We start from the raw sequence: 46,998 nt of genomic DNA on the forward strand, positions 1-46,998 counted from the left end.
TCCAACCACTTCTGACGTTTTGTTGAGTTCGGAAAAATAGACTTTGATCACCTCACCGAGCTTGTAGTTAAAAGCGGCGGGAACTTTAAATTTTGCACCCGAAACGGATAGATCAACACTGAGGCCATTGACCAGCTGTTTACTAGGTAGGTGAATCTCAACTTGTGAGGTGACTTTTAAGCGATTTTCTTGACGCTTGAGATCATAACCAAGCTTAATTGGCTCAGCCTCAAAAAACGTACTGCCACCACCGTCTTTTTGTGGGTTTTGGGCACCACGTTGTTGCATCACACGGAAGTTGTTTGGCGTATTGTTTAATGCTTCCCATACACCTTCCGTGTACGCACCAAATTTTTTGACCCCTTTGTGATACGCGTTAAAGGCCACATCGTCGAACCAATGTTTGCGGCCATCTAATTCATATTCTCGGCATTCCCCTTGTACCCGACCTCGCAAGTCAATACTTTTAACACAAGGAGCCATGATGCGATTGAGCTCCATTTTGACCAGTAATTTTGCCGACGGTGATTCATCTTCTGTCATTTGTGAAAGAAGGTATTCAAAATCAGGTAAACGGTAAGCTGGGATCAAACGCTCTGCGATTGATAGAATTTCAGATTGCTGCATACTTTTCTGTTAGAGTGTCCGTCTCAAAGATTAATCGGCATCGTTATCATAATCTTTAGTTATCTGTTGCGAAGGTTCAACCTTTATTTAAACGTAAATCAACCTATATCACTTCATGATTACTTAACAGTTTAATCTTTAAGCTTGAAAAGTATAGGTTACCAACAAGAAACAGGAATTGTTGAGGAAGCATGGCAAAAGCAAAACGCGCCTATGTATGTAATGATTGCGGCGCAGATTTTCCGCGTTGGCAAGGTCAATGTAGTGCTTGTGGTGCATGGAATACTATCACCGAAGTACGCTTGGCAGCATCGCCGCAGGTTGCACGTAATGAGCGACTAGGTGGTTACGCTGGGGCAGTAACGGAATCACAAGTCCAAGTGCTGTCGGATATTAATCTGCAGGAAGTCCCACGGTTTTCTAGCGGCTTTAAAGAGTTGGACCGTGTATTGGGTGGTGGTGTCGTACCCGGCGCGGCGATTTTAATCGGTGGTAACCCTGGCGCTGGGAAATCGACTTTATTACTGCAAACCATGTGTCAGCTCGCGGCGTCAATGCCTGCTTTGTATGTCACGGGTGAAGAATCGCTTCAGCAAGTCGCGATGCGAGCCTCTCGTCTTGGTTTACCTAAAGATAAGCTTAAAATGCTGTCGGAAACCAATGTAGATCGCATTTGCCAAATCGCTGAAAAAGAGCAGCCCCGCATCATGGTCATAGACTCAATTCAAGTGATGCATGTGGCTGATGTCCAATCCTCTCCCGGTACGGTGGCACAAGTGCGCGAGTCTGCGACAACGCTCACACGCTACGCTAAGCAAAACAACGTTGCCGTATTTTTAGTCGGACACGTTACTAAAGACGGTTCTTTGGCTGGTCCAAAAGTGCTAGAGCATATTATTGACTGCTCGGTATTGCTCGACGGAGGGACTGATAGTCGTTTTCGTACATTGCGCAGTCACAAGAACCGATTTGGTGCGGTCAATGAACTCGGCGTTTTTGCCATGACGGGACAGGGCTTGCGTGAAGTGAGTAATCCTTCTGCCATTTTCCTTTCGCGAGGCGAAGAAGATACTTCGGGCAGTTCGGTGATGGTCGTATGGGAAGGAACGCGTCCACTGCTAGTGGAGATCCAAGCACTGGTTGACTATTCACAATTAGCGAACCCAAGGCGAGTCGCCGTTGGGCTTGAGCAAAATCGCTTATCTTTATTGTTGGCAGTGCTTCACAAGCACGGTGGCTTACAAATGTCCGATCAAGATGTGTTTGTTAATGTGGTTGGTGGCGTTAAAGTGACGGAAACAAGCGCCGACTTAGCACTTCTCATGGCACTGCTTTCAAGCTTCAGAGATAAACCACTTGCTAAAGATGTTGTGGTGTTTGGCGAAGTCGGTTTGGCCGGAGAAATTCGGCCAGTACCTAGTGGTCAAGAGCGATTAAATGAAGCATTTAAACATGGTTTTAAGAAAGCAATTATTCCGATGGCGAATATGCCTAAAGGTGGAATACCGGGCATGCAATTGCACGGTGTGAAGAAATTATCTGAAGCAATTGAAGCATTTGATGAGTTATAAATCTTAATTAAACTCGCCTCTTTTACGGTTATGACCTATATTTCACCGACAGTTCGTAACCGTACTATATTTTTTTTCAAGCAAGCGTATGCAAGGGTATCAGTCTTGACAGATTGTGATATACTCTGCGCGCACTTTATACCTTATTAACAGAGTAAGACAATGGCAGATTTATCAAAATACAGAAACATTGGTATTTTCGCGCACGTTGATGCCGGTAAAACCACTACCACTGAGCGTATTCTTAAGCTTACTGGTAAAATCCACCGTACAGGTGAAGTACACGATGGCGCTTCTACCATGGATTTCATGGATCAAGAAGCTGAACGCGGTATCACAATTCAATCAGCAGCGACGACTTGTTTCTGGAAAGATCACCGTTTTAACGTTATCGATACTCCTGGGCACGTTGACTTCACAGTTGAAGTTTACCGTTCTCTGAAAGTTCTTGATGGCGGTGTTGGTGTATTCTGTGGTTCTGGCGGTGTTGAACCTCAGTCAGAAACTAACTGGCGTTACGCGAACGATTCAGAAGTAGCTCGTCTGATCTTCGTAAACAAACTAGACCGTATGGGTGCAGACTTCTTCCGCGTTGTAGGACAAGTGAAGAAAGTTCTTGGCGCAAACCCACTTGTTATGACTCTTCCAATTGGTCGTGAAGACGAATTCGTTGGCGTTGTTGACGTATTAAACCGTCAAGCTTACGTTTGGGATGATTCAGGTCAGCCAGAAAACTACGAAATCAAAGAAATTCCAGCAGACATGGTAGAGCAAGTTGAAGAATACCGTGAAATGCTAATCGAAACTGCAGTAGAGCAAGACGACGAGCTAATGATGGCTTATATGGAAGGCGAAGAGCCAACTATTGAGCAACTAAAAGCTTGTATCCGTAAAGGTACTCGTGAATTAGCGTTCTTCCCTACATTCTGTGGTTCAGCATTCAAAAACAAAGGCATGCAACTTCTACTAGATGCCGTTGTTGATTATCTTCCAGCTCCAGCTGAAGTTGTACCTCAAGATCTGACTGATCCTGAAACAGGTGAGCCTACTGGTAAAGTTGCAACAGTTTCTGTTGACGAACCATTCCGCGCACTTGCATTCAAGATCATGGATGACCGTTTTGGTGCCCTAACGTTTATCCGTATTTATTCTGGTAAACTGAAGAAAGGTGACACCATTCTTAACAGTGCTACTGGTAAGACTGAGCGTATTGGCCGTATGGTTGAGATGCACGCGAACGATCGTAACGAACTTGATTCCGCTCAAGCGGGTGATATCATCGCTATCGTTGGTATGAAAAACGTGAAAACTGGTCACACTCTATGTGATCCTAAACACGAATGTACTCTTGAGCCAATGATTTTCCCAACGCCTGTAATCTCTATCGCTGTTGCTCCTAAAGACAAAGGCGGTTCTGAGAAGCTAGGTATTGCGCTAGGTAAAATGGTTTCAGAAGATCCATCATTCCAAGTTGAGTCTGATGAAGAAACTGGCGAAACCATCCTAAAAGGTATGGGTGAACTTCACCTAGATATCAAAGTTGATATCCTTAAGCGTACACACGGCATTGATCTTATTGTTGGTGCTCCTCAAGTTGCTTACCGTGAAACTATCACTAAAGCAATTGAAGACAGCTATACGCATAAGAAACAGTCTGGTGGTTCTGGTCAGTTCGGTAAGATCGACTACCGTATCAAACCAGGTGAGCCAAATTCAGGTTTCACGTTCAAATCAGTAGTTGTTGGTGGTAACGTACCTAAAGAATTCTGGCCTGCGGTAGAGAAAGGCTTTAAGTCTATGATGGACCAAGGTGTTCTTGCTGGGTTCCCTGTACTAGACGTTGAAGTTGAACTGTTCGACGGTGGCTTCCACGCAGTTGACTCATCTGCAATCGCATTTGAAATCGCAGCGAAAGGTGCATTCCGTCAATCTATGCCTAAAGCTGGCGCTCAACTTCTAGAGCCAATTATGCACGTTGACGTGTTTACTCCAGAAGATCACGTTGGTGATGTTATCGGTGACCTTAACCGTCGTCGTGGCATGATTAAAGATCAAGAAGCTGGCGTAACAGGTGTACGTATTAAAGCGAACGTTCCTCTATCTGAAATGTTTGGTTATATCGGTCACCTACGTACAATGACATCTGGTCGTGGTCAGTTCTCTATGGAGTTCTCACACTACGCTGCATGTCCTGCAAACGTTGCAGAGCAAGTTATTGCTGACGTTAAAGCACGTAAAGAAGCAGATAAGAAGTAATTCTTAAAAGCTAAGCTGAACGTAAAAAGCCCCACCAGTGAAAGCTGGTGGGGCTTTTTTATGTAACAACGAAATAGAAAAGGGCATAAAAACCGATAAAAGCAGAACCGATAAAAGTGGAAACTGCCGGGTGAAGGTAGTTTATACCACTCAATTCATATCGTTTAGTTAGCCCTTAAGGTTGATATAGATTTCTTCCACTTTAATACGTGCCCATTCAGTTTTACGTAAAAACTTCAAGCTTGATTTAATACTCGGATCCTTTTTAAAGCAGTTAATATTGACCATATAGCTGAGCTCTTCCCAGCCATAGTATTCAACGAGCTCCGTGAGTAGTTTTTCTAAAGTGACCCCATGCAGCGGGTTATTATCTTGTGTCATGATCCAATTATTCAATGGCGTTATTTAAGCTAAGTATAGCAGGCACAGGAGTTAAATTAGGACAAAATATTAGGCAATATAGGAGGTTGTTAGTGTGAAAACTTGGTGTATTGGCAGGTTAGAGGCTAAGTCCAACCTGCTCAATTAGAATGGATTACTCTTCCCAAACAACCAGTTGTCCTTTTGGCCAATTGTGCCCCATTTCATGATATTTCTGCTCTAATACATGCCGCTTGATTTTTAAGGTAGGAGTGAGGACACCATTTTCGATTGACCATGGCTCCTTTATCATCAGCACGCCTTTGATTTGCTCATGCGATTCCAATTCCTCATTCATCCGCTTAATGACTTTTTGAGTAGTACGCTCATAACGAACGCGATCAAAATGAGGGAAATTATGTGGAACAACCAGCAAAATAGGGGCGGGAAGCCCTAAGCCAATCAGACACATCATCTCGACTCGAGTGTATTCGAACAGTTTATTTTCGATAGGTACGGGAGCCACAAACTTGCCTTTGGCTGTTTTAAAGGTGTCCTTTTTGCGCCCTTGAATGGTGAGATAACCTTCAGCATCAATAAAACCGATATCGCCAGTATGTAGCCATCCTTCTTTATCAAATGACTCTTGAGTTGCAATGTCATTTTTATAATAGCCAGAAAATAGTCCTTGGCCACGCACCATAATCTCATGATCATTATTAGCGATTTTAAGTTCGATTCCTGGGCCTGCTCGTCCAACCGACCCCAATTTGTCGGCTCTAAACGGGTAGTTCAGGGTGCTATAAGCAAAAGATTCTGTCATGCCCCAAGCTTCGGTAATGTTTAGCCCAATTTGGTGATACCACTCTAATAACGCCGGTGATACGGGAGCCGAGCCACAACCAAGCACACGTGCTTGATCAAGCCCTAAGCCATCAGCAAGTTTCTTCTTAATCAGCGTGCTTACAAAAGGGATCTTTAGCAGAAAATTGAGCTTTTTCTGCGGTAATTTGTCTTGAATGCGTTGCTGAAATAGAGTCCATAACCTTGGTACTGAGATAAAGAGCGTCGGGCGCTGCATTTTGACATCTTCAATAAAGGTGTCTAATGATTCAGGGAAAGCCGTTTGTACCCCACCCATGATGGAAGAGCCAAAAATATAAACACGTTCAGTAATATGAGCTAAAGGGAGGTAGGAAAATAAACGGTCGTTTTCTTGAATGCCAATGTGGTTTATAAGCTGTTGAGCTGACCAGCTAAATGCACCGTAGGTTAGCATAGCCCCTTTCGGCAAGCCTGACGTACCCGATGTATAGACTAAAGACATCAACTTATTGTCATAATGTACAGGGCGTTCTGTGCTTGGCGGATAGTGCTCAATCAATTTTGTAAACAGGTGATCGCAAATGGGAGCTGAATCATAGGGTAGCGCAATACTGATGATATCTGGCAAATGGCTCAATACTTGTTGGGTGGCTTGGCCGTTATCGAGTTTACCCACAATGACTATTTTTGTTTCGCTATGGGTGAGGCAGTATTCGATGGTATCGGCGCCAGCCGTTGGAAAAATGGGAACACTGACAAAGTCGCCGAGCATCATTGCGAGATCACACACAAACCATTCAGCGCAGTTTTTGGAAATGAGTGCAATTTTATCTTGGGGTTTTGCCCCTAGCGCTTGTAGCGCCGAGGCGAGCCTGAGTGCTTTGTCGGCCACTTCAGCATAGGTGTATTCAACAAATTTTCGGTTAATAATTTGTCTTAAATAAACTTGGTTGGGGCGTTCCGCTGCCCATTTCAAGATCATTTCATTCGGTGGTGGGAGAGCACAAGTTGCTTTGCTTAACTCGTTAGGCTGAATCATTCTCTAACTCCATGTTATTGGCAAAAATATTATTATTCTTATGTTAATGTTTTGTTAACTTTAGCATGGTGGAATGGTTAGGTAAAAGAAGATTGTAGCTACTAAACGTTAAAGTTGCGCGCTGGATTCACTTTCTTATTTTGACACTATTAACTCAGAGTGACGTTTATTTCTGTTCAGTTGAATCTATCCTTCGGGTCGATTTCTGGGTGAATATCAATCACATGTTTTAAGTAATCTTGATGATAGCGAAGGGCATTGACACAGTGTTTATCAAGCTTGCCGCTCACGACCATTTTTTCCAGTTCGAGAAGGGCAAAAGGAACAGACCAAGCTTGTTTGTATGGACGATGGCTTGTTAAGGCATCAAAGACGTTGGCAACAGCAATAATGCGTGCCGATATCGGGATATTGTCTTGCATTAGGCCGTAAGGATAGCCACTGCCATCCAAAAACTCATGATGATAAGCGACGATCTCTTTTAATATGGATATGCAAGGGTGATCAGGTGTACCTATGTCATCAATAATTTGATTAATGATTTCAATACCTTTTTCTATGTGGCTATACAGTTGAGCACGCTCTGGTTTATCTAATGAATTTGGGTTAAGTAATAAGCTTGTCGGTAGGGCAAGTTTGCCTATGTCGTGATAGCGCGAAAACTGGATGATGTTATCAATGGTTTCATCATCCAGTTGATAAATGTCAGCAACCTCAGTAGCGATGACTTTGGCATAACAGCTAATACGTTCTTTATGCTCTTTCGATTCCAGTTGATGCTCTGGGGAGCGCGCTTGAGTCAAATTTACAGTCTCTAAAATAGTGTGGACTAAATCGTATTCAGAGCAAACTGCAAAGCGAATCATCTCAATAAAAGGTTCTACATTCTGCCTTACCTGTTCGGTAAACAAATGGCTTTGACACGAGTTGAGGAAAATAAAGCCAATAAATGCTTGCTGGTGGTAAGTCGGAATCGCCAGTGATGAACAATAACCTTGCTCAATTAGCCAGCGAGTATGAGGATAGTCTGGCTTCAATTGGATTGGGATATTTTCAACGCTACGACTCTGGCCATTTTGTGCGCATTGCTTAAGGACTGGAAGCTCAGCAAGTGGAAACTCGTAATGTATAAGCTCGCCCCCGTGAAAGGTGCTGTCGGCGTAGGTTTTCAAATTGTCATGGTGATGGTCGTATAGCGCAAAAGAGATACGGTCAATCTCTGGGACTTTGACTTGCATTCGTTGGTGTATGTTAGCCAGTTGCTTATTGAGTGGACCAACATGTGGAAAATAGGCGTGCTCGCAACCTTTGCTATGCGTATCCATCGCGTGTTCCTCTGCGCTACAGGGTCTCCAAGGTTGAAATGGAGAGGCTCTTCTAATTGATAAGTTTAGAACAGATAAGCGATGCGTGCGTGAAATTTAACTAAAAAATGGGTTATATAACCAAGCAATATGAGGTGGTACTGGAAAGCCGCTGGATGACGCTGAGTCACTAGATAGATACGGCTATTTGACGCCATTTTTAGTCACAAGGCGTATGGCCAATTTCAGTTTAATCCAAGTGCAATACCACTGAGCATAAAGAATATAACCAGCCAGACAATAGGCAGTTTGAGCTGTTTTAGTAGGTAAAAACCGATCAGAACGATCGCCATATCTAGATGATTGCTGACCGAGCTTGTAAATACAGGGTGATATAAGGCTGAGAGCAGCAAACCAACGACGGCGGCGTTAACACCGTTGATTGCTCCTGATACTGATCGATAGTTTGCTAAGGCTTGCCAATTTTTAAGCACGCCGAGCAGTAACAAAAACCCCGGCAAAAAGACGGCAATGGTCGCCAGCGTTGCGCCTAAGATTGGCGCTTGTGGTAGTAGAGCGTAGCCAATGTAAGTGGCGAAGGTAAACATTGGACCAGGAACCGCTTGTGCTGCGGCATATCCTGTTAAAAATAGATCCGGGTCAAGCGCGTCGCCAACCAAATTTTGCAGCAATGGAAGTACGACATGCCCACCGCCAAACACTAAGCTACCCGCTTGATAAAAGTGGTTAAATAGAGCGATTTCAGGCATCAAGTGTGTGGCAAAAGGTAAACCGACCAGTAAGCCAATAAAGAGAGTGAAAGGGATGAAAGCGGGGACAAATGAACGTTCAGTTGCTAAATCTTGACTAGGGAGCCATTTCACTCCGATCAGCGCTGCCGCAATGAGAACTCCGATTTGCGTTCCAATACTGGGTGCAACAATCAGCATCACAGCGGTGGCCACACACAACCCAACAGTTAAGTGATTCTTACAGAAGTTTTTATACATTCCCCATGTGGCATCCGCGACAACCACAACGGCTAGCAGTTTTAAGCCGTGAATCACGTTTTGAAATAAGGGGGCTTGTAGTAATTGGCTGCTGGCGATGGCAAGGGCAACCATGATCAAAACTGAAGGGAGTGTAAAACCAGCAAAAGCGGCGCATCCACCCAGTAAGCCACCACGATGGTACCCTAGTGCAAACCCAACTTGGCTTGAACCTGGCCCTGGCAAAAACTGACTTAAGGCAACGATCTGTGCGTATTCTTTATCTTCAATCCATTTTAATTTTTCAACGAATGTATTGCGGAAATAACCAATGTGAGCGGCTGGCCCGCCAAAGCTTATCCATCCAAGCAGAAAAAAAGTTTTGAAAATAGTAAACATGTGCATAAGCACTCTTAAATAGACGTTGTTTTGCTACTTTAAAAGGATGTTTGAGCAGATTCAAATTTAATCATTAACCATTTGTAAACCGCAGGAAAATGATAGACAGATTGGCATGGGTTAACTGAGTTTAAACTTAGTCCAAACCTTAGATCGCCAACGCCTAAACATGATGATGCCTCTGAACCATTCATCCACCGAAATGGCCACCCATGCACCCATAACTCCCCATCCCCAATGTAGGCCAAATAAGTAAGTTAAACCTGCGCCAAAAGTCCACATGCTTAATATGCCCATCTGCACTGGAAAGCGAATGTCTCCTGCGCCTTTGAGTGCGGCAATAAAAATTAGGTTAAACGTGCGCCCGGCTTCCATTGCAATGGAGCCAGCAATTAACCCTGCGACCAAGGCCGTTATCTCAGGATCAGAAGTGAAGAGGGCGATGATGTCAGCGCGCAGTAGATAAATTGAGATCGTCAATGTGCTGGAGACGAGAAAGCCAACCACAAAATATTGTTGAACTTTAGTCAGAATCTCATCCACCCAACCTTTACCAATGTAGTAGCTAGTTTGAATTTGCCCGGCTTGCCCAAGAGCCACTGAGAATGCAAAGGCGAGACGGGCAATATTTTGCGCATAAGTAAACGCGGCCAGTGAAGCCGTGCCCATTTTTACAACGAAAAAAATCACCGTCAGTTGCATCATGTTATAGGAAAGAATCTCTCCCGCATTCATCATGCCGATCTTGATGATCTTCTGGTATAGCGGCTTCGGGATGATTTTCCACTCTTTCACCGGTAGTGATATGTGGTAGTACTTAACGGTGTAGTACAGCAAAATAGTGCTGACAATTTGGCTGAACACTGTTGATATCGCAACCCCTTGTACACCGTAGACGGGCAGTCCAAAGGGTTGAAAAATAGCAATATAGTTACCGATGATATTCAATAATCCGGCAAATAAATTAATGAACATCGGCGCTTTGGAGTAGCCGTTACTGCGCAAAATCGTCGCCAGTACAATGCCGATGGTAACGTTTACTGTAAAGCTGCCACTGATAACCAGATATTCATAGCCATATTGTGCAACCTGCGCTTCTAGGCCGTAGGCATTCATGACTGAATTAGCGCTCAAATAAGCGGCTAAACTGAGCGATGAGCCAATGATTAATCCAAGCAGTAAACTGGCCACCCCAACATGTGCCGATTCACTTTGGCGGCCAGAGCCATTGTATTGCCCAATTAGGATCCCAGTACCACTGCTGACCATCATTGAGACAATCAGCAAGAAAAAATTGATTTGAGTGATAACCCCAACCGCTGATACAGCCTTGTCTGAATAACTACTCAGCATAAACACATCACTGGTGTTAATCGCCGTCCGTAATAAAATCTCAATAAAGATCGGCCAAGTCAAAGTGACGATATTCATTCGGTTATTCAGTTCTACACGGCTTTGGGTCATGGGCTAAAACTCAGCAAGGTAAGTCGAACTAGAGAAGATGATGGTGCAAGGTGGTGGGCTGCAAAATATCTCACTAGAGCCTACCTGTGCGTATTGTATACGTAATTTAAATAAAATCAGTTAAGTGAAGGGAATTGTTTTAGAGTTTTCGTGGAAACGTTTACATTGTGGTGTTTTGATCACAGATTGAAAGCGAGTAAGGCTGTTAGACTTTTTCAAGAGCGAGAATCAACCTCTATCGGTATCCCAATAGGAGAGTATGGTGAAAGTATTAGTGACGGGCGGCATGGGCTATATCGGAAGTCATACCTGTGTACAAATGATACAAGCGGGTATCGACCCCATTATCGTTGACAACTTATCTAACGCGAAGATTGAAGTATTAAGCCGTATCCATGCACTGACAGATAAAACGCCCGTGTTTTATCATGGTGATATCCGTGATGAGGCCTTTCTCGATAAGGTATTTTCTGAACATAATATTGATGCTGTGATTCATTTCGCAGGTTTAAAAGCCGTCGGTGAATCCGTGATAAAACCGCTCGAATATTATGACAATAACGTCAATGGTTCGTTGGTGCTAGCGCGCAGTATGCGTAAAGCTGGAGTGAAAAGTATTGTATTCAGTTCATCGGCGACAGTGTATGGCGATCCTGAAATCGTGCCGATAACTGAAGATTCTCCAACCGGATCAACCACCAATCCTTACGGTCGTAGCAAATATATGGTTGAGCAGTGCCTGTCGGATTTAGTGGTTGCTGAGCCAGATTGGAGCGTGACCTTACTGCGTTACTTCAACCCTGTGGGGGCTCACCCTTCTGGCACTATGGGCGAAGACCCGCAAGGTGTGCCGAATAATCTGATGCCGTTTATTGCCCAAGTTGCGGTAGGTCGCCGCGAGAAGTTATCCATATTTGGTAGCGACTACCCCACACCGGATGGTACGGGTGTGCGTGATTACATTCATGTTATGGATCTAGCCGATGGCCATTTGGCCGCTTTAAATACGGTTGCGATGAAAGCGGGAAGGCATATTTACAACCTTGGATCGGGTAACGGATCGAGTGTGTTAGAGATAGTTTCAGCCTTTGCTCAAGCAAGTGGTGTTCCTATTGCTTATGAGATTTGCTCACGACGCTCGGGTGATATTGCCGAGTGTTGGGCTAGTACCACAAAAGCGGAGCGAGATCTGGCTTGGAAGGCGACGCGCAGTATCAATGAAATGGCTGCTGATACATGGCATTGGCAATCCAATAACCCGCAAGGGTACTAGTTTTTATCCGGCGTGACGCGCCGGACTATCAAATAGCATAATTGAGTAAGCAATATGTCGAATGTTGAATTTAACCCAGTGGATCATCCACATCGTCGCTACAACCCACTCACGGGGCAGTGGATTTTAGTCTCACCACATCGCGCCAAACGTCCTTGGAGCGGGGCTGATGAAAAGCCAGCGGTAGATGAACTGCCAAGTTATGATGAGAAGTGTTTTCTTTGTCCGACAAACGCGCGCATCTCAGGTGATGCCAACCCAGACTACCGAGGTACATACGTATTCAACAACGACTTCGCAGCACTGATGGTAGATTCGCCAGATGCACCGAAGTCCGATAGCCCTCTATTCAAAACTCAAGGTGTGCGTGGTTTGAGCCGAGTGATTTGTTTCTCTCCAGATCACAGCAAAACTCTGCCAGAGTTACCCGTGGGCAACATTCGCAGCGTGATTGATACGTGGAACGATCAAATCGAAGAGTTAGGTAAAGAGTACGTTTGGGTGCAAGCATTTGAGAACAAAGGCGAAACCATGGGTTGTTCCCAGCCTCACCCACACGGCCAAATTTGGGCTAATAGCTTCTTACCCAATGAAATTGAACGCAAGGAGCACAACCTAAAAGCGTATTACCAACAACAGGGTAGTAACCTGCTGGTGGATTATGTGCAAGCTGAGCTGAAAGATGGCTCACGCATTGTGCTGGAAACAGAGCATTGGGTGGCTGTTGTGCCTTACTGGGCTGCATGGCCATTTGAAACCATGTTGCTGCCAAAAACGCATATCCGTCGCATGAGTGAGTTGAGTGATGCGCAACGTGACGATCTCGCCGTTGCGATTAAAAAACTGACCAGCCGTTACGACAACCTGTTCCAATGTTCTTTCCCTTATTCTATGGGCTGGCATTACGCGCCTTTCTTTGAAGAGGGTACGAACATTGACCATTGGCAACTGCATGCACTGTTCTACCCACCACTACTGCGCAGTGCCTCGATTCGTAAGTTTATGGTGGGTTATGAAATGTTGGCTGAAAGCCAACGAGATTTAACCGCAGAACAAGCGGTGCAGCGTCTGCGCGAGCTAAGTGATGTTCACTACAAAGAGCAGTAACGTCATCTGTGCAGTTGTAGCCTTGTTGCTGCGTAAACGCACCCTAAGAACATAGGTAATCTATGTTCATTGGCTGAATTTACTTATCACCTCGCTGCGCCTCCAACGACTTGGGCTTAACAAAGTTTTTTTCATAGCGCTAAGTGGTTAATGGGAAATGAAAACCAGTTTATGAGTTTAGGAATGCAAATGTTTGATTTAATCCAAAATGTGAAAGCGTCTTTTGAGCAAGTGTTGGGCTACGCGCCTAGCTATATCATCCAAGCGCCAGGCCGTGTAAATTTGATTGGTGAGCACACCGACTATAACGACGGTTTTGTGCTCCCCTGCGCAATTAACTATCAAACCGTGGTAGCGGCTGCCAAGCGTGAAGATAATTTAGTCCGCATCGTATCTGTTGATTATGGCAATGCACTTGATGAGTTTGACCTCACCCAAGAGATTACTTTCCAACAAGACAAAATGTGGGCGAACTACATTCGCGGCGTGGTGAAATGTTTGCTTGCGCGTGGGTACTCGTTTACCGGGGCGGATATTACTGTCAGCGGTAATGTTCCACAGGGAGCGGGGCTTAGCTCTTCGGCTGCGCTTGAGGTCGTGATCGGTCAAACTTTTAAAGAACTTTATCAACTGGATATTTCTCAAGCGGAAATTGCACTAAATGGTCAACAGGCCGAGAACGAATTTGTCGGCTGTAATTGCGGTATTATGGATCAAATGATTTCGGCGCAAGGTCGTGAAAACCACGCGCTACTTTTAGATTGCCGTAGCCTAGAAACACAAGCGGTTTCAATGCCAGAAGAGATGGCAGTCGTGATCGTCAACTCCAATAAAAAACGCGGCTTGGTGGATAGCGAATACAACACCCGCCGTCAGCAGTGTGAAGAGGCTGCGCGTATTTTTGGCGTCAAAGCGCTGCGTGATGTAAGCATTGAACAGTTTAACCAAAAAGTTTCTGAGCTTGATGAGTTGGTGGCTAAACGTGCTCGTCACATCATTACTGAAAATGACCGTACTGTTGAAGCGGCCCAAGCGCTGCGAGCCCACGACATGAAGCGCATGGGCGAGCTGATGGCCCAATCACACGCATCGATGCGTGATGATTTCGAAATTACGGTCAAAGAGATTGATACCTTGGTTGATATCATCAAAGAAGTGATTGGTGACCAAGGCGGTGTGCGTATGACTGGGGGCGGCTTTGGTGGCTGTATTGTGGCACTTGTCCCACCGACATTGGTTGATGCAGTGAAAGCGGCTGTCGATGAGAAATATGAAGTGGCGACTGGCCTGAAAGCGTCGATTTACGTCTGCCAAGCAAAAAAGGGAGCTGGTCTAGTGGAGGCTTGCTGTACATCTTCACTTGTTCACACTATGGCTCAGCAAGTGGCCTATGATGGCCGCCCTGCACAACTTGTTAGTTTGACTAACCGCATTGGTAGCCGCGTAGTATTAATGGATATTGGCGCGACATGGCTCAGTTGTGAGTTGGCGCTTAAGGATGGGGAACGCAGAGAAGTTCTGTTGGGTGTTTCCACCATGAGCGACTTCCAGCAGCAACAAAGCTATATGGGCGTCACTGTGGGCCGTTATGCCAACCGGATCGCTAAAGGCCAATTTGAATTAAATGATCAACGCTATCAAGTGACGACCAACCAAGCTGGAAATAGTTTGCATGGCGGTCTTGAAGGGTTAGATCAGCGTCGTTGGACTACTGCTCACAAAAGTGCTCAACAGGTGACGTTTTCAATCCATTCATCGGATGGTGACCAAGGTTTTCCCGGTAATGTTGACATTGCCGTGAGCTATGAACTGAACGATCAGAATCAATTGATCCTCCGCTATTTAGCGACCACAGATAAACCAACGCCGCTTAATTTAACCAACCACGCCTATTTTAATTTGCTAGGCGCAGAGAGTGATCATACGATTTTAGATCATTCACTCTTTATAAAAGCCGATCAATTTTTACCCACAGATCCACATGGAATCCCATTGTCAGGGCCAAAATCTGTCATCGACACGGGCTTTGATTTTCGCGTTGCAAAATCAATAGGTCGTGACTTACTCAAAGATGAGCAGCAACAAGCAAGCAAAGGGTATGACCACAGTTATTTATTGCCTGATAAAACTGATTTAACCGTGTGCGCCGCGCAACTTAAGTCACCAGATGCAAAGGTAACCATGAGCGTATTTACGACTAAGCCTGCCATACAACTTTATAGTGGAAACTGGCTATCGGGGACGCCCAATCGGCGCGGTGGGGTTTATCAAGGCTATGCGGGGGTCGCATTAGAAACTCAATACTTGCCGGATGCTCCCAATCATGCCGAATGGCAGCAACCCAGCTGTATTACTCTGCCAGGGCAAGAATATACTCATACCACCATTTACCAATTTGACGTTTAAGGTGGGTGCGTCGCTTAGATGTTGAGTATTGATGCCCAAAGTGGCGAGTGAAAGTGTAACCTGAGTGCGTCAGATTTTTTCTACCGAACCTCGACGCACCAAAGTCGGTGAGAAAATCATCGGTTCTTTTTCTATCGTTTCGCCACGGGCTAATTGGAGTGCCAGTTTAGCGGCTTTTTCAGCCATCATCTCGATTGGGTAGCGGATGGTGGTCAGCCTTGGGCGAATGTAGCGTGCGATCAACGCATCATCAAAGCCGATCACTGAAATTTGCTCAGGGCTTTTTACACCATTCTCCTCAAGCACATTTAACGCGCCCGCTGCCATATTGTCGTTGTAGGCGACCACGGCAGTCATGTCGATCGAACGGATCAGCAAGTGAGTCATCGCTTGCTCGCCACCTTCGCTGTGTGGTTCGGCCAACTCGATGTAATTAGGAGCGATTTCAATACCGTGATCTTTCAATGCGGCTTGATAACCAGCTACGCGATCTGTAGCGTCTTCAATCGAATGAGAAGAGCCAATACAAGCGATTTTTTTATGACCGTGGCGGATTAAAAATTCAGTCGCCAAATAAGCACCTTTGTAGTTATCCAATGAGATGCAGCGGTTAGCCAGTTGCGGGATATGACGGTTGATCAATACCATCGATTTCACTTCGGCGGCGTAGTCGATCAATTCTTGATCCGATAAACCTTTCGAGTGAATCACCAAAGCGTCACAACGGCTGTTGATCAACAGTTCAATCGCTTGGCGCTCTTCTTCAGCACGGTGATAACCATTGCCAATCAACAGATGCTTGCCATTGTCATGAGCCACATTATCGACCGCTTTCACGAGCATGCCAAAAAAAGGATCGGAAACGTCACTGACTAGCACGCCTATGGTGTCGGTACTTTGGCTGACTAAAGCTCGTGCGGCGGCGTTAGGCCGATAACCAAGTAAACTCATTGCGGCGGTGACCGCTTCAATCGATGTTTTACTCGCTTTAGGGGATTTATTGATGACTCGTGAAACCGTTGCCACTGACACACCTGCTTCGCGAGCTACATCTTTTATGGTAGCCATATTACACCTCTTGCTATTGCTCGCTGTATTTAACAATGGTGGTGTAAATAAGGCAAACGAACAATGCAATCAATGTGATAATTACGACTTTCTATACAGGTAAATCAAGGCTTCTAATTAATGTAAACGTTTAAAATTGGAATAAAAGCTAAGGCGCTAACGGACCGTAGCCATCAGCTCATCAATGATCGCATGATGACAGGGTTCTACCCCTGCTAAATTACCGTATTTCGGCGCGAGGCGATCGTTAATCAGCGGATGTTGCCAGCCAACCGTGTGCTCGACAAAATGGCGCGCAAAGGTTTCTGAAAACTCTAAACAACCAGCCAGCACGGTATCGACATAGGTTTGTACGATAGGGCTTCGCTCGCAGGGAGGCTCTGGTGCCTCTTTGACATAAACCCAAATCGGCCATTGAAGGTTAAAAGCGTCATTACTCTCGATTTGATTAGCGTTGAGGGGCACTCGCTCATAACCACGTTCTCGACGGTCAAATTCTGCCAAAGCGGTTTCATCGATCTCCAGCAGTACCCCGTTGACTTGCCCTTGTCCTTCATTCACCACCAAAGGTGACAATATGTAGCTCTTATCAATTTTTCCCCAGTAACGAACTAAACCATGCGCGACCACGGGAATAGCTCTTCCTGTTTGCCCTGTTAACTGGCGAGAAGCGGAGTTGATTAAGCTGCCATAACCAAAAATATACATCATCAGTGAATTACGACTCCTTGTTGAAAAAACGTAACCGATGCAAAATCCAAAACTCTAAACCAAAAATACCAACCAGTGCGATGCAAAAGAGAGCAAAAGCAACGGGGGATTCAGTACCGGGAATACCGCCGACATTAACCCCAAGTAAGCCAGTTAAAAAGCTTGTGGGTAGGAAGATCGCCGCAATCACCGAGAATAAATAGGTGTTTTGGTTCATCTTCTCTGCATGATATTGACGCAATTCCCCTTTGATCAGTTCGAGCTCACCAAGGTAAAAATCGAGGGTTTCATTAATGCGCGTGATGGTGTTAACGCTGTGGCGCAGACGCAAGTTTCTATCATTTGCCAGCGAGACTTTGGAATCACTGAAATCATCGATGGCGTATTGCTGAGGTTTGATAAAACGTTTGATTTTGAGCAGCGCTTTATGCGTCTGCATCAGCTCGTCACTGAGTTCAATTTCGTTATCGTATTGGGTGACTTTCGCTTCAATGCTGTTTAAGTAGTTATCGATGTTTTTGTTTAAACCATCAATGATCTGCACGAGTACATCTGAAAGAGTTTGCGGGCCTTGCCCGGCCTGCAGTAGGTCACGGATTACATTGACGGCTTTTGACGGGATTTTTCGGGTTGAAAACAGCGCGCCATTGAAATAGAGAATGCGAACGCTCAACATATCTTCTGGGTTGGCGTTGTCGTTCATGTTGACGCCACGCAAAATCAGTAAAAAGTTATCATCATCGTATTGTTCAAACAGTGGGCGAGTGTCCTCTGCTAAGAGGCTGTCGACAATTGAAGTGGGGATCTGATACTGCAGCAACCACTCTTTTAAACCGGGAATATCGCGTTGGCAGTGATACCAATTCCCTGCTTCAATCAGTGAAGCACTATTGAGTTTTTGCTGCGGAGCGGATGCAGAAAAATGCCACTGGTCGATCAAAAATTCCATGAATATCCTTATCACTTGCTCCTCAATGACTCTGCATTGAGGAGCAGTAGATTATACCAATTGAGATCAGAAACCGCGCATTTGAATACGGCGCAGAAACTCAGTCATGATCCTATCGTAAAGAAGATCGCCTAAAAACGCATCCTCAACTTGGTGATCAATACTAGGGTTATCGTTCACTTCGATTACGTAAACTTGGCCATCAATCTCTTTCAAGTCAACGCCGTACAGGCCACTGCCGATAAGGTTTGACGCTTTTAAGGCAACATCAACCACGTTTTTAGGTACTTGTTTTAAATCCAAGGTTTCAAAGCCGCCAGAAGAGACTCGGCCACTGTTGTGGTGTTGATAAATTTGCCAGTGGCCGCGGCTCATCATGTATTTGCAGGCGAAGATGGCTTGGCGGTTCATTACACCGATGCGCCAGTCAAAGTCAGTTGGCATGAAGGCTTGTGCCAAAATCAGAGCACTTTTTTCAAACAGTGCGCCGGCTTCGCGTTCCAGCTCTTGCTCGTCGCGTACTTTGACCACGCCACGTGAAAATGCGCCATCTGGAATTTTTAATACCATGGGAAAGCTCAACTCCTGCATGACATTGCTTTTCCATTGCTCATCAAAACTTTGCAAAATCACGCCTTTTGGCGCAGGCACTTTGTTGCGTTGCAACAACTCAGTTAAGAACACTTTATTGGTGCATTTCATGATCGATTCAGAATCATCCATCACCACCAAGCCCATTTTCTCAGCCGTTTTTGCAAAGCGGTAAGTGTAATTACTGATGTTCGTGGTGGCGCGAATAAACAAGCCATCAAATTCACCCAAACGCGATAAGTCATCCGGTGAAATGGTTTCTAGGTTAACCCCTAAACGGTTTGCGGCGCGGCGAAAACGTTTTAATGCTGAGGGATCAGAAGGTGGCATTTTCTCTTCTTCGTCCACCAGCATGGCAATATCGTAACGGTATTTTTTCTCTTGCTTCGGTTTACGCCAAACTTTGGTTGAAAACAGCTCTAATGATTCGACGAAGAAATCTTGCTCTTGGTCGTTCAAATCTTGGAATGGGAAAGGGCCAATTTTGCTGATTTGCCACTGCCCTTGAACGCGGTTCATTTCCAACTCAATAACGGGCACCATAAACTGTTCAAACAGGCGGCGAGCCAGTTTATCCAAGCCTTTTTCTGCGGTGCGGCCAAAATAAATTTTGCACTGTATAAAATCGGTTTGGGCGCACAGTTTATTGAGTTTCAATAAGCCAGAAGAGAGTAAAAAGGGTTGATTGATGTCGTTGATTGCCATCACTCGAGGGATAACGCGGTGGCCGCGTGCCTCTGCCATCAGCGAGCAGTAATAGCCGCTGCTCATGTAGCCATAATCGCGACACAGGTTGACCACTTGCAGGCTGCGATGAGTATGGGTGCCATTACTGTTGAGGTATTGGTCTACACTTACCACTTGCTCTGAGGGGAAATATTGTTGCCAGTCACTGGACTGGTCGGTCACGATCAAAAGGTTTGCCATTGCTATTCTTTTCCTTAATCAATAGGAATAATATTGAGCCGCAATCTTGCCAACCACTTAAGGACGTCGTATGGACTTTCGTCTTGCGAAAAGTGCTGATCTCACTGCTCTTAATGCGTTAGAACAACAGCTGTTTGACGGAGATAAAATCTCTCCACGTCAAATGAAGCGTTTTTTACATTCCAACCAAGCGGTGTTGTTTGTGGCCGATTCCGGCACAGAGCTGGCTGGATATGCATTGCTACTATTTCATCAAGGTACACAGCTATCAAGGTTGTATTCGATTGCCGTAAAACCTGATTTCAGAGGCCGGAGGATTGCTCAAAATTTGGTCGAGCAATGCGAGCGTGCTGCTCTTGATCAAGGTGCCACTACATTACGATTAGAAGTGCGTGAAGACAATACGGCAGCGATAAATTTATATGAAAAAATGGGCTATAAAACCCTGAAATTTCTTATCCATTATTACGATGATTTGTGTAATGGACGCCGGATGCAAAAACGCTTGTCGCCACAAGGGCCTAAGGTGCAATTGCCAATGCCACTTTATGTTCAGACTACGCCATTTACTTGCGGTGCGGCATGTTTGCTGATGAGCTTTTCTTGCTTGTCTAAATCGTTTGAGCCGAGTCGCACCGCTGAGCTGCAACTGTGGCGAGAAGCAACAACGATTTTTATGGCGGCAGGGCACGGTGGGTGCAGCGGCCAAGGGTTGGCATTGGCTGCTAGTCGACGCGGTTATCATGTGGAGCTGTGGAGCCAATCCAAAAGCACGCCTTTTATTGATAGCGTGCGAGATGCCAATAAAAAACAAGTTATCGAATTGGTTCATCTTGATTTTTGTGAGCAGCTTAGTCATCAAGATGTGGCGATGATTGATGCACCACCGAGTCAAGAGCAACTAGAAGCGTGGGTGACGGAAGGGGCATGTGTGCTGCTACTCATCAGCACTTATCGTTTCGATGGTAAGAAAGAGCCGCATTGGATCGTACTCAGTGGTATGAGCGATAAATTCTTCTTCATTCACGATCCTCATGCAGAAACAGAAGCGGATGCGATGGCTTCGGCTTTCATTCCGGTCGGCAAAAAAGCGCTGTCACAAATCATCGGTTTTGGTAAACAAAAACAGACGGCTTGTGTGGTGATTAGCCCGAACCGCAGTGCTATGCGTGTAACCACTGCTATTGGTGTAACCACTGGTTAAGATAGAGTTTAAGTGAATTCATTGAGTCATAATGACTGTTTTTTCTTGAGTTGTTATGACTCTTTTTTTGAGTGATATTTTTTATTTTATTGTTTTTATTGGGTATTTTTATTGGCTTAAATTGTGCTTGTGGTGTTGGTCGTCTGTCATGATATCCACTACCGCCGTAAGAGGTCACAGTGCTCAATATTACCGATATAAAAGTAGAACAACGCATACCCGCTTGGTTGCGCCTTGGTTTTCGTCCCTTTTTCCTACTCGGTAGCGTATATGCCGTTTTAGCGGTGACGTTATGGGTCTGGATGTTTCAAACAGGTCAGCCATCGGCATTGCAAGTTCCTGCGCTGTGGTGGCATGTACATGAAATGCTGTTTGGTTTTGCTATGGCAATTGTGGTCGGTTTTCTATTGACTGCCGTACAGAACTGGACTGGCATAAATGGCACGAAACATTATCGCTTAGCCGTGTTAGTCGCCTTGTGGTTAGCGCCTCGAATCTTATTGTGGACGCCGACACCTTTGTGGGTCATCTCTTCTGTCGAAGCGCTTTTTTTGGCGGCTTCGGCCTATGAAATTGGCCGCCGAGTAGTGCAAGCGAAAGGCTGGAAAAATCTCTTTTTTGTGCCGCTGTTTATTTTAGCGATCGGCGCGAACTTTGCGAGTTATGCCACCATTAAAGGAATGCCGCCCTTTAGCTCGGCGGCGGTATGGCAGGCGATGTTGTGGTGGTTCACATTGTTGCTATCAGTCATGGGAGCACGCGTGATCCCTTTCTTCAGCGCAAGGCGTTTTAACTTTGAAAAAGCACAGCCATGGGTATGGCTCGATTGGTTAGCCAATGCACCCATTGCGGCCTTGTTTATTTTGAGTTTCTTCCCGCTGACGATGGTGCAGATTGGTCAGCCTATCATGTTACTGGCTGGGTTAGCGCAGTGGGTACGTTGGATGCGTTGGAAACCATGGCTAACATTGAGTGAGCCTCTGGTTTGGTCGCTGCACGCTGCGTATGCCTGCATTCCTTTGAGCTTATTACTGCGCGGGTTGATTGATGATGTATATGTCACTCATAACCTGATCCATCTCTTTGCTATTGGAGCCATCTCAGGCTTGATTTTGTCGATGATTGCACGCGTGACTATGGGGCATACCGGCAGGGCGATTTATCAAGGGCCTAAAATGAGTATTGCGTTTGCGGCTTTGATGATGTCGGCATTGGTACGCAGCCTCGGTGTAGCGTTTTTCCCAGCACAACTCTTTTTGATGGTGAATATCAGCGCCGCACTCTGGATATTGGCTTTTACTCTGTTTGTGTGGAAATTCGGCACGATGTTACTTACGCCGAGAGTCGATGGCCACCCGGGATAACGGTTTGGCTCGTAACGTGGAAGTAGCAAAATAAAAAAGTAGAAAGTAGCCTAGCAGTAGAAAGCGCGCAAAAGAAAAAGGCTTGGCACATCGCCAAGCCTTTTTATCAGAAAAACTGGATCAGTTATGGCTGTGCAGCATGCTGTTCAGCTCAACGGCTGATTTATTGGCTAAACACTCAATTTGACCTGTGATCGAGTTGCGGCGGAAAAGTAGATCCGATACACCAGCTAAATCACGTGCTTTGACGATTTCCACTTCTTGGCCTTGGTTATCGAGCATACGCACTTTAGTACCAGCAGTTACATATAAACCTGATTCTATCGTGCAGCGATCGCCGAGTGGGAAACCTAAGCCTGCATTTGCGCCAAGCAGTGAGTTTTCACCGATAGAGACCACGACCTTACCGCCGCCAGAAAGCGTACCCATGATAGAAGCGCCACCGCCGATGTCCGATCCATTACCAACAACCACACCTGCAGAAATACGCCCTTCAACCATGCTCACGCCTGTTGTACCAGCGTTGAAGTTGATAAAACCTTCATGCATCACAGTGGTACCTTCGCCCACGTGCGCGCCAAGACGAACGCGCGAGGTATCCGCAATACGGATGCCCGCTGGGACAATGTAATCAACCATTTTCGGGAATTTATCGACACAATCTACCGTTAAAGCTCGGCCTGCAAGGCGAGCTTCAATTTGACGATCTGCTAGTTCAGGTAGGTCGATAGGACCTTCATTGGTCCATGCGATGTTGTGCAGCAGGCCAAAAATACCATCAAGCACAGTACCGTGTGGTTTCACTAAACGGTGTGAAATCAGTTGTAGCTTCAAAAAGCCTTCAGCGACTGATTGAGGTTGTTGGTCGGAAGCTAAAATAACCAGCACTAGTGGTTGTGAGGCGTTAGCGGCTTTATCGGCAAAATTGGCATTGTTAGCCTGATCATGTTGAGCAAATATCGCGGCGAGTTGGGCGCTTTGCTCAGTTGAGATGTCGAGATACTGGTTGCCTTCGCCATAACCAGAGACTTGAGCAAGCTCGCTCACTAGTGCGTCACTTGGGTTGAGAATTGGCGCTGGAAAAAACGCTTCAATAATTTTTCCATCACGGTTTTTGGTTGCCGTGCCAAAGGCAAGTGCAAAGTAAGCCATTTTGATATCTCCATGTTGTCACTATTGATGCGCTCGCCAGCGTAGGTTGAGCATCATTGCGGCGCACTCGATTTATCAAGCATCATAAAGAGTGAGGCAGGGGTAGGAAAGGGCAAAAGGGGAGAAAGTCCGTAAAACGATACCTTTTGTCTTTTTAGCGATGTATTTCTTTAGACAGAAATATAAAACCGCTGACGAAGCAGCGGTCTTTTCACGTTCTATCATCTTAAGTTAAGCGTTTAATCGCCTTAAGCTGCATCTTCTTCTGGTGCTTCGTCTTTTACCGCTTTGGCTTTTTTAGGCTTAGCCGGTGCAGGCTTGCGCTTTGCGCCAAGTGCGTAAAGCACTTCTTCTTTATTTTGCGCTAAGAACATCGCCAAAGCTTCTTGCTTGGCTTCATCTTCTAGCAACTCACTTTTCCCTAACAGTTCGAAAAGCTCATCTGCCATATCGAGCATTTTGTCATAAGCGTCAGCGTCTGCTTTAGAGGTAAAAGTCATCTTTTCTTCTCCGTTGCGTTCCACCACGTACTTGACGATTACAGCCATGGTTAATCCTCTAACTTAGTCATTAATTCTACTGGCTGTTTATACAGTTTTTAAACCATGAAGTCTAGGTGAGTAGGAAAAAGTGAGAGGTGGATGGCTACTCTTTGTTCCATTGATAACAAAATTCAATAAAGTGTTTGAGCAGTGGGCTTTGGTATTTTTCTTTATGCACCAATAGCCAAAAACGGCGTTTCATGTCCAGCGGAACATGGAGTCTTTTAACCCGGCCATCTTGCAGTGCTGAATGCGCAGCAAGGGTGGATAAACAACCCAAACCTAACCCTGCCGAAACACTGTTGATTAAGGCTTCAGTGGTATTCAATTCAAAGGCTTCATGCCACTGCTCAAGTCGTGGTGCGATCGCCCGTAAGAAAAACTCTCGCGAGCCAGAACCCGCTTCGCGCAATACCCATTGGCTCTGTTCGAAATCATTTAGGGTGAGCTGATTTATCATTGTGAGTGGATGTTCGGGTGCGCAAATAATACACATTTCATCGTGTGAAAAAGGCGTTGAAATCAGCTCTGGGTGCAGTGTTTTTCCTTCAATCAACGCAAGATCCAGTTCGTAATCGACCAACTTTTGGCAAATCAGCGCCGAGTTGGAAATAAACAAACTTTGCGAGATGTGTTGGGTTTGCTGGCGAAATTGACTGAGTAGATAAGGCGCAACATGGTTGCCAATCGTATCACTGGTGCCAATGCGCAATTGGCCTGCGAGGGTTTGCTCACTGTCAAACAGTTGGTTAATGTTGCTCGCACGGCTTAGCAGTTCATCGGCGAGCGGCAACAGTTTTTGTCCCTCTTGATTGAGGATTAAACGGTTATTGACCCTATCGAACAGCGCATGCCCAAGCTGTTTTTCCAGTTCAGACAGTGACATGCTCACGGCCGCTTTTGACAAAAACAGCGCCTCTGCGGCTTGGGTCAAGGTTTTATGTTGCGTAATCGAAGTGAATACTTTCAATTGCTTAAGAGAAATATTGGCAGCCATAAATTTGTTTAATTAATCTGAACGTGTGTTCTATATATTTAGATATATCAGAACAAAAGGCAAGCGTATGATAGCGACATTGAACAACTACTTTGTTAGTTCTGATGAGAGGTCAATATGATTCGAGCAGCAAAAGCGAAAGTTATGGGTGCGCCAACCCCTATGGCGGGTTTAGCTCTAGGCATCGCAAGCTTGGGTTGGAGTTGGGAAAACTTTGCACCATTACAAGGTTATGGACAATTAAGTGGGGCCGTTATTGCCAGCGTGTTGCTGGTGGTTCTTGCGTTTAAATTTCTCTTTCATGGTCACTTATTACGCCAAGATCTCGCTCATCCGGTTGTGGGCAGTGTTGTGCCTACTTTTGCGATGGGCACAATGGTGGTTTCCAATTCATTAGGCCATTTTTACCCAATGGCTGGTGATGCGTTATGGCTATTTGCTGTGGGTTTACACATCATCTTCTTGGTCAGTTTTTTGTACCATCGCGCGCAGTCTTTTGAACTTCACCACATGGTGCCAAGTTGGTTCGTTCCACCTGTGGGTATTATTGTGGCCGACGTGGCGTTTTCTGGAAACCCAGCACTTGCACCAATCGCAAATGCAACCATGATGTTCGGTTTAGTCGCTTATGCGGTGATGCTGCCGATGATGATTTACCGTTTCATGTTCACACATGAAGTTCCAGATGCAGCAAAACCAACTATGGCTATTTTGGCGGCGCCAGCGAGCCTCTCATTGGCTGGTTACTTAACTGTCACGGCTAACCCATCGCCAGTGATCATCGGCATTTTATTTGGTATTGCCGTGTTAATGACAACGATTATCTACTTAGCTTTCTTTAAATTATTACGCTTGCCTTTTAGCCCAGGCTACGCAGCGTTTACCTTCCCAATGGTGATTGGTGCAACGGCGCTATTTAAACTCACACATTGGATGGAAACCGTTGGGGTGAGTGCTGAGTATGTACAGCAAGTGCATTGGTTAGCTGGGTTAGAGTTGATTGTGGCAACTATTGTGGTGGGTTATGTTGCTATTCGTTACTTAAATTTCTATCAACCTCATCGCGTGCTACTCAGCAGCATGAATGAGCTAGAAGAGCAAGATGAACACGCATTGAACTGTGAAATGAAATAGCCTGCAGTTTAGGCAATTCAAAACATAAAATTCTCAAGTATAGAATGCACTTATGCTAATCTCAGTCCTTATTGTGACAAGAAAAGCGTGAGTGCATTTTGTTTACTGTCTACCATTCCAATAAAGTCGATACCTTAAAGATCCTACTCGTGCATTTGATCAAAAGTGCACCGTTAGCCAACCCCTTTGAGAAAGAGCAGATCTTGGTGCAAAGCCCGGGGATGTCGCAATGGCTCAAAATGGCCTTAGCGAAAGAGCTCGGTGTGGCGGCGAACCTTGAGTTTCCTCTACCGGCGACCTTTATCTGGGACATGTTCACTAAAGTGCTACCTGATGTACCTAAGCGTAGCGCTTTTAACAAAGAAGCGATGACGTGGAAACTGATGCATTTGTTGCCAACCTTGCTCACGCTCGACCCCTTTGCCCCTTTGCAGCGTTACCTTGAACAGGATGATGATCATTCCAAGCTCTATCAGTTGGCCGAGAAAATTGCCGATATTTTTGATGGTTATTTAGTCTACCGCCCCGACTGGATTGCCAAGTGGGAGTCGGGCGATGACGTGAGCGAGATTGGTGATGAGCACCCATGGCAGCCGATATTATGGCAAGCCTTATATCAATACACGCTAGCTCAAGGCCAGTCGCACTACCATCGTGCCAATCTCTATCAAAGCTTTATTGATCAGCTTGCGCGTGGCTCGGTTGATTTAACCAAACTGCCTAAACGTTTGTTTATTTTCGGTATTTCGTCACTGCCGCCTCGTTATATGGATGCACTCAAAGCGTTGGGCGAGCAGATTGATGTTCACTTGATGTTTACCAACCCTTGTCAGCATTATTGGGGCGATCTTCGAGATAGAAAAACGCTCGCCAGACTGCACAGTCAGCAACGTAAAACGTTCGCCTTACAAGGTGATGAGATTCAGTTTGAAGGGCAACGCTCGCCGCTTAAAGGTGACATTGAAGCTAACCTCGTGGATGAATTGCATACCGAAGCTGCGGTTGGCAATGAGTTATTGGCCTCGATGGGAAAACTTGGGCGCGATAATCTTTTTTTACTCTCCCAAACGGAAAATGAAGAGCACGAATTTTTTATTGATCTGCCACGCGATAACTTATTGCATCAGTTGCAGGCCGACATTTTACATTTGCAAGAGCATCGAGATGATAGTCAACTGGACAGTAGCGACCACAAACAAGTGATTGCTTTGGATGATCCATCGCTCACTCTTCATGCTTGCCATAGCCCGATGCGAGAAGTGGAAGTGTTGCATGATCAATTGCTGGCAATGTTTGATGCTGACCCTGAACTGAAACCGCGCGATATTATTGTGATGGTGGCGGACATCAATGCTTACAGCCCAGCCATTGCGGCGGTATTTGGTAACGCGCCGGGTGAGCGCTTCATTCCTTACTCCATTTCAGACCGTACGGCAGATCAAGAGAGCCCGATCTTAGCGGCATTTATGCAATTAGTGCATTTACCCGATTCTCGCTGCCTAGCGTCAGAGTTATTAGAGCTGCTTGAAACTCCTGCTATGATGGCAAAATTTGAGCTTAATGAGCAAGACTTTGCGCAAGCCAAATTGTGGGTAGAAGAGTCAGGCATTCGCTGGGGGCTTAATGCTAGCACCGCGCAACAATTTGAGTTGCCGCAGACCGAGCAAAATACTTGGCAATTCGGGATTGAGCGCATGTTACTTGGTTATGCCATGCCTGCCTCAGCAGGTTTATTTACGCAAGGCGAAGTGACGCTCGCGCCTTATAATGAAGTGCAAGGCATGAACGCTGAATTGGCGGGTAAATTAGCGCACTTTATTCAGCAAGTGAGCCATTACCGCGAGCAGTTAGCACAAATCCAAAGCGTCGACGAGTGGCGTCGCTTGCTCGGTGAGATGCTTGGCGCTTTTTTCAAGGTTGAGTTGGAAGGGGAGCTCGCACTCAAGTCGATTCGCGACACCTTGTCGCAGTTAAAAGATCAACTGGCCGAGGCCGGTTATGAGCAAGCACTTGCGCCAAGTATTATTACTCAATATTTGCAAAACAAATTGTCAGGTACGCGCATCAGCCAGCGTTTTCTGGCGGGACAAGTCAATTTCTGTACTTTAATGCCAATGCGTTCCATCCCTTTTAAAACCGTTTGTTTACTAGGAATGAACGATGGCGTTTATCCGCGCACTATGCCAGCCGAAGGGTTTGATTTGATGAACGGTCGCACCCGCGCTGGCGATCGCTCGCGGCGTGACGATGACCGCTATTTGTTCTTAGAAGCGATGCTCTCGGCGCAGCAAACCTTGTACATCAGCTACGTCGGACGCTCAATTCAAGATAATACCGAACGCGTTCCTTCGGTGTTGGTCTCTGAGCTTTTAGAGTATTGCCAACAAAATTACTGTTTGGTCGGGGATGAAGCGCTTGGCAGCGATCAATCGGCCAAAAATTTAGCCTGTGCTTTAACGACCACTCACGCCATGGTGCCTTTTAGCCCTAATGCTTTTTTGAGTAAAACTGGTAGCTATGCCAAAGAGTGGCTACCTGCCGCCAGTCGGCAAGGGCGAGCCAGTGGTGAGTTTAATCTCGCCCTGAGCGATTATTTACAAGGGGCGAGCTTTCCTGTCAGTTTAGATCTGGTTGAGCTGCAACGGTTTTGGCGTTTGCCTGTGCAATATTTCTTTAACCGTCGCCTTAAAGTGACGTTCGAGCCTCCGTTACCGGTAATGGAAGACGATGAACCCTTTGCCTTAAATGGCTTGGTGAGCTACCAGTTACGCGATGAACTGCTAGAGTTGCTGCTTGAACAACCCAATTCACCGCATGCCCTTGAGAGATTCATTGACCAGCAGCGCGCGCAAGGAAAGTTACCGATTGGTGCTTTTGGATCCTTGGAATTTGAAACTAATCGCGTGCAAGCACAAGAATTGGCGCAAAGAATCGCTTTCTTATGCCATTCGCCACTTGATGACCAAGAGATCGATCTGCGATTTGAATTGTTTGGTGAAGGCAAAAACGTACAACTGACGGGGTGGCTGACTAAGCGCTATCAATCCGGTTTAGTGCGCTACCGCAGTGGTTCGATTCGCGCGCAGGATTATTTAGCTGCGTGGATTGATCACCTCTCACTAGCGGCGATGGGCGAAAGTCAACCTACTCATTTGATGGGCTACGATCGTAAAGAAGGTGTGCAGCATTTTATTTATCCGCCCATGCCTGATACCGAACAAGCCAAAGCGTTGCTCGCAGAACTGGTGGATTTGTTTTATCAAGGTATGACAGCGCCGCTCGCTTACTTTCCAAAAACCGCGTTAGCCTGTGTAGAAGCTGGCTTCAGCCGTGGTCAATGGGTTGATGATCGCGATAAATCGCTCAAGAAAATGGCCGATAGCTTTAATGAAAGTTACATGAGCCACGGTGAAGGAAGCAATGTTTACATCGCGCGGATCTGGCCACTGTGGAATGAAGCCTTAGCTGAGCAGGTGCGTTTATTGGCCACGTTGGTGATGCAAGGGCCACGACTGTGGGTGCAAGTGGCGCAGGATGTTTAGCGATGGATAACTGCTTGGAAAGTAGAGTGGCCGCCAGTCAATCATTATTGTGTAGGGCGTTTTCTGTACGGCCACAGGTCAGAGGGACCATGATTTGGTTGGTTCGCATCATCGTGAGATTGACGAAACACGTGGCGCGGATAGTAAAGGCTGCCCGTTTGGCGAACCGTGAGAAAGATCTCACAACGTCTTAATTTATAAACTTATTTTGATTATTCATACCATTATTCAAGCGCGATCACATTCGCTTGCGTATTCAAAGGCTAACTGTTTATGAGTATGACCCCGGCTACGGTCACAACACCATTAAATACCCTTACGTTCCCGCTGCACGGTGCAAGGCTTATCGAAGCGTCGGCGGGCACAGGTAAAACCTTCACCATTGCAGGTTTGTATTTGCGCCTGTTACTTGGGCATGGTGATGCAAAGTCACGTCATCAAGTGCCACTGACGGTCGATCAAATTCTAGTGGTTACCTTTACTGAAGCTGCCACTGCTGAGCTTCGCGACCGTATTCGGCGGCGCATTCATGAGGCGCGTATCGCTTTTTCGCGCGGTTTCAGTGATGACCCTGTTATCAAACCGCTACTTGAGCAAACCAGTCATCACAAGCAAGCGGCGCAAATATTACTGCAAGCGGAACGGCAGATGGATGAAGCGGCAGTCTATACCATTCACGGCTTTTGCCAGCGTATGCTCACCCAAAATGCGTTTGAATCGGGCAGCCGTTTTAATAACGAATTTGTGACCGATGAAAGCCATCTAAAAGCGCAAGTGGTCGCGGATTATTGGCGTCGTCAGTTCTATCCGTTGTCGATTCAGCTTGCTGCGGAAGTGCGCCGTTTATGGTCATCACCAGCGGCGCTGCTTGAAAAAATCAGTGGCTATTTAACTGGCTCGGCGCTAACACTCTCTGTTGAAGCGATGAGTGGCGATTTAAGCGCGCTTTATCAATCGTGCCTGTCACGCATAGAGTCGTTAAAAAAGCAGTGGCTTGATTCATGCGATGATTTACCGCCGTGCATTGAAGCTTCAGATTTGCATGCAGCAACCAAGAAAGCGTTACTGAAACGGCTAGAAGGGTTAGCGTTGTGGGCGAGCAACCCGCAGCATGAATTGAACCTACCGAGTGATTTACAAGAGTTTGCACAAAGCGCGTTGGAGGCTAAGTCGAAAAAAGGTCAGCCCCCGCAACATGCGCTGTTCACGACCATTGAGCTCTTTTTGCAACAACCCATCAGCTTAGAAGCGCCGCTGCTGGCGCACGCTATTACTCATTGCCGAGCCATGCTTGCCAAAGCGAAAGCACAAAAGCAGTGGTTATCGTTTGATGATTTGCTCACTCAGCTTTCTGCCGCGATAGATAATGATGAGCTGGGCATACTGACTGAGCGGATTCGCAGCCTTTACCCCGTTGCGATGATCGATGAATTCCAAGATACCGATCCGCTGCAATACAGTATTTTTAGCCGCATTTATCTGCCTAAGGCTGAATGCGGTTTGTTTATGATTGGCGACCCAAAACAAGCGATTTACGCGTTTCGTGGTGCAGACATTTTTACCTACATCAAAGCGCGTAAACAGGTGAGCGCACACTACACCTTGGGGACCAACTGGCGTTCTAGCGCGAATATGGTCAATGCCGTCAATCAGATTTTTAGTACGCCTGACAGTGCTTTTATCTACGACCAAGACATTCCCTTTTTACCCGTTGAAGCCAGTCCAAATGCGCAGCAGCGTCAATGGTGGCTTAACGGAACCGTGCAACCTGCGCTCACCTATTGGCTGCAAGAAGCGCAAGACAGCCCGTTGCCAAAAGGCGAATACCTGCAATGCATGGCCAAAGCGTGCGCCAGCCAAATTCAGACAATTTTGAGCGCCGCGCAGCATCAACAAGCGTACTTTGATACTGCTAAAGGGCAAAAGAGCGTGCAAGCTGGTGACATCGCAGTCTTAGTGCGGACGGGTAATGAAGGTCGTATGGTGAAAGAGGCGCTCGCCACGCAAGGCATTGCCAGTGTTTATCTCTCGAACCGCGATAGTGTTTTTAGCAGCGAGGTAGCACAAGATGTACAGCGTCTATTGCAAGCGGTACTGACTCCTGAACATGATCGCGCCTTGCGGGCTTGTTTGGCCTCACCACTTTTCGCGTTAGATGCTGCCAGCTTGGATGATTTAAACAACGACGAATCGGTATGGGAAAACGCGGTTAACGAATTTAAACAGTATCGCCAATTGTGGCTTGAGCGCGGCGTGCTTCCTATGTTGCGCAGTGTGATGAGCAAACGTCACGTCGCTGAACGTTGGTTGGAAGAGCCGCAAGGTGAGCGCTCACTGACCGATTTTATGCACATCGGTGAGCTACTACAGCAAGCGCGACAAGAGATTGATAGCGATCACGGTTTGCTGCGCTGGCTGGCACAAGCTATCAGTGACGCCGAGCATGGCCTAGGGGGCCGTGATGATCAAATTCAACGTTTGGAATCCGAACGCAACCTAGTGCAGATCGTCACTATTCACAAATCGAAAGGTTTGGAATATGACTTAGTGTTTCTGCCGTTTGTGGTCAGCTATCGAGAGGCAAGTGAAGGCAAATATCATGATGCCGTGAATGAGGAAACTGTGCTGGATATTACCGCCAGTGAAGCTTCTCTCAAGCAAGCAGATAAAGAGCGGCTTGCGGAAGATCTGCGCTTGATTTATGTAGCGCTGACTCGTGCTGTGTATGGTTGTTTTATCGGCATTGCGCCGCTGCGTAATGGCCGCTCCACCAAAGAGCCAACCGGTGTGCATTTAAGTGCCATTGGCTATCTGCTGCAAAATGGTCAAGCCGCAGGCATTGCCGATCTTAACGCTGCGTTGCACGCTCAATCTAATCAATACATTCGTGTCTCTGAGCCACCAGCCGAGCAACCAGAGCCGTTTAAAGCGTTGAGCGTCGAGACGCCGGTATTGAGTGCCAAAACACTGCAAGCGCAGATTGACCGTTTTTGGCGAATGACCAGCTATTCTGGGTTGGTAAAACAAGGTGTGAAACACGCTAGCCACGACGCGAGTTTAGAAGTCTCAGGCTTTGATATCGACTCTGCTGATGAGCAAGCGGAAGCTTTACTGGTTGAGCCAGAACGTTCCATTTTTACTTTTCCACGCGGTGCAACGCCCGGTACTTTTTTGCATTCTCTCTTTGAAGAGGTTGAGTTTACTGAGCCTGCTAGCAGCGATGCTAACCAAAAAGTGATACTGGATTTACTGGTGCGAGAACAAATCGATATTGAATGGTTACCAGTATTACAAACGCTGGTCGATACCGTGTTACAGACACCTTTAGATGGCAAAACGTTGCGTTTGAACCAAAAAACCGCCACTCAGCGCTTGGTTGAAATGGAATTTCTATTACCGATAGAAGTACTGAGCGCTCCTGCATTGAACCGTGTCATTCAACGCCATGATCCACTGTCGGCTAAAGCTGGAGATCTTGGTTTTTACACTGTGCAGGGCATGCTGAAGGGCTTTATTGATTTGCTGTTTGAGCATCAAGGAAAGTATTACGTGCTGGACTGGAAGTCGAATCATTTGGGGGATGATGTGAGCGCCTATCATGGCGAGCGTTTGAAAGCGGCGATGGCAGAGCATCGCTATGATTTACAATATCAACTCTACGCATTGGCGCTGCATCGATTCTTACGCAGCCGTCTAGCAAACTATGACTACCATCGCCATTTTGGCGGAGTCTATTATCTCTTTTTGCGCGGCATGGATGGCGAGTCTGAGCATGGGATTTTCTCAACCAAACCGAGCTTTGAACTGCTTGATGAGATGGACAGATTGATTGATGGAGAAACCGTAGATACTCGCGCGACCGATGCAGGGCAAATGGAGTTAGATTTATGAGCAGTACGCTAATGACAACGCTTAAGCAGTTAGCGGAAAAAGGCGCTATGCGTCAGTTAGATTACCAATTCGCGCGTTTTATCGAACAAAAAAGCCAGCAGCAACTTGGCGCTGAACATAGCCAAGCGCTCGGATTTATTGCCGCGGTGGTCAGTGCTGAATTGGCCAAGGGGCATATCTGCTTACCTTTAGTGGACGCTTCAACGGCGCAGGGTGTCGACCTCGCAGCTAAGTTAGGCTTGTTTGGTGAGGCAGCATTGGCGGTCAATCAGCACCTATTGGCGATTGATTGGCCTTGGCTACTCAACCGTTCAGACTTAGTCGGACAACAAGGGGAAGCGGTGCCTTTAATGTTTGATGGGCAACGTTTATATCTACACCGTTATTGGCATTATGAAGTTACCTTAGCACAGCGTTTAATCAGCTTTGGGACACCCATGAGCCTAAAGCCTACTGATGTCCAAAAACTAAAATTGCTGCTTGATACACTGTTTGCGCGTCAATACCACTTTCTGCTCCATGCGCTTCGCCAATTGCCAGAGACAGCCAATGCATCAGCACGCCAGCAACAAGTGTGTGATTTTCTGGATGTGGTCAACGCCGATGAACTTGATTGGAATGAGATTGATCAAGTCATTAGCCAAGCACGTACGGCGAAAGAACTCGAAGCATTAGAGACGCTGATCCCGCAAAGCGTTTGCATCAACTGGCAAAAAGTCGCAGCGGCAGTGGCACTGACACGCCGCTTTGCCGTGATTTCTGGCGGGCCGGGAACCGGTAAAACCACCACGGTTACCAAATTACTAGCCGCTTTGATTACCCAAGCTCAACAGCAAGGTGAGACGCCCACCATTAAATTGGTGGCACCAACGGGTAAAGCTGCGGCACGTTTAACGGAATCGATCGGTAAAGCGGTGGCTGAACTGGCGGTTGAGCCGGCGTTGAAAGCGGCGATTCCCACCGAGTCGAGCACACTTCACCGTTTATTGGGCGTCATACCTAACAGTGTTGAGTTTCGTCACCATCAGCGTAACCCGCTGCATTTGGATATATTGGTGGTTGATGAAGCATCGATGGTCGATTTACCGATGATGGTCAAGTTAATCGAGGCATTACCCAAACACGCGCGCTTGATTTTACTGGGTGATAAAGACCAACTCGCGTCAGTCGAAGCGGGCGCTGTGCTGGGGGACATTTGTTCATTTTTGACCTTAGGCTACAGCCGAGCGAACAGCGAGTACCTAGCTAAGTTAACAGGCTATCAAACACTGATTGCTCATTCACACCCTAACGCAACCCCGATTTCAGACAGTTTATGCATGCTGCAAAAAAGCTACCGCTTTGATGTCCGATCAGGCATTGGTCAATTAGCGAAAGCGATTAATGCTGGGCAAGTGGCTATGGTGGATGAGGTATTAAAACGTAATTATGCTGATATTACGCACCACTCACTCAGTAGTGAAAGCTATAACCTAATGCTGAAAACCTTAGTCAAGGAGTATGGTCGTTATCTCACGCGCATCGAGAGTTCTGGTGCTGACGCTTTGGAAACTCAAGCCCAAAAAGCCAAAGCCGTATTGGATTGCTTTAATCAATGCCGTTTGCTTTGCGCTATTCGTGAAGGGGATTTTGGGGTAAGTGGTTTGAATCAACGCATTGAACGTGCGCTGATCGCACGTAAGTTGATCAAGACTCAAGATGAGATTTGGTACCACGGCCGACCTGTGATGGTGGCGCGTAACGATCATGGGCTGGGTTTGTATAATGGTGATATCGGCATATGCATGCTTGATACGAGTGAGCAAGAACCGCGTTTGAAAGTGTATTTTGAGCTGCCAGATGGTAGCGTGAAAGCTATTTTACCAAGCCGCGTACCAGAGCACGAAACAGCCTATGCGATGACCATCCATAAATCACAAGGCAGTGAGTTTGATCTAACACTGATGATTTTACCGCCTGATTTTAGCCCGATATTGACCAGAGAGCTTATCTATACTGGCATTACGCGCGCCAAGAAGCAGCTGATGCTTTTTGCTGACATGGGAACGATGAAACGAGGGCTCAAGATAAAAACGCAGCGAGCCAGCGGCTTAGTTACGAGATTAGACAAGAGACTAGCGTAAATCAGCAACTGGAATAAACGAGTTTGAGCTGTCCCCACACAGTTTGAAATTTACATGGTATGTTCAATTCATTCCGTTGTTTGGGGGAAGCTCAATTACTGATTTGGTGTGCTGCTATGCGAAAGCATGAGTAAAAGAGATGTTTCTGATTTTATAACGATCTTGCGAGCTGAGTATAAAGACTCGTAGCTTGTCGTTAACGGGAAATACGCAATGCACATGTTGGCCTTCAAGGAATTGGTTATCAGCCATATCCCAAAAGCTTTGAAGTGAGTTACAAATAACAGTTTTCATAGAATTTTTGCTCTTAAGTACGTGTCGTAGTAAAAGCAATCCGTGCAAGCCGACCTACTGGTATCTGACCAATCGGTATAAAGCCAAGTTCCTGTGTTGTTCATTAAATGTACATCGTTAATGATGTCGGCGGATTCTACACATAATATTAAGTTAAATAAAGCGCTTATTTTGTATACAAAACAATGAAAACGTTTGCACTTGATCAAAGATAAACTATTCACCATAACTTAACGAATAAATACAATATCCTGACGTTAGAGCGTCAGTACTAAAATTTTTGAACGGCGTTGATAGTTGTACAAACTCTGTTTAGTTATCGGTAACGATTCCACACCGACTTCATAAAAACCTTGCTCTCTAAACCAATGTAAACTGTGCGTTGTCAAAACAAAGAGGCGATCTAAACGCATCGATTTTGCTTGTTGCTTCATGTGATTGAGTAACAATAAACCGCGGTTGCCGTCCCGATACTCCTGGTGAATAGCGACACACGCCATTTCTGCCATGCCCTCTTCTGGGTAAGGGTAAAGCGCGGCGCAACCAATCAATAAGCCATCTTTATCAATAATCGTGAATTTGTGGATCTCTTGCTCTAACTGCTCACGCGAACGCCGTACTAATATTCCTTGTTCTTCTAACGGGCGGATTAAATCGAAAATTCCGCCGATATCATCGATCTGTGCCTGACGGACTTGTTCAGCACTTGCCATGACGATCTGAGTGCCGATCCCGTCAAAAGAGAACAACTCTTGGATCAAAGCACCATCTTGTTTGTAACTGACTAAGTGACTACGTGGCACACCTGCACGGCACGCTGAAACGGCGGCACGCAGAAAGCGTGAGGTACCTGAGCTATTATCCTGAACTTGGTCGGTATCTGCTTCAATACGCTGCATTATCCGTTCAACATCAGATGGAAACAGTTCAGCAATCGCGTTGCCTTGCTCATCGATAATTCCTTGCTCTGAGCAAAAACCGATCAGCTTATCTGCTTTTAGGCGTATTGCGACTTGTGTGGCTACTTCTTCAGAGAGCAAATTAAAACATTCGCCAGTGACGGAACTCGCAATGGGCCCCAGTAGCACGATCGAACCTTGGTCAAGCATACGGTTGATGCCTTCAATATCAATACGGCGAATGCGGCCACTGTGGCAATAATCGACACCATCATCTATACCTAATGGTTGAGAGATAACAAAATTGCCACTAACGATATTGAGCTGAGTACCAGCCATTGGTGTGTTATTTAAGCTCATTGAAAGGCGTGCTGTGATAGCGAGTTGGAGCTGCCCCGCGGCTTGCATGACTAAGCTGAGCGCTTCCTCATCAGTGACCCGAATGCCTTTGTGATAAGGAGTGGAGCAATGATGTGTCGCCAGAATTTGATTGATTTGTGGGCGAGCACCGTGCACCAAAACAATTTTGACACCAAGGCTATGCAGCAGTGCGAGATCGCTGATGATATTAGCGAAATTTTTATCGGCAATCGCTTCACCGCCGAGCATGATCACCATGATTTTACCACGGTGAGCGTTAACATAGGGAGCAGATTGTCTAAATCCTTTAACGAGAGCTGTACTGCGAATTTTCACTCTGAGAGCACCTTGGTGTTTAAATATGTTCAAATAATGACTTTTTATTCACGTGTCGGCAAGTGGTTTTTTGAGTTTGGTGCAATTATTCAATCGCCGATTTTATCTCTGATTTAGGACACGTTAGACTGCTTGCCAATAAAGGCGAAATATGGCCAAAACCAACGAGTTGAGTCGCATGAAAATGACAAAAAACGTAGGCCTTACGGCTACGCCTCAGTTCACAAACTTGCGAAGACGTAAGTACATTGAACGAGGCTTGATGCTGGTTGTGATGATTGGCTTGCTTTCCGTAGCGTCGCTATACGGTGATCTCTTTACTCGGTTGGAAAACTATTTTTCGCCAAAGGATGAGGTGTATGGGGTTTGGGTTGAGCAGTATGTTGCCCCTTATTCAGCCAAACGAATTGAATTGGGGAAAGCCGGCGTGATCAGTAGTGGCCGAGTACTCACCACTTCATTTGAGTTTGATGGTCATTTTTTAGAATACCAGATTGGTGATACGAGCTATCGTTACAAAATGCGTGATGATAACAATACCGAAATGACACAAATGTCGTCGTCGCACTACAATCCAACCTTCCGATTGTCAGGAAAATACCAAAAAAACCTCCGTTAACAATTCGCTGATTGCGGTTTAGGCGCGAGTTTGTCATGCTTTTAGCAACTCAAATAACGGATAACTTCTGTGATTAAGCAAATTTTTCCTCTTGCGGCAGTACTGCTGCTGTTTGGTTGTGCGCAACCGACCGACCGTGCTCAGCAATATTTGGATGGTGATTTCTCTAAAGCGCTCAACAAAGTAGACACGGTGCAGTCCAATACGCCACGTGACTTTACGCAATTTTCCAAACAGAGCGAACAAGTGGTGACTCGCTCGGCGTCGATGGCAGCGATTTATCAACCTTTGTATCAACAGATCAGTGAATGGATTTTGCAAAGTGGTGATCCACAAGATTTGGCGAATTTTGGAATACAAGCGGCGCAGCTTGGTGGTGGCGATAAAAAAGGTAATGTGCTTTTCACTGGCTATTTTTCTCCGGTGATGGAGCTTCGCCATCAACCGGATGAAATATTCAAATATCCCGTATTTGGTTTGCCTGAATGTTCGGCCGATTGCCCAACGCGTGCGCAAATTTATGATGGTGCGTTAGCTGAAAAAGGGCTTGAGTTAGGTTATGCGGCGAACCTGATTGACCCTTTCATTATGGAGGTGCAAGGCAGTGGTTTTGTGCATTTTGAAGATGACGATACGCTTGAGTACTTCGCTTACGCGGGTAAGAATAACAAAGCCTACATCAGTATTGGCAAAGTCTTGATTGAACGAGGTGAAGTGACACGAGAGAAAATGTCACTCAAAGCGATCAAGGAATGGGTGCTAGCCAATGATGAACCGACGGTAAGAGAGCTGCTAGAGCAAAATCCTTCCTATGTCTTTTTTGCGCCCAAAGCGGCAGCCCCCGTCACTGGCTCTGCCGGTATTCCACTACTGCCGATGGCCTCGGTGGCCGGAGATCGTTCCATCTTTCCAATGGGCACACCTATTTTAGCAGAAGTGCCGCTGCTCAATGCCGATGGTACATGGAGTGGCGCTCATCAGTTGAGAATGTTGATTGTGCTAGATACGGGCGGCGCGGTAAAAGATAACCACCTCGATCTGTACCATGGCATGGGCGAGCGCGCCGGAACGGAAGCAGGGCATTACAAACATTTTGGTCGCGTTTGGAAACTGGGGTTAGAAAACTCAGCAACACAAGCACCTTGGGCATTGCCGCCTGAAAAGCTACAATAGTGACACAGGTTTCGACCTAGACTTTTAAATAAAGAGTGCGTATAAATCGCACTCTTTATTTTTCTATCGCTTTCAATCGGACTTTTAATTATGCGTGAACTCGATACCCCCGCTTCAGATAGCTACAACCAACGCTTCGGAGGCACTCGTCGCCTTTATGGAAATCGTGAGGTTGAAATACTGCGTGCTGCGCATGTGTGTGTGATTGGTATCGGTGGCGTTGGCTCGTGGGCAGTCGAAGCATTGGCGCGCACCGGCATTGGCGAGTTAACGCTGATTGATATGGACGATGTGTGCGTCACCAACATCAACCGTCAAATCCATGCGATGAGCGGTACGGTTGGGCAAAGTAAGATTGAAGTGATGGCCGAGCGGGTCAAGCTCATCAACCCTGAGTGTGTGGTGCACTTAATTGATGACTTTATCACGCCAGATAACCAACACCGCTATTTGAGTCAAACGTTCGATTACGTGCTTGATGCGATAGACAGTTTGAAAGCGAAAGCTTCACTACTGGCTTATTGCCGTAGCAATAAAATTAAAGTGATTACCGTCGGTGGTGCGGGTGGTCAAGTTGACCCAACTCAAATCAAGGTCGCGGATTTAACCAAAACGATTCAAGACCCATTGGCAAAAAAACTCAAAGATACGCTTCGTCATCGCCATAATTTCCCTGTAAACCCTGCGCGTAAGTTTGGTATTGATTGCGTGTTCTCAACAGAGCAGCTCAAATATCCGCAAGCCGATGGCAGTGTGTGCGCGGTGAAATCAACCGCAGAAGGGCCAAAGCGGATGGATTGCGCCAGCGGATTTGGCGCTGCGACGGTTGTTACCGCAACCTTTGGTTTTGTTGCCGTAGCGCGCATTGTTGAAAAGTTAATTCAGAAACATAAGGTGTAACGTTAATGACTCCTTTTCCTGCCTCCCCCTTTGGTCGTGAGATTAGCGCTGATGACATTGTGGCGACCATGCAAAATTTTACTGGCTGGGAAGATCGCTATCGACAAGTGATCCAGTGGGGGAAGTTATTGCCCACGATGCCTGATGCTTTGAAATCGCAGCAAGTCAGTGTTGCAGGCTGCGAGAGTCAAGTATGGTTAGTGGGGCAGGAGCACCAAGGAATATGGTCTTTCTGTGCCGATTCGGATGCGCGGATTGTGCGTGGTTTAATTGCTTTAGTCCTTGCTGCGTACAACGGCAAGACCTACGCACAAATTCAAGCGTTTGATGTGGATGCTTATTTTGAAAAAATAGGCTTGATTGCCCATTTAAGTCCTTCACGTGGTAATGGCCTTAAAGCCATTGTCGATAAGATAAAAAATATCGATCCAAGCTGAGCATCTCCCCCTTTTGATGAAAGGGGGAATTATTACAGCATATCAACCGCTTTAGTGATGGCGGCGATCAACTGTTCAACCTCTTGTTCGGTATTGTAAATACCAAACGAAATTCTCACTGTGCCAGTTAACCCGAGCGCATCCATTAATGGGTGAGCGCAGTGATGGCCAGAGCGAACCGCGATGCCTTGCTGATCGAGTAAGGTGGCTATGTCTTGATGATGAACGCCATCCATCACAAAACTGAGAATACTGGCATTCGGTTGATAGCCGATTACGCGAATATCATCGAGCTGTTGCAGGGCTTGATAAGTGCGTGCTTGCAATCTATGCAGGTGAGTTTCTACGGCCATTCGATTGCAGTTTTGTAACCATTCGATTGCTTTGGCAAGGGCTATCGCCCCTGCGATATTCGGTGTGCCTGCTTCAAATTTCCCCGGCAGTTCGGCAAATGTTGTACCTTCAAACGAGACTTTTTCTACCATCTTGCCGCCGCCATGCCATGGAGGCATTGTTTCAAGCAGCGCTAATTTTCCGTACAGAACACCAATGCCAGCGGGAGCGTAAAGCTTGTGCCCAGAAAAGAGATAAAAGTCGGCGTCGAGTTCGCGCACGTTGACGGTTTCATGCACAATTCCTTGCGCGCCATCAATCACGACCACCGCGCCGACTTGGTGCGCCAGTTTAATCACAGTTTCAATCGGTTGGCGCGTACCCGTCACGTTGGTGGTATGGGCTAGGGCGACAATTTTGGTTTTACTCGATAATCGTGCTTGAAAAGCCTCAAGATCAAAGTGGCACTCTGGCGTGATGGGGACTTTGACGACGCTTGCTCCGGTTTGAGCCGCGACGATTTGCCAAGGCACTATATTGGCGTGGTGTTCCATTTCACTGACCAGAATCTCATCACCAGCTTGCAATGTATTACGTGCGTAAGTCTGCGCTATCAGGTTGATCGCTTCGGTCGCTCCGCGAGTCCAAATAATCTCTTTACGAGATGATGCGCCAATAAATTGAGCCACAGCGTCACGCGCCGTTTCAAAATCGCTGGTCGCTTTCGCCGTTAAGCGATGACTGCCACGATGTACATTGGCATTTTGCGTACTGTAGTAATGGCTAATGGCATCTATCACCACTTGCGGCTTTTGCGTGGTAGCGGCGCTGTCTAGATAAATCAGAGTTTCGCCATCCACGGCTTGATTGAGTGCGGGGAATTGATCGCGAATGGTCTGCACGTCAAACATTATTGCTCACCTAACTTGTGATAATTCAATGCAGCCAGTGTCACCATTGGTTGTGCAACTGACCATGCGTGTGCTTTACCTGAGAGTGATATGATGATCTCCATCGCGAACTCAAGTGCTGTTCCCGGCCCTTGGCTGGTGATTAATTGGTGGTGTGTATCGATGGTTACGCGTTGATCTCGCCATAAATCAGTGGGGATATGATCGCGAAAAGCCGGGTGCCCTGTCATGATCGCTTGCGGGAAAAGCTGATGATGTTGCAAAACTAAGGCTGGCGTGGCACAAATAGCCGCCAACCATCGACCATGGTTATGCTGTTGCTTGAGCATTTCGATTAGCACTGGATTGTCACGAAAGATCTCAGCGCCTCCAACGCCACCGGGCAGCGCAATCACGTCAAACTCTTCATCGATCACATCCAGCAGTTTACAGTCTGCGGTTAATGTCACTCCGCGTGAGGCTTTCATCATCAATTGCCCGTCGAGATTAGCACTGGCAACCACGACTTGATAGCCAGCTCTGACCATCATATCAATCACGGTGATCGCTTCCATCTCTTCGCAGCCCGTTGCTATCGGGACTAAAATTCGTTTACTCATTGGCTTTTCCAGCGGTGTTCTATCTGTTGAATGGCGTGATATAGCTTACTATTTTCTGGTGTTACGAGCTGATGTTGCTCTGCTTTCTTCAGTAAATAGCCCGTAATAAAGTCTATCTCAGTCTTACGTTGATAGAAAATATCTTGATGCATTGACGAATAATTCTCTGCTGTGGCTTGAATCACCTGCTTAACCTTAGCAAGCAGTGATGATTGAGTGATCGCAAAGCCTTCAGCGCTCATGACATCGGCGACTTCTGCAACAATATTTGCCAACGGCCGTTGGAAGCGTTCATCGGCTAAATCACCATTGCGGCATTGCTCTAACGCGGTGAGCGGGTTAATCGCGCAGTTAATCGCAAGCTTATGCCATAGTGCTTCTTCAATCGTGTTATTCCACATTACGTCTGGCAATGCATGCTGAAGTACATCCACTAGAAACTGACACTGCTTGCCTTGGGCGTTGTAAGCCCCTAATTGAGTTACGCCTTTGCCAGTATGCAATACTTGATTCATTGACGGCTTGAGTGCACCGTGCGTAGTGGTTGAAAGCACAATAGGAAAGTCATTCAGTTGATCCTGCATCGAATCAAGCGCGCCCATGCCGTTGTGCATAAATAGCAAAATGGTGTCACGATTGAGTGTCTTCAGCTGTGGAGTGAGCGCTTGTTCGACTTGCCAAGCCTTAACGGTAATCAGTAAGAGATCGGCATGGCAGAGCGCGCTGTGATCATTGCAGGGCAGGGTAATAGACGCCTGTTTATCTAAAGCAATGGAAAGTGAAGATTGAGGTTGTCTGCCCCATAATGAAACGCGGTGTCCAGCAGCATGCAGCTTTGTCGCCCAAAGCAACCCAACCGCGCCCGGCCCAAGCACGACGATATTCATAACACCTCTCCATTGTTGACTTTGCGCCAAGGATAATGAGGTAGAAATGGAAAGCAATAAAAATGGCGCTCGAGAGCGCCATTTGCCAAAACTTAGGTTCGATTAGAACTTGTAAGTCACAGCTAGATAGTGACCAACGCCTGAAGATTCAGCTTTAGCAGATGCATTCCACGGCAGGCCTTCATTATCCGCAAAACCGTATACATCATGGTAAAGTTTTAGACCATAACCCACGGCAAAGCGATCAGAGTGCCAGTAGATACCGTTAAACATGGCACCGCCATCGCTAGATGTTGCGTATCCTTTGTCTGTTTCCATGCCAAATTGGTAATCGATGTAACCTTGGTAAGAGATAAATGAGCCGTTTTCAAAGAAGTAGAAAGGTTTGAACCAGTTGGTTGAGATTTGGAAACCATTCCAATCTTTCTTATTTGAATCGTAAGTACCGTACAGGTTTAAACCTACTTTACCTAGCCAAGGCACATTCACATCAGAGCCAAGGCCCACTTTTTGAGTGTTAACGCCAGACTTACCACCCCATTCCATTAGCGTAGAGACATACAACTCTTGCACTGGCCCGAAAGACAAATCTTTACCTGTAAGTGCATCTAGTGACATACGAGGTGCAAATTTCATAAAGATTTTTTCTTGGTTTTCCTTGTCACTGCTTGGATTGCTTAGCAGGTTAAAGATATCAACGTAACCGTACAGATCAAAAATCCCTGAGCGGCCGCCAAATTCCATTTCTAGATAATCGTGACTTGATTCAGATACGCCTTTTTCGTTTAGCGCAGCCATTAAGTTAAATTGCATCCATTTGTAATCGTTTTTATGGATGTCGCCATCTGAATAGTCAGCGGCCATAACTGGAGCAGAAGTTGCAGCCATTAGGCCTAGAGCTAGAAGTGATTTACGCATAAGGGGGACTCTCTATGTTTTGTCATAATTCAGCACACGTATATTTCTGATGTGCGTTCAATTGGCCCGAATAATAACGATAAAAATCTCAATTAAAAGTGATTGCGAATGCAAAAGTGAACAAACTTAGTGACTACGGTCACGTTAATGAATATTTGCTCGGAACTAAATTAATATTTCGTTCGCTTGCACCTTTAATGTGATTTTAATCACTTAAACGTTTGCTTTGGTATTGTTTTATGCAAATCGATAAACCAACATTTTTAGTTAGTGATCGTTTTGTAATCTTCAACGTATTTATTGACGGGCATGATGAAGAGTGATGAATGATGAAGAAATTGATGCTGTTTCCTTTAGCTTCAATCGTTTTACCAGAAGGGAAAATGAAGCTACGGATCTTTGAATCAAGGTATAAGAGGATGGTCACTCAATCCAGCCAGTCTGACTCTACATTTGGGATTTGTTTGATTGATAACAAAAAAGGCAATAAAGCAAATCAGTTATCTAAATTTGGGATGTTGGTTAAGATTGTTGATTTTGAAGCGCTCGACAATGGGATGTTAGGATTAACCGTGATGGGAATGGAGCGCTTTAAAATAGAGTCAGTAGTGAGCGAATTTGATGGCCTGCGAGTTGCTCAGGTCACGTCATTGCCCAGTTGGCCAGTAAGAGATTTAGAACCTCACGAATGGTATTTAAGCCACCAGCTACAAGCGGTTTATCAGCAATTCCCTCAGCTTGGCGAGCTCTATTCGCACTGTTTTTTTGATGATGCCAGTTGGGTGGCGCAGCGATGGCTAGAGCTGCTCCCTATCTCGATTCAACAATTTGATGATTTAATGAGGCAGGATGACGCGCACAGTGCGGTTGACTTTTTATTGCAGGTAATCGAAGTCTCACACTAACTTTGAAAGCGTGCAGTAAACTTAAACGAGAAGTCGCTCTGTAGTAGTGGCTCTGCATAAAAAAGAATACGACGAGTGATCGATGTATGCATTACTCACGTATAAAGGTTTATGGCTACTGTATGCCAATAACAACGGTTACTCCTAAAGGAAGAGCGCAGCATGAGCAGTGATTCTCAGCATAGTGTGTCGCTAAGCCCAAGCTACACCAAGCAAGACTGGGCTGAATGCATGGAACGTGTCAAGCAACGTGATAAGCAGGCGTTTGCCTTAGTGTTTCGTTATTTCTCTCCTCGCTTACAACAGTTTGCGTTTAAGCATGTAGGCAGTGAGCAAGTGGCGTTAGAAATGGTGCAAGAAACCATGACCACGGTGTGGCAGAAATCTCACCTATTCGATAACCGAAAAAGTTCGCTTTCGACGTGGGTTTACACGATTGCACGCAATTTGTGTTTTGATCTCCTGCGTAAGCAGCGCGGACGAGAGTTACATGTTTATGCCGATGATATTTGGCCAACTGACTACTGCCCACCTGATTTGGTTGAACATTATTGTCCTGAACATGACATGTTAAAAGAGCAAATATTAAAGTTTGTGGCGTTGTTGCCTGAAGCTCAGCAAGCCATCGTGAAGGCGGTGTATCTTGAAGAACTGCCCCAGCAGCAGGTCGCGGAGATGTTCAATATTCCTCTCGGTACTGTCAAATCGCGTTTACGACTAGCCGTTGAAAAACTTAGACATTCTATTCAAGCGGAGCAATTATGAGCCACCATCCAAGCAACGAAGTACTGCAGCAGTATGCCAATGGTTCAATTGATGCGGCGCATGGCATTATGATTGCCACTCACCTTGAACTCTGTACTCATTGTCGTCAACAGGTTCAATACTTCGAAACTCGGGCCGCCGAAGTGTTGTTAAGCCAATCGTTGCCGCAACAAAGAATGGCTGCTTCTAATGATGATCATTTAAACCAGATGTTTGAAACGATCACGGCGCTGGATACCCTACACCCATCGACCTTGCGTAAGCCTGAGTCGATAGAAATTAAAGTCAATGATCGCGTTGTGATGCTGCCTAGTACGCTGAGCCAACTGATTCGTTTTAAAGGCGAGTGGCGCAGCTATGGTGGTAAAGTTTTTAGTGCCCATCTAGATATTGCTGAAGACTCTCGCATGAACCTGATGTACATCAATCACAACGTGCAGATCCCTCAGCATACACACAAAGGGGTTGAGTGGACCTTGGTGCTCCATGGTGGCTTCAGTGATGAAGATGGGCATTATCAAGTGGGTGATTTCATTCAAAGAGATGCGAGTATTAAACACAGCCCTTTTACCAAAGTGGATGAAGATTGTTTATGCTTAACGGTGCTAACTGAGCCGATGCTGTTTACGCAAGGTGTTGCGAGAGTGTTTAACTTATTTGGTAAAGGTCTCTATCCGTAGTCTATAGCGGGCACATCAAATTAAAAAAGGTCGTATTGTACTAATGCCGATCAGTTAAGGCCAAAGTGATCGGTTGAACGATCCTTCAGAGCTGTCAAAATCCAAGTGTATTTAATGCACTTGGATTTTTTTATGGATGTTTCTCAAGCTCTAAACATAATTAATGA

General features: G+C 46.1%; 37 protein-coding genes and 1 pseudogene (1 of these 38 cut by a window edge). 19 read left to right on the forward strand and 19 right to left on the reverse strand.

The annotated features are described in order from the left end of the window. Positions 1–627: the start of a PilZ domain-containing protein gene (locus AACQ75_RS02685; RefSeq protein WP_170889443.1), read on the reverse strand. 1,719 nt of this gene lie to the left of the window's left edge; 627 of the gene's 2,346 nt are visible here — the first part of the coding sequence; its start codon is at positions 625–627; the stop codon falls past the left edge of the window. Between the two features lie 191 nt (positions 628–818). Here AACQ75_RS02685 and radA point away from each other — a divergent pair, with 191 nt between their 5' ends. Both radA and fusA read left to right on the forward strand, forming a co-directional pair. Next, entirely contained in the window at positions 819–2,198 is a 1,380-nt protein-coding gene (radA, locus tag AACQ75_RS02690; protein ID WP_013856131.1) for a DNA repair protein RadA, read from the forward strand. Positions 2,199–2,360: 162 nt separating this feature from the next. Further along, positions 2,361–4,454: an elongation factor G gene (gene fusA / locus AACQ75_RS02695; protein ID WP_017043055.1), complete on the forward strand. Its 2,094-nt coding sequence runs from the start codon at positions 2,361–2,363 to the stop codon at positions 4,452–4,454. 168 nt (positions 4,455–4,622) lie between these two features. Here fusA and AACQ75_RS02700 read toward each other — a convergent pair whose 3' ends face one another. From AACQ75_RS02700 to AACQ75_RS02720, 5 genes are all read right to left on the reverse strand, one after another. Further along, positions 4,623–4,835, reverse strand: a complete 213-nt coding sequence (locus AACQ75_RS02700) for a VF530 family protein (protein WP_017046551.1) — start codon at positions 4,833–4,835, stop codon at positions 4,623–4,625. A 154-nt stretch (positions 4,836–4,989) separates the two neighbouring features. Further along, positions 4,990–6,678 (reverse strand): AMP-binding protein, encoded by a 1,689-nt coding sequence (locus tag AACQ75_RS02705; protein ID WP_017047484.1) that lies wholly within the window; start codon positions 6,676–6,678, stop codon positions 4,990–4,992. A gap of 176 nt (positions 6,679–6,854) precedes the next feature. Beyond that, positions 6,855–8,003, reverse strand: a complete 1,149-nt coding sequence (locus tag AACQ75_RS02710) for an HD-GYP domain-containing protein (RefSeq protein ID WP_017047485.1) — start codon at positions 8,001–8,003, stop codon at positions 6,855–6,857. A 224-nt stretch (positions 8,004–8,227) separates the two neighbouring features. Then, positions 8,228–9,376, reverse strand: a complete 1,149-nt coding sequence (chrA, locus tag AACQ75_RS02715) for a chromate efflux transporter (RefSeq protein WP_170889444.1) — start codon at positions 9,374–9,376, stop codon at positions 8,228–8,230. Between the two features lie 114 nt (positions 9,377–9,490). Continuing rightward, positions 9,491–10,801: an MATE family efflux transporter gene (locus AACQ75_RS02720; RefSeq protein ID WP_017046555.1), complete on the reverse strand. Its 1,311-nt coding sequence runs from the start codon at positions 10,799–10,801 to the stop codon at positions 9,491–9,493. 292 nt (positions 10,802–11,093) lie between these two features. Between AACQ75_RS02720 and galE the strand changes: the two genes are divergently transcribed. From galE to galM, 4 genes and pseudogenes are all read left to right on the forward strand, one after another. Then, a complete protein-coding gene (gene galE, locus AACQ75_RS02725) occupies positions 11,094–12,107 on the forward strand; it encodes a UDP-glucose 4-epimerase GalE (RefSeq protein ID WP_064625843.1) in 1,014 nt (337 codons plus the stop codon). A 54-nt stretch (positions 12,108–12,161) separates the two neighbouring features. Then, a complete protein-coding gene (locus AACQ75_RS02730; RefSeq protein WP_170889445.1) occupies positions 12,162–13,214 on the forward strand; it encodes a UDP-glucose--hexose-1-phosphate uridylyltransferase in 1,053 nt (350 codons plus the stop codon). 189 nt (positions 13,215–13,403) lie between these two features. Further along, a pseudogene (galK, locus tag AACQ75_RS02735) lies at positions 13,404–14,555 on the forward strand (galactokinase); the annotation flags it as partial. Positions 14,556–14,585: 30 nt separating this feature from the next. Beyond that, positions 14,586–15,620: a galactose-1-epimerase gene (galM, locus tag AACQ75_RS02740; RefSeq protein WP_249339394.1), complete on the forward strand. Its 1,035-nt coding sequence runs from the start codon at positions 14,586–14,588 to the stop codon at positions 15,618–15,620. A 69-nt stretch (positions 15,621–15,689) separates the two neighbouring features. On the opposite strand, the gene AACQ75_RS02745 is transcribed toward galM, so the two are convergent. The 4 genes from AACQ75_RS02745 to AACQ75_RS02760 form a co-directional block, all read right to left on the reverse strand. Then, entirely contained in the window at positions 15,690–16,688 is a 999-nt protein-coding gene (locus tag AACQ75_RS02745; protein ID WP_170889447.1) for a substrate-binding domain-containing protein, read from the reverse strand. A 156-nt stretch (positions 16,689–16,844) separates the two neighbouring features. Continuing rightward, positions 16,845–17,396, reverse strand: coding sequence for a gamma-glutamylcyclotransferase family protein (locus AACQ75_RS02750; RefSeq protein ID WP_170889459.1), 552 nt, complete (start codon positions 17,394–17,396; stop codon positions 16,845–16,847). Positions 17,397–17,406: 10 nt separating this feature from the next. Further along, positions 17,407–18,348 (reverse strand): zinc transporter ZntB, encoded by a 942-nt coding sequence (locus AACQ75_RS02755; protein WP_170889448.1) that lies wholly within the window; start codon positions 18,346–18,348, stop codon positions 17,407–17,409. 66 nt (positions 18,349–18,414) lie between these two features. Further along, a complete protein-coding gene (locus AACQ75_RS02760) occupies positions 18,415–19,866 on the reverse strand; it encodes a RimK family protein (RefSeq protein WP_017046561.1) in 1,452 nt (483 codons plus the stop codon). A 70-nt stretch (positions 19,867–19,936) separates the two neighbouring features. Here AACQ75_RS02760 and AACQ75_RS02765 point away from each other — a divergent pair, with 70 nt between their 5' ends. Both AACQ75_RS02765 and AACQ75_RS02770 read left to right on the forward strand, forming a co-directional pair. After that, positions 19,937–21,070: a GNAT family N-acetyltransferase/peptidase C39 family protein gene (locus tag AACQ75_RS02765; protein ID WP_170889449.1), complete on the forward strand. Its 1,134-nt coding sequence runs from the start codon at positions 19,937–19,939 to the stop codon at positions 21,068–21,070. Between the two features lie 179 nt (positions 21,071–21,249). Continuing rightward, positions 21,250–22,434, forward strand: coding sequence for an NnrS family protein (locus AACQ75_RS02770; RefSeq protein WP_094129800.1), 1,185 nt, complete (start codon positions 21,250–21,252; stop codon positions 22,432–22,434). A 120-nt stretch (positions 22,435–22,554) separates the two neighbouring features. Here the strand turns inward: AACQ75_RS02770 and dapD are convergent, their stop codons facing one another. The 3 genes from dapD to AACQ75_RS02785 form a co-directional block, all read right to left on the reverse strand. Beyond that, the gene (gene dapD / locus AACQ75_RS02775) at positions 22,555–23,586 is read right to left on the reverse strand and encodes a 2,3,4,5-tetrahydropyridine-2,6-dicarboxylate N-succinyltransferase (protein ID WP_081245327.1); all 1,032 of its coding nucleotides are present in this window, start codon (positions 23,584–23,586) and stop codon (positions 22,555–22,557) included. Between the two features lie 248 nt (positions 23,587–23,834). Then, positions 23,835–24,134, reverse strand: coding sequence for a YebG family protein (locus AACQ75_RS02780; protein ID WP_010318120.1), 300 nt, complete (start codon positions 24,132–24,134; stop codon positions 23,835–23,837). A gap of 97 nt (positions 24,135–24,231) precedes the next feature. Beyond that, entirely contained in the window at positions 24,232–25,125 is an 894-nt protein-coding gene (locus AACQ75_RS02785) for a LysR family transcriptional regulator (protein ID WP_094124799.1), read from the reverse strand. A 117-nt stretch (positions 25,126–25,242) separates the two neighbouring features. On the opposite strand from AACQ75_RS02785, the gene AACQ75_RS02790 reads away from it, so the two are divergent. From AACQ75_RS02790 to recD, 4 genes are all read left to right on the forward strand, one after another. Continuing rightward, positions 25,243–26,259 (forward strand): TDT family transporter, encoded by a 1,017-nt coding sequence (locus AACQ75_RS02790; protein WP_013856149.1) that lies wholly within the window; start codon positions 25,243–25,245, stop codon positions 26,257–26,259. A 98-nt stretch (positions 26,260–26,357) separates the two neighbouring features. Beyond that, positions 26,358–29,801 carry an exodeoxyribonuclease V subunit gamma gene (recC, locus tag AACQ75_RS02795; RefSeq protein WP_170889450.1) on the forward strand — a complete coding sequence of 1,148 codons (3,444 nt, stop codon included), beginning with the start codon at positions 26,358–26,360 and terminating at the stop codon, positions 29,799–29,801. 273 nt (positions 29,802–30,074) lie between these two features. Further along, a complete protein-coding gene (recB, locus tag AACQ75_RS02800; RefSeq protein ID WP_445285773.1) occupies positions 30,075–33,692 on the forward strand; it encodes an exodeoxyribonuclease V subunit beta in 3,618 nt (1,205 codons plus the stop codon). After that, on the forward strand, positions 33,689–35,815 hold the full coding sequence (gene recD / locus AACQ75_RS02805) for an exodeoxyribonuclease V subunit alpha (RefSeq protein ID WP_170889451.1): 2,127 nt from the start codon (positions 33,689–33,691) through the stop codon (positions 35,813–35,815). The genes recB and recD overlap by 4 nt, the downstream gene beginning before the upstream one ends. Before the next feature lie 114 nt (positions 35,816–35,929). On the opposite strand, the gene AACQ75_RS02810 is transcribed toward recD, so the two are convergent. Both AACQ75_RS02810 and argA read right to left on the reverse strand, forming a co-directional pair. Beyond that, positions 35,930–36,109, reverse strand: coding sequence for a hypothetical protein (locus AACQ75_RS02810; RefSeq protein ID WP_013856153.1), 180 nt, complete (start codon positions 36,107–36,109; stop codon positions 35,930–35,932). A 257-nt stretch (positions 36,110–36,366) separates the two neighbouring features. After that, a complete protein-coding gene (gene argA / locus AACQ75_RS02815; protein ID WP_170889452.1) occupies positions 36,367–37,704 on the reverse strand; it encodes an amino-acid N-acetyltransferase in 1,338 nt (445 codons plus the stop codon). Between the two features lie 151 nt (positions 37,705–37,855). On the opposite strand from argA, the gene AACQ75_RS02820 reads away from it, so the two are divergent. From AACQ75_RS02820 to csdE, 4 genes are all read left to right on the forward strand, one after another. Then, positions 37,856–38,323 (forward strand): DUF2850 domain-containing protein, encoded by a 468-nt coding sequence (locus AACQ75_RS02820; protein WP_013856155.1) that lies wholly within the window; start codon positions 37,856–37,858, stop codon positions 38,321–38,323. A 69-nt stretch (positions 38,324–38,392) separates the two neighbouring features. Then, a complete protein-coding gene (gene mltA, locus AACQ75_RS02825; protein WP_013856156.1) occupies positions 38,393–39,496 on the forward strand; it encodes a murein transglycosylase A in 1,104 nt (367 codons plus the stop codon). Between the two features lie 90 nt (positions 39,497–39,586). Further along, positions 39,587–40,396 (forward strand): tRNA cyclic N6-threonylcarbamoyladenosine(37) synthase TcdA, encoded by an 810-nt coding sequence (gene tcdA / locus AACQ75_RS02830; RefSeq protein ID WP_017049732.1) that lies wholly within the window; start codon positions 39,587–39,589, stop codon positions 40,394–40,396. 5 nt (positions 40,397–40,401) lie between these two features. After that, complete coding sequence (csdE, locus tag AACQ75_RS02835) at positions 40,402–40,833, forward strand: cysteine desulfurase sulfur acceptor subunit CsdE (protein ID WP_017046572.1); 432 nt, start codon at positions 40,402–40,404, stop codon at positions 40,831–40,833. A 32-nt stretch (positions 40,834–40,865) separates the two neighbouring features. Here csdE and csdA read toward each other — a convergent pair whose 3' ends face one another. The 4 genes from csdA to AACQ75_RS02855 all read right to left on the reverse strand — a co-directional run bounded on the left by csdA (position 40,866) and on the right by AACQ75_RS02855 (position 44,481). Next, positions 40,866–42,077: a cysteine desulfurase CsdA gene (csdA, locus tag AACQ75_RS02840; protein ID WP_170889453.1), complete on the reverse strand. Its 1,212-nt coding sequence runs from the start codon at positions 42,075–42,077 to the stop codon at positions 40,866–40,868. Continuing rightward, positions 42,077–42,676: a DJ-1 family glyoxalase III gene (locus tag AACQ75_RS02845; protein WP_170889454.1), complete on the reverse strand. Its 600-nt coding sequence runs from the start codon at positions 42,674–42,676 to the stop codon at positions 42,077–42,079. Before AACQ75_RS02845 ends, csdA begins: the two co-directional genes overlap by 1 nt. Continuing rightward, positions 42,673–43,563, reverse strand: a complete 891-nt coding sequence (gene panE, locus AACQ75_RS02850; RefSeq protein WP_170889455.1) for a 2-dehydropantoate 2-reductase — start codon at positions 43,561–43,563, stop codon at positions 42,673–42,675. The genes AACQ75_RS02845 and panE overlap by 4 nt, the downstream gene beginning before the upstream one ends. Before the next feature lie 102 nt (positions 43,564–43,665). Beyond that, positions 43,666–44,481 carry a nucleoside-specific channel-forming Tsx family protein gene (locus tag AACQ75_RS02855; RefSeq protein ID WP_170889456.1) on the reverse strand — a complete coding sequence of 272 codons (816 nt, stop codon included), beginning with the start codon at positions 44,479–44,481 and terminating at the stop codon, positions 43,666–43,668. Between the two features lie 329 nt (positions 44,482–44,810). Here AACQ75_RS02855 and AACQ75_RS02860 point away from each other — a divergent pair, with 329 nt between their 5' ends. The 3 genes from AACQ75_RS02860 (at position 44,811) to AACQ75_RS02870 (ending at position 46,831) form a co-directional block, all read left to right on the forward strand. Then, entirely contained in the window at positions 44,811–45,386 is a 576-nt protein-coding gene (locus AACQ75_RS02860) for an LON peptidase substrate-binding domain-containing protein (RefSeq protein WP_026029151.1), read from the forward strand. A gap of 162 nt (positions 45,387–45,548) precedes the next feature. After that, positions 45,549–46,151, forward strand: a complete 603-nt coding sequence (locus tag AACQ75_RS02865) for an RNA polymerase sigma factor (RefSeq protein ID WP_013856164.1) — start codon at positions 45,549–45,551, stop codon at positions 46,149–46,151. Next, positions 46,148–46,831 carry a ChrR family anti-sigma-E factor gene (locus AACQ75_RS02870; protein ID WP_170889457.1) on the forward strand — a complete coding sequence of 228 codons (684 nt, stop codon included), beginning with the start codon at positions 46,148–46,150 and terminating at the stop codon, positions 46,829–46,831. Before AACQ75_RS02865 ends, AACQ75_RS02870 begins: the two co-directional genes overlap by 4 nt. Positions 46,832–46,998 lie beyond the last annotated feature (167 nt).

The sequence above is a fragment of the Vibrio sp. B1-2 genome, from assembly GCF_963888445.1.
In the GTDB taxonomy this organism is placed as follows: Bacteria; Pseudomonadota; Gammaproteobacteria; order Enterobacterales; family Vibrionaceae; genus Vibrio; species Vibrio anguillarum.

What these genes read in the sequence shown, in the direction of transcription:
- chrA (WP_170889444.1), bottom strand. Translation starts at nt 9,376, where the DNA reads ATGCACATGTTTACTATTTTCAAAACTTTTTTTCTGCTTGGATGGATA.
- AACQ75_RS02860 (WP_026029151.1), top strand. Translation starts at nt 44,811, where the DNA reads ATGAAGAAATTGATGCTGTTTCCTTTAGCTTCAATCGTTTTACCAGAA.
- panE (WP_170889455.1), bottom strand. Translation starts at nt 43,563, where the DNA reads ATGAATATCGTCGTGCTTGGGCCGGGCGCGGTTGGGTTGCTTTGGGCG.
- fusA (WP_017043055.1), top strand. Translation starts at nt 2,361, where the DNA reads ATGGCAGATTTATCAAAATACAGAAACATTGGTATTTTCGCGCACGTT.
- AACQ75_RS02705 (WP_017047484.1), bottom strand. Translation starts at nt 6,678, where the DNA reads ATGATTCAGCCTAACGAGTTAAGCAAAGCAACTTGTGCTCTCCCACCA.
- tcdA (WP_017049732.1), top strand. Translation starts at nt 39,587, where the DNA reads ATGCGTGAACTCGATACCCCCGCTTCAGATAGCTACAACCAACGCTTC.
- radA (WP_013856131.1), top strand. Translation starts at nt 819, where the DNA reads ATGGCAAAAGCAAAACGCGCCTATGTATGTAATGATTGCGGCGCAGAT.
- AACQ75_RS02710 (WP_017047485.1), bottom strand. Translation starts at nt 8,003, where the DNA reads ATGGATACGCATAGCAAAGGTTGCGAGCACGCCTATTTTCCACATGTT.
- recD (WP_170889451.1), top strand. Translation starts at nt 33,689, where the DNA reads ATGAGCAGTACGCTAATGACAACGCTTAAGCAGTTAGCGGAAAAAGGC.
- recB (WP_445285773.1), top strand. Translation starts at nt 30,075, where the DNA reads ATGAGTATGACCCCGGCTACGGTCACAACACCATTAAATACCCTTACG.
- AACQ75_RS02745 (WP_170889447.1), bottom strand. Translation starts at nt 16,688, where the DNA reads ATGGCTACCATAAAAGATGTAGCTCGCGAAGCAGGTGTGTCAGTGGCA.
- AACQ75_RS02865 (WP_013856164.1), top strand. Translation starts at nt 45,549, where the DNA reads ATGAGCAGTGATTCTCAGCATAGTGTGTCGCTAAGCCCAAGCTACACC.
- AACQ75_RS02785 (WP_094124799.1), bottom strand. Translation starts at nt 25,125, where the DNA reads ATGGCTGCCAATATTTCTCTTAAGCAATTGAAAGTATTCACTTCGATT.
- AACQ75_RS02870 (WP_170889457.1), top strand. Translation starts at nt 46,148, where the DNA reads ATGAGCCACCATCCAAGCAACGAAGTACTGCAGCAGTATGCCAATGGT.
- dapD (WP_081245327.1), bottom strand. Translation starts at nt 23,586, where the DNA reads ATGGCTTACTTTGCACTTGCCTTTGGCACGGCAACCAAAAACCGTGAT.
- AACQ75_RS02780 (WP_010318120.1), bottom strand. Translation starts at nt 24,134, where the DNA reads ATGGCTGTAATCGTCAAGTACGTGGTGGAACGCAACGGAGAAGAAAAG.
- AACQ75_RS02845 (WP_170889454.1), bottom strand. Translation starts at nt 42,676, where the DNA reads ATGAGTAAACGAATTTTAGTCCCGATAGCAACGGGCTGCGAAGAGATG.
- galM (WP_249339394.1), top strand. Translation starts at nt 14,586, where the DNA reads ATGGCTCAGCAAGTGGCCTATGATGGCCGCCCTGCACAACTTGTTAGT.
- csdA (WP_170889453.1), bottom strand. Translation starts at nt 42,077, where the DNA reads ATGTTTGACGTGCAGACCATTCGCGATCAATTCCCCGCACTCAATCAA.
- AACQ75_RS02750 (WP_170889459.1), bottom strand. Translation starts at nt 17,396, where the DNA reads ATGTATATTTTTGGTTATGGCAGCTTAATCAACTCCGCTTCTCGCCAG.
- AACQ75_RS02820 (WP_013856155.1), top strand. Translation starts at nt 37,856, where the DNA reads ATGGCCAAAACCAACGAGTTGAGTCGCATGAAAATGACAAAAAACGTA.
- AACQ75_RS02765 (WP_170889449.1), top strand. Translation starts at nt 19,937, where the DNA reads ATGGACTTTCGTCTTGCGAAAAGTGCTGATCTCACTGCTCTTAATGCG.
- AACQ75_RS02855 (WP_170889456.1), bottom strand. Translation starts at nt 44,481, where the DNA reads ATGCGTAAATCACTTCTAGCTCTAGGCCTAATGGCTGCAACTTCTGCT.
- AACQ75_RS02810 (WP_013856153.1), bottom strand. Translation starts at nt 36,109, where the DNA reads ATGAAAACTGTTATTTGTAACTCACTTCAAAGCTTTTGGGATATGGCT.
- AACQ75_RS02730 (WP_170889445.1), top strand. Translation starts at nt 12,162, where the DNA reads ATGTCGAATGTTGAATTTAACCCAGTGGATCATCCACATCGTCGCTAC.
- AACQ75_RS02760 (WP_017046561.1), bottom strand. Translation starts at nt 19,866, where the DNA reads ATGGCAAACCTTTTGATCGTGACCGACCAGTCCAGTGACTGGCAACAA.
- csdE (WP_017046572.1), top strand. Translation starts at nt 40,402, where the DNA reads ATGACTCCTTTTCCTGCCTCCCCCTTTGGTCGTGAGATTAGCGCTGAT.
- AACQ75_RS02755 (WP_170889448.1), bottom strand. Translation starts at nt 18,348, where the DNA reads ATGGAATTTTTGATCGACCAGTGGCATTTTTCTGCATCCGCTCCGCAG.
- AACQ75_RS02790 (WP_013856149.1), top strand. Translation starts at nt 25,243, where the DNA reads ATGATTCGAGCAGCAAAAGCGAAAGTTATGGGTGCGCCAACCCCTATG.
- AACQ75_RS02700 (WP_017046551.1), bottom strand. Translation starts at nt 4,835, where the DNA reads ATGACACAAGATAATAACCCGCTGCATGGGGTCACTTTAGAAAAACTA.
- AACQ75_RS02720 (WP_017046555.1), bottom strand. Translation starts at nt 10,801, where the DNA reads ATGAATATCGTCACTTTGACTTGGCCGATCTTTATTGAGATTTTATTA.
- galE (WP_064625843.1), top strand. Translation starts at nt 11,094, where the DNA reads ATGGTGAAAGTATTAGTGACGGGCGGCATGGGCTATATCGGAAGTCAT.